General features: G+C 71.7%; 45 protein-coding genes, 1 tRNA gene, 1 rRNA gene and 1 pseudogene (1 of these 48 running past the window's edge). 16 read left to right on the top strand and 32 right to left on the bottom strand.

The window, feature by feature from the left end; translation table 11 throughout:
* The 5 genes from ACFYXA_RS00240 to miaA form a co-directional block, all read right to left on the bottom strand.
* Nucleotides 1-1,141: the 5' portion of a M1 family metallopeptidase gene (locus tag ACFYXA_RS00240; RefSeq protein WP_389026978.1), read on the bottom strand. The gene continues 365 nt to the left of window position 1, outside the view; the window shows 1,141 of its 1,506 coding nt (coding positions 1-1,141); the start codon lies at nucleotides 1,139-1,141; its stop codon lies beyond the left edge, outside the window.
* 247 nt (nucleotides 1,142-1,388) lie between these two features.
* Nucleotides 1,389-3,641, bottom strand: coding sequence for an HD domain-containing protein (locus ACFYXA_RS00235; RefSeq protein ID WP_352245841.1), 2,253 nt, complete (start codon nucleotides 3,639-3,641; stop codon nucleotides 1,389-1,391).
* A gap of 296 nt (nucleotides 3,642-3,937) precedes the next feature.
* The gene (gene dapF / locus ACFYXA_RS00230; RefSeq protein WP_352245840.1) at nucleotides 3,938-4,807 is read right to left on the bottom strand and encodes a diaminopimelate epimerase; all 870 of its coding nucleotides are present in this window, start codon (nucleotides 4,805-4,807) and stop codon (nucleotides 3,938-3,940) included.
* A gap of 46 nt (nucleotides 4,808-4,853) precedes the next feature.
* Nucleotides 4,854-5,378: a hypothetical protein gene (locus tag ACFYXA_RS00225; protein WP_351337981.1), complete on the bottom strand. Its 525-nt coding sequence runs from the start codon at nucleotides 5,376-5,378 to the stop codon at nucleotides 4,854-4,856.
* A 108-nt stretch (nucleotides 5,379-5,486) separates the two neighbouring features.
* Nucleotides 5,487-6,425: a tRNA (adenosine(37)-N6)-dimethylallyltransferase MiaA gene (gene miaA / locus ACFYXA_RS00220; protein WP_352245839.1), complete on the bottom strand. Its 939-nt coding sequence runs from the start codon at nucleotides 6,423-6,425 to the stop codon at nucleotides 5,487-5,489.
* A 176-nt stretch (nucleotides 6,426-6,601) separates the two neighbouring features.
* Here miaA and ACFYXA_RS00215 point away from each other — a divergent pair, with 176 nt between their 5' ends.
* Nucleotides 6,602-6,892, top strand: a complete 291-nt coding sequence (locus tag ACFYXA_RS00215; RefSeq protein ID WP_351091959.1) for an antitoxin — start codon at nucleotides 6,602-6,604, stop codon at nucleotides 6,890-6,892.
* A gap of 27 nt (nucleotides 6,893-6,919) precedes the next feature.
* Here ACFYXA_RS00215 and ACFYXA_RS00210 read toward each other — a convergent pair whose 3' ends face one another.
* The 3 genes from ACFYXA_RS00210 to ACFYXA_RS00200 form a co-directional block, all read right to left on the bottom strand.
* Nucleotides 6,920-7,636 (bottom strand): class III extradiol dioxygenase subunit B-like domain-containing protein, encoded by a 717-nt coding sequence (locus ACFYXA_RS00210; RefSeq protein WP_389028969.1) that lies wholly within the window; start codon nucleotides 7,634-7,636, stop codon nucleotides 6,920-6,922.
* A gap of 2 nt (nucleotides 7,637-7,638) precedes the next feature.
* Entirely contained in the window at nucleotides 7,639-9,159 is a 1,521-nt protein-coding gene (miaB, locus tag ACFYXA_RS00205) for a tRNA (N6-isopentenyl adenosine(37)-C2)-methylthiotransferase MiaB (RefSeq protein ID WP_352245838.1), read from the bottom strand.
* Nucleotides 9,160-9,422: 263 nt separating this feature from the next.
* Nucleotides 9,423-9,833, bottom strand: coding sequence for a MazG nucleotide pyrophosphohydrolase domain-containing protein (locus ACFYXA_RS00200; RefSeq protein ID WP_352245837.1), 411 nt, complete (start codon nucleotides 9,831-9,833; stop codon nucleotides 9,423-9,425).
* Nucleotides 9,834-9,954: 121 nt separating this feature from the next.
* Between ACFYXA_RS00200 and ACFYXA_RS00195 the strand changes: the two genes are divergently transcribed.
* The gene (locus tag ACFYXA_RS00195) at nucleotides 9,955-10,950 is read left to right on the top strand and encodes a TAXI family TRAP transporter solute-binding subunit (protein ID WP_389026974.1); all 996 of its coding nucleotides are present in this window, start codon (nucleotides 9,955-9,957) and stop codon (nucleotides 10,948-10,950) included.
* Nucleotides 10,951-10,994: 44 nt separating this feature from the next.
* On the opposite strand, the gene ACFYXA_RS00190 is transcribed toward ACFYXA_RS00195, so the two are convergent.
* A complete protein-coding gene (locus ACFYXA_RS00190; protein WP_352245835.1) occupies nucleotides 10,995-12,398 on the bottom strand; it encodes a HAMP domain-containing sensor histidine kinase in 1,404 nt (467 codons plus the stop codon).
* Nucleotides 12,399-12,408: 10 nt separating this feature from the next.
* A complete protein-coding gene (locus tag ACFYXA_RS00185) occupies nucleotides 12,409-13,095 on the bottom strand; it encodes a response regulator transcription factor (RefSeq protein ID WP_130438247.1) in 687 nt (228 codons plus the stop codon).
* Nucleotides 13,096-13,420: 325 nt separating this feature from the next.
* On the opposite strand from ACFYXA_RS00185, the gene ACFYXA_RS00180 reads away from it, so the two are divergent.
* The 7 genes from ACFYXA_RS00180 to ACFYXA_RS00150 all read left to right on the top strand — a co-directional run bounded on the left by ACFYXA_RS00180 (nucleotide 13,421) and on the right by ACFYXA_RS00150 (nucleotide 19,594).
* Complete coding sequence (locus ACFYXA_RS00180) at nucleotides 13,421-14,197, top strand: amino acid ABC transporter ATP-binding protein (protein WP_351091949.1); 777 nt, start codon at nucleotides 13,421-13,423, stop codon at nucleotides 14,195-14,197.
* Between the two features lie 179 nt (nucleotides 14,198-14,376).
* The gene (locus ACFYXA_RS00175) at nucleotides 14,377-15,207 is read left to right on the top strand and encodes a glutamate ABC transporter substrate-binding protein (protein WP_389026971.1); all 831 of its coding nucleotides are present in this window, start codon (nucleotides 14,377-14,379) and stop codon (nucleotides 15,205-15,207) included.
* 132 nt (nucleotides 15,208-15,339) lie between these two features.
* Nucleotides 15,340-16,008, top strand: coding sequence for an amino acid ABC transporter permease (locus ACFYXA_RS00170; protein ID WP_389028966.1), 669 nt, complete (start codon nucleotides 15,340-15,342; stop codon nucleotides 16,006-16,008).
* Nucleotides 16,005-16,910, top strand: coding sequence for an amino acid ABC transporter permease (locus ACFYXA_RS00165; RefSeq protein ID WP_389026968.1), 906 nt, complete (start codon nucleotides 16,005-16,007; stop codon nucleotides 16,908-16,910). Before ACFYXA_RS00170 ends, ACFYXA_RS00165 begins: the two co-directional genes overlap by 4 nt.
* 192 nt (nucleotides 16,911-17,102) lie before the next feature.
* Nucleotides 17,103-18,734 (top strand): FAD-dependent monooxygenase, encoded by a 1,632-nt coding sequence (locus ACFYXA_RS00160; RefSeq protein ID WP_389026966.1) that lies wholly within the window; start codon nucleotides 17,103-17,105, stop codon nucleotides 18,732-18,734.
* Between the two features lie 68 nt (nucleotides 18,735-18,802).
* A complete protein-coding gene (locus tag ACFYXA_RS00155) occupies nucleotides 18,803-18,916 on the top strand; it encodes a putative leader peptide (protein ID WP_351092407.1) in 114 nt (37 codons plus the stop codon).
* A 126-nt stretch (nucleotides 18,917-19,042) separates the two neighbouring features.
* Nucleotides 19,043-19,594: a cysteine dioxygenase gene (locus ACFYXA_RS00150; protein ID WP_389028963.1), complete on the top strand. Its 552-nt coding sequence runs from the start codon at nucleotides 19,043-19,045 to the stop codon at nucleotides 19,592-19,594.
* Nucleotides 19,595-19,671: 77 nt separating this feature from the next.
* Here ACFYXA_RS00150 and recX read toward each other — a convergent pair whose 3' ends face one another.
* The 6 genes from recX to ACFYXA_RS00120 all read right to left on the bottom strand — a co-directional run bounded on the left by recX (nucleotide 19,672) and on the right by ACFYXA_RS00120 (nucleotide 25,461).
* Nucleotides 19,672-20,454, bottom strand: coding sequence for a recombination regulator RecX (gene recX / locus ACFYXA_RS00145; protein ID WP_389026964.1), 783 nt, complete (start codon nucleotides 20,452-20,454; stop codon nucleotides 19,672-19,674).
* A 3-nt stretch (nucleotides 20,455-20,457) separates the two neighbouring features.
* The gene (gene recA / locus ACFYXA_RS00140; protein ID WP_351091939.1) at nucleotides 20,458-21,588 is read right to left on the bottom strand and encodes a recombinase RecA; all 1,131 of its coding nucleotides are present in this window, start codon (nucleotides 21,586-21,588) and stop codon (nucleotides 20,458-20,460) included.
* Between the two features lie 291 nt (nucleotides 21,589-21,879).
* Nucleotides 21,880-23,142, bottom strand: a complete 1,263-nt coding sequence (locus tag ACFYXA_RS00135; RefSeq protein WP_389026961.1) for an AI-2E family transporter — start codon at nucleotides 23,140-23,142, stop codon at nucleotides 21,880-21,882.
* Between the two features lie 88 nt (nucleotides 23,143-23,230).
* The gene (locus ACFYXA_RS00130) at nucleotides 23,231-23,425 is read right to left on the bottom strand and encodes a DUF3046 domain-containing protein (RefSeq protein WP_352245828.1); all 195 of its coding nucleotides are present in this window, start codon (nucleotides 23,423-23,425) and stop codon (nucleotides 23,231-23,233) included.
* A gap of 45 nt (nucleotides 23,426-23,470) precedes the next feature.
* Nucleotides 23,471-24,172, bottom strand: coding sequence for a response regulator (locus ACFYXA_RS00125; RefSeq protein WP_389026959.1), 702 nt, complete (start codon nucleotides 24,170-24,172; stop codon nucleotides 23,471-23,473).
* The gene (locus tag ACFYXA_RS00120) at nucleotides 24,169-25,461 is read right to left on the bottom strand and encodes a sensor histidine kinase (RefSeq protein ID WP_389026957.1); all 1,293 of its coding nucleotides are present in this window, start codon (nucleotides 25,459-25,461) and stop codon (nucleotides 24,169-24,171) included. The genes ACFYXA_RS00125 and ACFYXA_RS00120 overlap by 4 nt, the downstream gene beginning before the upstream one ends.
* 221 nt (nucleotides 25,462-25,682) lie before the next feature.
* Between ACFYXA_RS00120 and ACFYXA_RS00115 the strand changes: the two genes are divergently transcribed.
* Complete coding sequence (locus ACFYXA_RS00115) at nucleotides 25,683-26,375, top strand: ABC transporter ATP-binding protein (RefSeq protein WP_389026955.1); 693 nt, start codon at nucleotides 25,683-25,685, stop codon at nucleotides 26,373-26,375.
* Nucleotides 26,372-28,786, top strand: coding sequence for an ABC transporter permease (locus ACFYXA_RS00110; protein WP_389026953.1), 2,415 nt, complete (start codon nucleotides 26,372-26,374; stop codon nucleotides 28,784-28,786). Before ACFYXA_RS00115 ends, ACFYXA_RS00110 begins: the two co-directional genes overlap by 4 nt.
* A gap of 103 nt (nucleotides 28,787-28,889) precedes the next feature.
* Here the strand turns inward: ACFYXA_RS00110 and ACFYXA_RS00105 are convergent, their stop codons facing one another.
* A complete protein-coding gene (locus ACFYXA_RS00105) occupies nucleotides 28,890-29,129 on the bottom strand; it encodes a Fe-S protein (protein ID WP_389026951.1) in 240 nt (79 codons plus the stop codon).
* 213 nt (nucleotides 29,130-29,342) lie between these two features.
* On the opposite strand from ACFYXA_RS00105, the gene ACFYXA_RS00100 reads away from it, so the two are divergent.
* On the top strand, nucleotides 29,343-30,287 hold the full coding sequence (locus ACFYXA_RS00100; RefSeq protein WP_389026949.1) for a hypothetical protein: 945 nt from the start codon (nucleotides 29,343-29,345) through the stop codon (nucleotides 30,285-30,287).
* A gap of 112 nt (nucleotides 30,288-30,399) precedes the next feature.
* On the opposite strand, the gene ACFYXA_RS00095 is transcribed toward ACFYXA_RS00100, so the two are convergent.
* The 3 genes and pseudogenes from ACFYXA_RS00095 to ACFYXA_RS00085 all read right to left on the bottom strand — a co-directional run.
* A complete protein-coding gene (locus ACFYXA_RS00095) occupies nucleotides 30,400-30,708 on the bottom strand; it encodes an AzlD domain-containing protein (protein ID WP_351100054.1) in 309 nt (102 codons plus the stop codon).
* Nucleotides 30,705-31,475, bottom strand: coding sequence for an AzlC family ABC transporter permease (locus ACFYXA_RS00090; protein WP_389026947.1), 771 nt, complete (start codon nucleotides 31,473-31,475; stop codon nucleotides 30,705-30,707). The genes ACFYXA_RS00095 and ACFYXA_RS00090 overlap by 4 nt, the downstream gene beginning before the upstream one ends.
* Nucleotides 31,358-32,422 (bottom strand): annotated as a pseudogene (locus tag ACFYXA_RS00085) (AraC family transcriptional regulator); the annotation flags it as partial. The gene ACFYXA_RS00090 and the pseudogene ACFYXA_RS00085, both read right to left, overlap by 118 nt.
* Before the next feature lie 101 nt (nucleotides 32,423-32,523).
* On the opposite strand from ACFYXA_RS00085, the gene ACFYXA_RS00080 reads away from it, so the two are divergent.
* The 3 genes from ACFYXA_RS00080 (at nucleotide 32,524) to ACFYXA_RS00070 (ending at nucleotide 39,185) form a co-directional block, all read left to right on the top strand.
* A complete protein-coding gene (locus ACFYXA_RS00080; RefSeq protein ID WP_389026945.1) occupies nucleotides 32,524-37,467 on the top strand; it encodes an ATP-dependent helicase in 4,944 nt (1,647 codons plus the stop codon).
* A 78-nt stretch (nucleotides 37,468-37,545) separates the two neighbouring features.
* Nucleotides 37,546-38,388 (top strand): Fpg/Nei family DNA glycosylase, encoded by an 843-nt coding sequence (locus ACFYXA_RS00075; RefSeq protein ID WP_389026943.1) that lies wholly within the window; start codon nucleotides 37,546-37,548, stop codon nucleotides 38,386-38,388.
* A gap of 32 nt (nucleotides 38,389-38,420) precedes the next feature.
* Nucleotides 38,421-39,185 carry an SDR family NAD(P)-dependent oxidoreductase gene (locus ACFYXA_RS00070; RefSeq protein ID WP_389026941.1) on the top strand — a complete coding sequence of 255 codons (765 nt, stop codon included), beginning with the start codon at nucleotides 38,421-38,423 and terminating at the stop codon, nucleotides 39,183-39,185.
* A 77-nt stretch (nucleotides 39,186-39,262) separates the two neighbouring features.
* Here the strand turns inward: ACFYXA_RS00070 and ACFYXA_RS00065 are convergent, their stop codons facing one another.
* The 9 genes from ACFYXA_RS00065 to ACFYXA_RS00025 all read right to left on the bottom strand — a co-directional run bounded on the left by ACFYXA_RS00065 (nucleotide 39,263) and on the right by ACFYXA_RS00025 (nucleotide 53,517).
* Entirely contained in the window at nucleotides 39,263-39,481 is a 219-nt protein-coding gene (locus ACFYXA_RS00065) for a hypothetical protein (RefSeq protein WP_351100039.1), read from the bottom strand.
* 289 nt (nucleotides 39,482-39,770) lie between these two features.
* Entirely contained in the window at nucleotides 39,771-40,151 is a 381-nt protein-coding gene (locus ACFYXA_RS00060; RefSeq protein WP_352245816.1) for a helix-turn-helix transcriptional regulator, read from the bottom strand.
* 109 nt (nucleotides 40,152-40,260) lie between these two features.
* Nucleotides 40,261-40,806, bottom strand: coding sequence for a CinA family protein (locus ACFYXA_RS00055; protein ID WP_389026938.1), 546 nt, complete (start codon nucleotides 40,804-40,806; stop codon nucleotides 40,261-40,263).
* Nucleotides 40,803-41,591, bottom strand: a complete 789-nt coding sequence (gene pgsA / locus ACFYXA_RS00050) for a CDP-diacylglycerol--glycerol-3-phosphate 3-phosphatidyltransferase (protein ID WP_389026936.1) — start codon at nucleotides 41,589-41,591, stop codon at nucleotides 40,803-40,805. The genes ACFYXA_RS00055 and pgsA overlap by 4 nt, the downstream gene beginning before the upstream one ends.
* Entirely contained in the window at nucleotides 41,588-43,057 is a 1,470-nt protein-coding gene (gene rimO, locus ACFYXA_RS00045; RefSeq protein WP_356681012.1) for a 30S ribosomal protein S12 methylthiotransferase RimO, read from the bottom strand. The genes pgsA and rimO overlap by 4 nt, the downstream gene beginning before the upstream one ends.
* An 86-nt stretch (nucleotides 43,058-43,143) precedes the next feature.
* Nucleotides 43,144-43,977, bottom strand: a complete 834-nt coding sequence (locus tag ACFYXA_RS00040) for a RodZ domain-containing protein (protein WP_352245812.1) — start codon at nucleotides 43,975-43,977, stop codon at nucleotides 43,144-43,146.
* A gap of 256 nt (nucleotides 43,978-44,233) precedes the next feature.
* Nucleotides 44,234-46,993, bottom strand: a complete 2,760-nt coding sequence (locus tag ACFYXA_RS00035) for a DNA translocase FtsK (RefSeq protein WP_352245811.1) — start codon at nucleotides 46,991-46,993, stop codon at nucleotides 44,234-44,236.
* A 133-nt stretch (nucleotides 46,994-47,126) separates the two neighbouring features.
* Entirely contained in the window at nucleotides 47,127-47,807 is a 681-nt protein-coding gene (locus ACFYXA_RS00030) for a response regulator (protein WP_351341695.1), read from the bottom strand.
* A gap of 244 nt (nucleotides 47,808-48,051) precedes the next feature.
* On the bottom strand, nucleotides 48,052-53,517 hold the full coding sequence (locus ACFYXA_RS00025) for a HAMP domain-containing protein (RefSeq protein WP_352245810.1): 5,466 nt from the start codon (nucleotides 53,515-53,517) through the stop codon (nucleotides 48,052-48,054).
* A 330-nt stretch (nucleotides 53,518-53,847) separates the two neighbouring features.
* Between ACFYXA_RS00025 and ACFYXA_RS00020 the strand changes: the two genes are divergently transcribed.
* Nucleotides 53,848-56,589 (top strand): SpoIIE family protein phosphatase, encoded by a 2,742-nt coding sequence (locus ACFYXA_RS00020; RefSeq protein ID WP_352245809.1) that lies wholly within the window; start codon nucleotides 53,848-53,850, stop codon nucleotides 56,587-56,589.
* A 59-nt stretch (nucleotides 56,590-56,648) separates the two neighbouring features.
* On the opposite strand, the gene ACFYXA_RS00015 is transcribed toward ACFYXA_RS00020, so the two are convergent.
* The 3 genes from ACFYXA_RS00015 to rrf form a co-directional block, all read right to left on the bottom strand.
* A tRNA-Thr gene (locus ACFYXA_RS00015) sits at nucleotides 56,649-56,724 on the bottom strand.
* A 75-nt stretch (nucleotides 56,725-56,799) separates the two neighbouring features.
* On the bottom strand, nucleotides 56,800-57,477 hold the full coding sequence (locus ACFYXA_RS00010) for a DegT/DnrJ/EryC1/StrS family aminotransferase (protein ID WP_389026930.1): 678 nt from the start codon (nucleotides 57,475-57,477) through the stop codon (nucleotides 56,800-56,802).
* Between the two features lie 99 nt (nucleotides 57,478-57,576).
* A 5S ribosomal RNA gene (rrf, locus tag ACFYXA_RS00005) occupies nucleotides 57,577-57,671 on the bottom strand; the annotation flags it as partial.

Here is a 57,671-nt window from a genome sequence, read left to right as displayed (position 1 = left end):
CCTCAAGCGTGCGGCCGGCCTTCTCCTGCGCGTACAGCGCCTCGTACCAGGTGGCGTGGCCTTCGTTGAGCCACAGGTCGGACCAGGTGCGGGGGCTGACGCTGTTGCCGAACCACTGGTGGGCCAGCTCGTGCACCATGATCGACTCGATGTACCACTGGGGGTAGGCCGGTTCGGTGAACAGGTCCTTCTCGAAGAGGGAGAGGGTCTGCGTCTCCAGTTCGAAGCCGGTGCTGGCCTCCGCCATGAGCAGGCCGTACGTCTCGAAGGGGTAGGGGCCGACCCTGTTCTCCATCCACGTGATCTGCTCGGGGGTCTTGGCGAGCCAGGGTTCGAGGAGGTCGCGGTCCCCGGCGGGGACGACGTCGCGGAGCGGCAGCGCGTGCGGTCCCTCGCGGTGCACGACGGCGGAACGGCCGATGGAGACCTGGGCCAGTTCGGTGGCCATGGGGTGCAGTGTGCGGTACGTCCATGTGGTCGCGCCCGCGGCCCTGCGCACGCCGGTCGGCACGCCGTTGGCGACGGCCGTGTAACCGTCGGGCGCGGTGACCCGGATGGTGAACAGCGCCTTGTCGGAGGGGTGGTCGTTGGACGGGAACACCAGGTGGGCGGCGTCGGCCTGGTTGGCCATCGCGAGGCCGTCGGAGGTGCGCAGCCAGCCGCCGTCCCGGCCGGTGCTCACCGGGTCGCTGGTGTGCCGCACGGTGACGCGCATCCAGTCGCCCCGGGGCAGCGGGTTCTGCGGGGTGATCACCAGGTCCTCGCCGGCGCTCGCGAAGGCGGCGGGTTTGCCGTCGACCTCGACGGAGGAGACCTCGCCGTGGGCGAAGTCGAGGTTGATCCTCTCCAGTGCGTCGGTGGTCCAGCCGTCGATGACGGTGACCGCCTGGAGCGGCTCGCTGTTGCTGCCGGAGTAGGTGAACGACAGGTCGTACGAGGCCACGTCATAGCCGGGGTTGCCCAGGTGGGGGAAGAGGCGGTCGCCGACGCCGAGCGGGGTCGCCGGGGCGCTCGCGGCGACGAGGCACACGGCGACCGCCGAGGCGAGGAGGGCGGGCTTGAGCCTGCGACGCCGGGAGGCGGCAGGGCGCGGGCCCGGTGACGCGGGGAGGCCGGTGTGGGCGCGAGGGGTGAGCAGCATGCCCCACCGCTATCAGCGCGCGCGTGCGCCTCGGCGACGGCGCGCGACCGGCCCACCCGAACGGGTTGTCCGGGTGCGATGGGGGCCACCGAGGCGGACGCCCGCCACCTCGCGCCCCCAGGGAGGCCTCACGGCGGACGCCCGCCACCTCGCGCCCCCAGGAACCGCGGACGCCCGCCACCACACACCCCCGGCGAAGCGTCACAGCGGACGCCCGCCACCACACACCCCTCGGCGCGTGTCCGCCTCAGGGCGCCGGCGCGTGGTGCGGGGTGCGGCTCACGTCGTACACGCCGGCGACGTCGCGCATGGCGCGCATCAGGGTCGGCAGGTTCGCCGCGTCGGGCAGTTGCAGAGTGTAGGTGTGGCGTACGCGCTGCTGGCTGGGGGGTTCGACGGTCGCGGAGACGATCTCCGCGCCTTCCACGGCGATCGCCTCGGTGAGGTCGGCGAGCAGATGCGGGCGGCCGAACGATTCGGCGACCAGGGTGACACGGCACTCGGTGGTGTCGCCCCAGCGCACGTCGACCTCGGTGCGCCCCGCCTTCGCCAGCCGGGCCACGGCGGCGCACTCGGCGCGGTGCACGGTGACCACTCCCCCGCGCACGGCGAAGCCGGTCACCTCGTCGGACGGTACGGGCGTGCAGCAGCCGGCGAGCCGGACGCCGGCGTCCGGGCGGTCCACGACGGTGATCGCGGTGTCGGGCCGCGCCCCGGGCTCCCCGGAAGCCGCACGCACGCCCGCCGGCCGTTCGGTCGCGGGACGCCCGGTGCCGCCGCCCTCGCCGTCCGTCCCGTCGGCCCCGCCGGGCGCGGGCCCGTCGGCGGGCTCCCCGGACGCGGTGCCCGTCCCGGGGTGCGCCGCCAGCCACCGCTGGATGGCGATGCGGGCGGCCGGGGTCTGGGCGTGCTCCAGCCACTGACTGGAGGGCTCCGAGGCCGGGTCCTGGCCCATCAGGAGCTGGACGGTGTCACCGTCGCGCAGGACGGTGCTCAGGGTCGCCAGCCGGCCGTTGACGCGCGCTCCCATGCAGGCGTGGGCGTCGTCGCCGTACTGCGCGTAGGCAGCGTCCACGCAGGTGGCTCCCTCCGGCAGGCCGAGGGTGCCGCCGTCGGGACGGAAGACGGTGATCTCCCGGTCCTGGGCGAGGTCCTCGCGCAGGGTGGACCAGAAGGTGTCGGGGTCGGGCGCGCCCTCCTGCCAGTCGAGGAGCCGGGAGAGCCAGCCCGGGCGCGTGGGGTCGACGCGCTCGCCGTCGCCGACCGGGCCCCCCTCTGCCCGGGATCCCTCGGCCGCGCCCCGCTCCGTCCGTCCTGCCTCGCCGCCCTGGTCCTCGGTGGGCTGGGCGTAGGGGTTGCCGAGCGCGACCACTCCGGCCTCGGCGACCTTGTGCATCTGGTGGGTGCGGATGAGGACTTCGGCCACCTGGCCGTCCGCGCGGGCGACCGCCGTGTGCAGCGACTGGTACAGGTTGAACTTGGGGACGGCGATGAAGTCCTTGAACTCCGAGACGACCGGCGTCATGCAGGTGTGGAGTTCGCCGAGGACCGCGTAGCAGTCGGCGTCCTCGTTGACGAGGACGAGCAGCCGGCCGAAGTCGCAGCCGCGCATGCGCCCGCGCTTGCGGGACACGCGGTGGACGGAGAGGAAGTGCCGTGGCCGGATGAGGACTTCGGCCTGGATGCCGGCGTCGCGCAGGACCGTGCGCATGGCCTCGGCGAACTCGGTGAGGGGGTCGTCCTCGCGGGCGGCGTTGTCGGCGATCAACTCCCTGGTGTGCGCGTACTCCTCGGGGTGCAGGATCGCGAAGACCAGGTCCTCCAGCTCGGTCTTGAGGGCCTGCACGCCGAGGCGTTCGGCGAGCGGGATGAGGACCTCGTGGGTGACCTTGGCGATGCGGGCCTGTTTCTCGGGGCGCATCACGCCGAGGGTGCGCATGTTGTGCAGGCGGTCGGCGAGTTTGATCGACATCACGCGGACGTCGTTGCCGGTGGCGACGAGCATCTTGCGGAAGGTCTCGGGCTCGGCGGCGGCGCCGTAGTCGACCTTCTCCAGCTTGGTGACGCCGTCGACCAGGAAGCGGACCTCCTCGCCGAACTGCTCGCCGACCTGATCGAGCGTCACATCGGTGTCCTCGACGGTGTCGTGGAGCAGCGAGGCCGTCAAGGTGGTGGTCTCCGCGCCGAGTTCGGCGAGGATCAGCGTCACGGCGAGCGGGTGCGTGATGTACGGCTCGCCGCTCTTGCGCATCTGGCCGCGGTGGGAGGACTCGGCCAGGACGTAGGCGCGGCGCAGCGGTTCGAGGTCGGCGTCGGGGTGGTGGGCGCGGTGCGCCTCCACGACATGGCTGATGGCGTCGGGGAGGCGGCCGCGGGAGGTGGGACCGAGCAGCGCGGCCCGGCCCAGGCGGCGCAGGTCGATCCGGGGGCGGCTGCGCCTGCGGGTAGAGGCAGGCGCTACCGGGCCTGGGGTCGCGGGGTTCGTGGCCTCCGCACTCATGGGCACCTCCGGCTGCGTGGACCGGCGGACGGAGTGCCCCAGGGCGGACACGGCTCAGGGGGCTGGCGTCTCCCCCGTCCGGGCCGGTGCTTGATGCTACCGAGCCCATCACGCCCAACTGGCCGCCTCTCGCCGAGCGTGAAACGGATCACCCATTCGAGCGACGATTTCGAGGTTTACCTTTTACGCCAGCCGACTTTGAGCCTGTCGTGCTTTCCAACTCGCGACAGCGTCCCGGGCGGCGGTCCCGCACCCGGGCGGGCTCCGCCGCCTGCGATGCCAAGCCGGCGGCCGGCTCAACGGGCGGCGCTTTCCAGCCATTCGGGTTCGATCTCGCCTTCGGCGACGATGACCGCGGGTCCGGTCATCTCGATCTCGCCGTCCGGCTGCTCGGTGATCACGAGGCGTCCGCCGGGGACGTCCACGGTGTAGGTGACGGGGGATCCGGTCGCGGTCGGGTCGGCGCCGTCCCTGCGCGCGGCCGCCACGGCGACGGCGCACGCGCCCGTGCCGCACGACCGGGTCTCGCCGGAGCCCCGCTCGTGCACGCGCAGCGCGACGTGCCGCGGGCCGCGGTCGACGACGAACTCGACGTTCACGCCGTCCGGGTACGCGGAGGCGGGGCTGAAGGGCGGCGGGGAGAACAGGTCGCCCGCGTGCGCGAGGTCGTCGACGAAGGCCACGGCGTGCGGGTTGCCCATGTTCACGTTGCGTGCGGGCCAGCTGCGCTCGCCGACGCTCACGGTGACGTCTCCCTCGGGCAGGCGCGCCCTGCCCATGCCGACGGTGACGTCGCCGTCCTCGGCGATGTGCACGCTCTTCACTCCCCCGCGCGTGGCGATCGCGAGGTCGCCCTCGGGGACGAGGCCCGCGTGCTGGAGGTAGCGGGCGAAGACGCGGACGCCGTTGCCGCACATCTCGGCGACGGAGCCGTCGCCGTTGCGGTAGTCCATGAACCACTCCGCCTCGGCCGCCATGTCCTTCGCCTCGGGATGGGCGGCGGAGCGCACGACGTGCAGCAGCCCGTCCCCGCCGATGCCCGCACGGCGGTCGCACAGGGCGGCGACGGCGGCCGGGGGGAGGTCCAGGGCGTTCTCGGGGTCCGGGACGATCACGAAGTCGTTCTCGGTGCCGTGCCCCTTGAGGAAGGCGATCCGCGTGCTCATTCCTCGATCGTACGGGGTGGGTACGACACGGCACGCGGGACGGGGCTCAGCGCAGCCTGGCGACGCGCAGGACCGCCAGGACCACCACGGCGGCCACCAGGACGACGTAGGCGAGGACGACGCGCCAGTCGGGTCGGCGGCCCGAGCCGCGCGGAGGGAGTCCGGGCCAGGTGTGGCCCACGCGGCGGGCGGCCGTCATGCCCCACCCGGCCGCGCAGAAGCAGATCAGCAGCCCCAGCATGGCGATCACGGCCCCGCTGTCGCCGAAGTCGAAGGCGAGGGGGAACGCGAACATCAGGGAGCCGGTGGCGGCCAGGGCCACGATGGGGGCGAGCTGCCAGATCCGCAGGCGGCGCTGCGGGCGCAGTTCGACCTCGACCTCGGGGCCGCTGGCGAACATCTCGTCGGGCTCGGGACCGTCCTCGGTCACGCCGTCCAGAGTGTCGTCCACACCGCTCCCGGCGTCGTCCGGCCCGTCGGGGCTCAGACGCACGTCCTCCGGCTCCGGTTCCACCCGTTCGGTGGTCAGGTGCTCGGTGCCTTGTGCGGTGTCACGAGGGCCGGCCTCCATCGCCACGCGCCCTCCCAGTTCGGACTCCACTTGGTCGATCGAAGCTCGATGATGGCACGCTGCCGGGGGCCCGGAGGACGGCCTGCGCGTCCCGATGCCATGACGTGATCAGGCTGTGACCGGTCGTTCGAGCAACGTCAGTGCGAGCCGCGGAAGTTCCGTGCGGTCCGCGGCGGCCCCACTCAACCAGTGCACCCGCGGGTCGCGCCTGAACCATGAATCCTGACGGCGCGCGAAGCGCTTGGTGGCTCGCACGGTCTCGGCGCGCGCCTCGTCCATCGTGCACTCGCCGGCCAGCGCCGCCAGGACCTGCTGGTAGCCGAGTGCGCGCGACGCCGTACGGCCCTGGCGCAGGCCCCGCGCCTCCAGCGCGCGCACCTCGTCCACGAGCCCCGCGTCCCACATGCGGTCGACGCGGCGGGCGATGCGCTCGTCGAGTTCGGGGCGGGCCACGTCGACGCCGATCTGGACGGTGTCGTAGACGGAGTCATGGCCCGGCAGGTTGGCCGTGAAGGGCCTGCCGGTGATCTCGATCACCTCGAGGGCGCGGACGATACGGCGTCCGTTGCTGGGCAGGATCGCCTGCGCGGCCTCGGGGTCGGCGGCGGCGAGGCGGGCGTGCAGCGCGCCGGAGCCGCGCAGGGTGAGCTCCTCCTCCAGCCTGGCGCGGACCTCGGGGTCGGTGCCGGGGAACTCCAGGTTGTCCACGGCGCCGCGGATGTAGAGCCCGGAGCCGCCGACCAGGATCGGCCAGCGCCCCTCGGCGAGCAGCGCGTCGATCCGGGCGCGGGCCAGCCGCTGGTACTCGGCGACGGAGGCGGTGACGGTGACGTCCCAGACGTCCAGGAGGTGGTGCGGGACCCCGGCGCGTTCCTCGGGCGTCAGCTTGGCGGTGCCGATGTCCATGCCGCGGTAGAGCTGCATGGAGTCGGCGTTGACGACCTCGCCGCCGAGCTGCTGGGCCAGGAAGACGCCCAGATCGGACTTTCCGGCCGCCGTGGGGCCGACGACCGCGATGACGCGAGGGGTGGAGGATGCGCTGCTCACCGTGACAGTCTCCCAAACCCCGCAGCCTGCCCCCGAACGAGTGAGGTGACGGGGCTGGTCCGGCGTCGTTTCCGGCCCGCAGCGGGCGACGCGGGAAGCCGCCCGCGCGAGTACCGTATGGAGTGATTGCGGGCGTTATCGCACATCTCGTTCTGCTTCTGCGGAGAAGGTGACCCATGGGTCTTCTGCACAACTTGAAGTCCAAGCTCGCCCCGGCCAAGGACAAGGTCTCGGACCTGGCGCACCGGCACGAGGAGAAGATCCATCACGGGATCGACAAGGCCGCCAGGACCGTCGACGAGAAGACGAAGGGCAAGTACAGCGACAGGATCCATTCGGGCACCGGCAAGGCGAAGGGCGCCATGGACCGGCTCGCCCACAAAGACGGACCCCACGCGCACAAGGACGGGCCCGGAGCCGGCGACACGTTCACGCCGCCGACCACACCGCCGCCGCCGAACTCCTGAACCCCACCCGCACACCCCAGCAAGGCGTCAGGACCAGGCGGCGACCATGTAGCCCACGCCGTACGGGGCGTCCTCGTACAGCAGCGTGCCCGTGAGACCCGCGGCCTCGGCCGCGCCCGCGAGCACCTGCCACGGGGCCCGGCCGGAGGCTTTCAGCTCACGTGCCACACGGACGTCGAGCGCCTTGAGCGCCTCGACGTCCGCCGCGCCGAGCGCCCGTGCGACGGCGGCGTCGAACGGGGCGGCGCGCTCGTCGAGGTAGCCCGGCGCCTTCACGGTCCGGCAGGCGCTGGCGTCGCCCATGACCAGAAGGGCGACCCGGCCCGACCGCGCGCCGATGTCCCTGCCGACCTCGACGCAGCGCTCGGCGGCCAAGGGCTCGCCCACGCCGAGACCCTCGACGGGAACGTCGGGCCGTCCGGCGTGCTCCAGCAGCCAGGCGCCGACGACGAGGGACGGCGGCAGCTCCACCGCGGGGCCCGTGCCGTCGACGGCACGGCCCAGGCGTACGGAGAGGTCCACGCCGAAGCCGCGGAAGGAGCCGTGCGCGCCCTCGGGGTGCGCTCCTCGTCCGGGCTCGTCGGCGGGGCCGACGATCACGAGGCGGTCCGGCCGGGCGGCGGCGAGCACGCCCACCGCTTCGGCGCACGCGGCGCGCGCGCCGTCCAGCTCGGACGCGGCGCCCGCGGCCACCTCGGGCACGAGCAGGGGCGGGCAGGGGCAGACTGCGGCGGCGACCAGCATGATCAGTCGCAGCCGCACCCGCTGCCGACGGCCACCGGGAGCGGCGCGGGGGCGCCGATCCCGGGCAGGCCGAGCATGACGCCGGCGGAGCGGGCGGCCTTCTCGGCGTGCCGCTTCTCCCAGGCGTCACCCGCGCGCGTGCGGCGCACGTCGAGGACCGCGCCCTCGGCGAGAAGGTGGTGCGGAGCTGCGTAGGTGACCTCGACGGTCACGACGTCGCCGGGACGCACCTCCTGCTCCGGCTTGGTGAAGTGGACCAGACGGTTGTCGGGGGCGCGGCCGGAGAGGCGGTGGGTGGCGCCGTCCTTGCGGCCCTCGCCCTCCGCCACCATGAGGTCGAGCTTGCGGCCGACCTGCTTCTTGTTCTCCGCCCAGGAGATCTCCTCCTGGAGGGCGACGAGACGCTCGTAGCGCGCCTGGACGACTTCCTTGGGGATCTGGTTCTCCATGGTCGCGGCGGGGGTGCCGGGGCGCTTGGAGTACTGGAAGGTGAACGCCTGCGCGAAGCGGGCCTCGCGCACGACGTGCAGGGTCTGCTCGAAGTCCTCCTCGGTCTCGCCGGGGAAGCCCACGATGATGTCGGTGGTGATCGCCGCGTGCGGGATGGCGGCGCGCACCTTCTCGATGATCCCGAGGTAGCGCTCCTGCCGGTAGGAGCGGCGCATCGCCTTCAGGACGGTGTCCGAGCCGGACTGCAGCGGCATGTGCAGCTGCGGCATCACGTTCGGGGTCTCCGCCATGGCCGCGATCACGTCGTCGGTGAAGTCGCGCGGGTGCGGGGAGGTGAAGCGGACGCGCTCCAGACCCTCGATCTTTCCGCAGGCCCGCAGCAGCTTGCTGAACGCCTCGCGGTCGCCGATGTCGGAGCCGTAGGCGTTGACGTTCTGGCCGAGCAGGGTGATCTCGCTGACGCCCTCGCCGACCAGGGCCTCGATCTCGGCGAGGATGTCGCCGGTGCGGCGGTCCTTCTCCTTGCCGCGCAGCGCCGGGACGATGCAGAAGGTGCACGTGTTGTTGCAGCCGACGGAGATGGACACCCAGGCCGCGTACGCGCTCTCCCGGCGGGTCGGCAGCGTCGAGGGGAACGCCTCCAGCGACTCGGCGATCTCGACCTGCGCCTCCTCCTGCACGCGCGCGCGTTCCAGCAGGACCGGCAGCTTGCCGATGTTGTGCGTGCCGAAGACGACGTCCACCCAGGGCGCCTTCTTGACGATGGTGTCGCGGTCCTTCTGGGCCAGGCAGCCGCCGACGGCGATCTGCATGCCGGGCCGGGAGGCCTTCTTCGGCGCGAGCCGGCCGAGGTTGCCGTACAGCCGGTTGTCGGCGTTCTCGCGGACCGCGCAGGTGTTGAAGACGACGACGTCCGCGTCCCCGTCCGATCCCTCGGGGGCGCGCACGTATCCGGCGTCCTCGAGCAGCCCGGACAACCGCTCGGAGTCGTGGACGTTCATCTGGCACCCGTAGGTGCGGACTTCGTAGGTCTTCACGCCCTCTGCCCGGGTCCGGTCGCTGCTGCTGGTCATGGGACAAGGGTAGGCGCTCGGGAACGGTGCCCCGGATCGCCGTTCGACGCGGGAGCCGGCGGGGCCTCACGGGTGCTCGCAAGGCCCCCTCAGGGGTAGATCAGGCTGGCGCGGATCGCGTGGCGGGGGGCGAACCGCCGGCCCTGTGGTGGTCGCGGCGGCGCGGCGACTTCGACCGCAGAGCGCGCCCGAGGTGTGGGAGGAGACGCCGGTCGGCGACCGGGACGGGCCCGCGCGCGACGATCCCGCGACCGGGCCGCGCCTCAGGCCGCGCCGCCCGGCTGCCATCCCTGGCGGCGCAGCACCGCCGACACGTCCGGCGCCTCGTAGTGCTCCCCTTTGAGGACCTTGCCGTCGGCTCTGCGGGCGACCTGCCCGTCGGGGCCGATCTTGGTCATGTTGGAGCGGTGGATCTCGGCGATCACCTCGTCGAGGTCGATGCCGTGGACCAGGGCGGTGCCGTAGGCGACGTAGACGACGTCGGCCAGTTCGTGCGCGAGCCGGTCCAGCGGGCCGTCCACCGCCACTTCGGCCACCTCGGCCGCCTCCTCGGCGAGCAGCTCCCCGCGATGCCGGGCGAGGCGGGGCGACACCGTCGAGGGCGTGCTGCGGGCGTCGAGTCCGAAGGCGAGGTGGAACGCGCGGACCAGGTCGGCGGGCGAGGACGAGCTCATGCACCGACTGTAACGACGGCCACTGACAACGCCTCCCGCCCCGCCTCCGGCGCCCGCTCCCGTCGCCCTGTGTGACCCTCGCCCTGGTCACCGTCGCCTCCTGCCTGGCAGGATCGCGCGCATGTCCAAGGTGTTCCCCCGTGCCGGCAGGGGCCGCGTCCTGTCGGGTGCGGCCGGCGTCGTCGTGCTCGGGCTGCTGCTGTGGTGGCTGCTGCCGCTGGGCGAGGAGCCGCCGAGCGGCGCGGTCACCCTCAGCACGGGCACCACGAGCGGCGTCTACTACGAGTACGGCAGCCGCCTGCGCAACGAGCTCGCCGAGGACATGCCCGACCTGGACGTGGACCTGACCGCGAGCAACGGCTCGCAGGAGAACGTCGCGCGCGTGGCGGCGGGCCAGGCCGACTTCGCGATCGCCGCCGCCGACGCCGTGGAGACGTACGAGGCGCAGCACACCGACGCCACCGCCCGGCTGCGCGGCGTGGCCCGGCTGTACGACGACTATGTGCAGCTGGTCGTGCCGCGCGACTCCGCCGTCCGCTCCGTCGCGGACCTCAAGGGCAGGACGGTCGCCACGGGGCTGGCCCGGTCCGGGGTGCGGCTCATCGCGGAGCGGGTGCTGCGGGCCGCGGGGCTCGATCCCGCGAAGGACATCACGGCGATGGCCGAGGGCATCGACACCGGGCCCGAGCAGCTGCGGCAGGGCAGGATCGACGCGTTCTTCTGGTCCGGCGGGGTGCCGACGGCCGGTCTGCAGGACCTCGCCAACCGGTTCACCTTCCGGTTCGTGCCGATCGGCCCCGAGCTCGTGGCCAAGATGCACGAGCAGGACGACGCCACCGGCTACTACCGGGCGACGAACATGCCCGAATCGGCTTATCCGACCATCCAGAACGGCGCGACGGTGCCGACGATCGCGGTCTCCAACCTGCTGATCACGCGGGCGGACATGGATCCGAGGCTCACCGAGTGGCTGACCCGGACCGTGATCAAGAGCCGGGACGGCATCGGCCGGCACGTCCACTCCGCGCAGCTGGTCGATCTGCGCACCGCGATCTACACCGACCCGCTGCCTCTGCACGAGGGCGCCAAGCGCTACTACAAGTCGGTCAAGCCGTAGAACGCACTCGCTGGGAACAACTCGCTCTCACCACGTGGGAGGCCTCAGCCCGTCGGCCGTGACCTGGGCACCGACACCGTCACCCTGAGCCCGCTGGGCTCGTGGTGCTCGTAGGTCAGGGAGCCGCCGCCGGCCGCGAGGAGGGCGCGGGAGATGGACAGGCCGAGTCCGGAGCCCTTGATGTTCTGGTGACGGCCGCTGCGCCAGAAACGGTCGCCCACGCGCGCGAGTTCCTCGTCGGTCAGCCCGGGCCCGTTGTCGGTGACGACGACGGTCGTGGCGTCCCCGTCGCAGGCGACCGCCACCTCGACGCTCTCGCCCTCGGGCGTGAACTTCACCGCGTTGTCGATCACCGCGTCCAGGGCGCTGGAGAGCGTGACCGGGTCGGCCCAGGCGGTGGTGGCCGGGCAGTCCCCGACCAGGCTCACGCCCTTGGCCTCGGCGGTCGGCGCCCAGGCCGCGACGCGCTCGGCGGTGAGCGCTCCGATGTCGGTGACCCTGAGATCGGCCTCGGTGTGCTCGGCCAGTGCCAGGTCGAGCAGGTCGTCTAGGACCTGGGCGAGGCGCTTGCCCTCGCTCTGCACGGAGGCGATCTCCTCGTTGCCCTCGGGGAGTTCGTACGCCAGCAGTTCGATGCGCAGCAGCAGCGCCGCGAGGGGGTTGCGCAGTTGGTGCGAGGCGTCGGCGACGAAGGCGCGCTGCTGTTCCAGGACGTCCTCGACGTTGTCCGCCATCTCGTTGAACGACCGGGCCAGCCGCCGCAGTTCCGGCGGTCCGCTGGCGACGGCGACCCGGGACTTCAGACGGCCGGTGGCGATGTCGTGGGTGGTGGCGTCCAGGACCCGGACGGGCCTGAGCACCCAGCCGGTCAGCCGGAGGGCCGCGCCGATGGCGAGGAGCATCGCGGCGATCTCGCCGGCGCCGACGACGAGCCAGCCGTGCAGGATCCGTGAGCGCATCGCCCCGGTGGGCGAGTCGGTGACGACGACGGCGACGACGTCGCCGTCGCGGATGACCGGTGACGCCACGACGAGCCGGTTGCGCTGCCATGGCCACACCTGTCGGGGGTCATGGCTGCGGCGGCTGAGGAGCGCCTCCTCGAAGGCGTCCCGCACCTCGCCCGACTTGGGGAGGTACCAGTCCCTCGGCGCGTGGGCCATGGGGGCGTCGGTGCCGTAGAAGACGCCGGCACGGATGCCGTAGACGTCGTAGTAGCTGGCCAGTTCGCGGACGAGCGCCTCGCGCCGTTCGTCGGGGGACGTGGGCTCGGCGGCGCTCGGCGCGGTGACGAACTGGGCGAGGGCGGCGAAGCGGGCCGTGTCGTCGATGCGGTCGACGACCACGTCCTGCTGCTCGGCCCGGGCCACGCTGACGGCCAGCGGCACGCCCAGCGCGAGCAGGACGGCCGCCATCAGGACGATGAGCAGGGGGAGCAGCCGGGTCCGCACACCGTCCCCGCTAAGCGGCCGGGGCGACGAGCCGGTACCCGACGCCGCGCACGGTCTCGATCAGGGCGGGCATGCGCAGTTTGGCGCGCAGCGAGGCGACGTGCACCTCCAGGGTGCGCCCGGTCCCCTCCCAACTGGTGCGCCACACCTCGCTGATGATCTGTTCCCGGCGGAAGACGACGCCGGGGCGCTGGGCGAGCAGCGCGAGCAGGTCGAACTCCTTGCGGGTGAGCTGGATCACCGAGCCGTCGACGGTGACGCGTCGGGTGGGCAGTTCGATGTGGACGGGGCCGAGGCGCAGTTCGTCCTCGCCGGCCTCGGCCGGGTCCTCGGGCGCGGTGCGCCGGCTGACGGCGTGGATACGGGCGAGCAGTTCGCCGGTGTCGTACGGCTTCACCACGTAGTCGTCGGCGCCGAGGTTGAGCCCGTGGATGCGGGAGCGCACGTCGGAGCGGGCGGTCACCATGATGACCGGGGTCGAGGTGCGCTTGCGGATCTTGCCGCAGACCTCGTAGCCGTCCTGGTCGGGCAGCCCCAGGTCGAGCAGGACGACGCCGAAGCCGGGGCCTTCCGGGACGAGCGCCTGGAGCGCCTCCTCGCCGCTGCGCGCGTGGGTGACGTCGAACCCGTGCCGCTTGAGGACCGCTGACAGCGCGGCGGCGACGTGGTTGTCGTCCTCGACGAGCAGCAGTCTCACCCCGGCCTCCTTCGGTTCATCGGGCGTACGATCTGATTCTGTAGAAAGTCGTACGAACTGGACGTGTGGTTTCAGCACACCACCGGCGCGGCGCACACGCGCGTGCACGGTGGAAGTCACGCTGATGGACGAGGACGCCGTCAAGTGGGTTCCGGTTGCGCGGAGCTTCCGTTATCCGCCCGATACGCGCCCAGGTCACAAGTGCTACGACACGTGTCCGATTGCTATCGGATCGTGATGCTCAGATTCCCCTCAGATGTAATGACGCTGGTCGCGAGTGGTTACTACTGTCCTCCGAAACCGAGGAGGACGGAGCCTTAGAGCGATGACCGAAGTATCGGTGGCCAAGGAAGACGCGGCCGCGCCCGGCGAACTGGTCGTCCTGAAGAGCGTCAACAAGCACTTCGGCGCGTTGCACGTTCTCCAGGACATCGATCTGACGATCGAGCGCGGTGAAGTCGTCGTCGTCATCGGACCCTCCGGGTCCGGCAAGTCCACCCTGTGCCGCACCATCAACCGTCTGGAGACGGTCGACGCGGGGACGATCACGATCGACGGGAAGCCGCTGCCCCAGGAGGGCAAGGAGCTGGCCCGGCTGCGCGCCGACGTCGGCATGGTCTTCCAGTCGTTCAACCTGTTCGCGCACAAGACCGTGCTGCAGAACGTGATGCTGGGCCAGATCAAGGTCCGCAAGGCGGACAAGAAGAAGGCGGAGGAGAGGGCCCGCGAGCTCCTCGACCGGGTCGGTGTGGGCACCCAGGCCGACAAGTACCCGGCCCAGCTCTCCGGCGGTCAGCAGCAGCGCGTCGCCATCGCGCGGGCCCTGGCCATGAACCCGAAGGTCATGCTCTTCGACGAGCCGACCTCGGCCCTCGACCCGGAGATGATCAACGAGGTGCTGGAGGTCATGCAGCAGCTCGCCCGGGACGGAATGACCATGATCGTCGTCACCCACGAGATGGGCTTCGCGCGATCGGCCGCGAACCGCGTCGTCTTCATGGCGGACGGCCGGATCGTCGAACAGGCCACGCCCGACCAGTTCTTCAGCAACCCGCGCAGCGACCGCGCCAAGGACTTCCTGTCGAAGATCCTTCACCACTGACGGCGCGCCGCCCGGCGCACCGCCCCGGCGCATCCCGCGCCGCCCCGACGACGATCCGCGCCACAGCACCCGGAACACCGGTCCGCGTCACCCGGCCCGGATCACCGACCCTCGTCACCCGCCTTTCGACGGCCCGCATTCCTTCGTCTCCCGAAGGCATCATCCAAAGGAAGTTCACCATGAAGCTTCGCAAGGTCACCGCCGCCTCGGCCGCCGTCCTCGCCCTCACCCTGAGCGCCACCGCGTGCGGCGGCGGCGACAAGGACTCCGGCTCCGGGGGCGACAAGGTCAAGGTCGGCATCAAGTACGACCAGCCCGGCATCGGCCTGAAGAAGCCTGACGGCTCCTTCTCCGGCTTCGACGTGGACGTGGCGACGTACGTGGCCAAGGAGCTCGGCTACGAGCCGAAGCAGATCGAGTTCGTCGAGACCAAGAGCGCCGACCGCGAGAACGCGCTCGCCCGCGGCGACGTGAAGTTCATCGTGGCCTCGTACTCGATCAACGACAAGCGCAAGGCCAAGGTCGACTTCGCCGGCCCCTACCTGCTGGCGCACCAGGACCTGCTGGTCAAGTCCGACTCCAAGATCGCCAAGGGCGCTGACCTCAACGGCAAGAACCTGTGCTCGGTCGCCGGGTCGACCTCGGCGCAGAACATCAAGGACAAGATCGCCCCCAGCGCCAACCTGCGCCAGCTCCCGGGCTACTCGGAGTGCATCGCCGCCCTCCAGAGCGGTGCCGTCGACGCGGTGACCACCGACGACTCGATCCTCGCGGGCTACGCCTCGCAGGACAAGTACAAGGGCAAGTTCAAGCTGGTGGGCGAGCAGCTCAGCAACGAGAACTACGGCATCGGCGTCAAGAAGGGCGACAAGGCCACGGTCGACAAGATCAACGCCGCGCTGAAGAAGATGGTCGACGACAAGTCGTGGCAGAAGGCCGTCGACGAGAACTTCGGCCCGGCCGGCTACAAGAACGAGCCCGCCCCGAAGATCGGCGTCGTCGTCAAGTAACCCGGCGCCCGCCGCCTCAGGAATCCCGCGGCCGACGTGGGGTTCCGCGGGCGGGCCGCCCGCCGTCGCGATCACGACGGGCGGCCCGCCACGCCCTCCACGTACGCCACCCACCCGGAAGCGCGGGAGATCGTGTTCGACTTTCTTGAAGGCTACGACGTCCTCGGGGCGTTCTGGATGACGGTCAAACTGACCGTCTTCTCCGCCGTCGGCTCCCTGGTCTGGGGCACCCTGCTGGCCGCCATGCGGGTCAGCCCCGTACCGATGATGCGCGGGTTCGGCACCGCCTACGTCCACATCGTCCGGAACATCCCTCTGACCGTCATCATCGTCTTCACCTCGCTCGGCCTCGCCGACATCTTCGGTATGACGATGGGCGCGTCGAACGACTTCGAGCTCCAGGGCTTCCGGCTCGCGGTGCTCGGACTGGTCGCCTACACCGCGGCCTTCGTCTGCGAGGCGATCCGCTCCGGCATCAACACCGTGCCCCTCGGGCAGGCCGAGGCGGCGCGCGCGATCGGGCTGGGCTTCAGCCAGACGCTCACGCTCGTCGTGCTGCCGCAGGCGTTCCGTGCGGTCATCGGCCCGCTGACCAACGTTCTGATCGCCCTCACCAAGAACACGACCGTGGCGGCCGCGATCAGCGTGCCCGAGGCGGCGTTCCTGATGAAGGAGATGATCGAGAACGAGGCCCAGACCCTGGCCATCGGCGCGGTCTTCGCGTTCGGCTTCGTGGTCCTGACCCTTCCCACCGGCCTGCTGCTCGGCTGGCTCGGCAAGCGACTGGCGGTGAAGCGATGAGTTCCGTCCTGTACGACTCCCCCGGCCCCCGCGCCAAACAGCGCAACGTCATCCTCTCCGTCCTCTTCGTCGTCCTGCTCGCTCTGGCCCTGTGGTGGGTCTGGCAGAAGATGGACGACAAGAAGCAGCTCGAGTGGGCCCTGTGGGAACCGTTCACCACCTCCGAGGCCTGGACGACCTATCTGCTGCCGGGCCTCGGTGACACCCTGAAGGCCGCGGCGCTGGCCATGGTCATCGCCCTCCCGCTGGGCGCCTTCCTCGGCATCTCCCGGATGTCCGACCACCGCTGGGTGAGCATCCCGGCCGGCGCGGTGGTCGAGTTCTTCCGCGCCATCCCGGTGCTGCTGCTGATGCTGTTCGCCAACGAGTTCTTCGTCCGCTCGACGAACGTCACCAGCGAGGACCGGCCCCTGTACGCGGTCGTCACCGGCCTGGTGCTCTACAACGCCTCGGTCCTCGCCGAGATCGTGCGGGCCGGAATCCTCGCCCTGCCCCGCGGGCAGACGGAGGCCGCGTACGCCATCGGTCTGCGCAAGGGGCAGACGATGAGCAGCATCCTGCTGCCGCAGGCCGTCACCGCGATGCTGCCGGCCATCGTCAGCCAGCTGGTCGTCATCGTGAAGGACACCGCGCTGGGCGGCGTGATGCTCGGTTTCACCGAGCTGCTGAACGCCCGCAGCACGCTGGCGGCCAACTACGCCAACGTGGTGCCCAGCTTCATCGTGGTCGCGATCATCTACATCGTGCTGAACTGGCTGCTGACCTCCTTCGCCTCCTGGCTGGAGGGGCGGCTGCGGCAGAGCAAGCGCGGCACGGGCGCGGTGCTGGCCGCGGACGACGTCGAGGACAACCCGGCCGCGGTCCCGGGCACCGCGGGCACGGGCGCGGGCGGCGGCGGCTGACGCCGGCTCACTCCGTGTGACCCGTGCGGCCCTCTGGGCCCTAAGGAGGCAGTGGCGTGCGCGCCGCTGCCTCCTTCGCTTGACGCGGGAACCGGCAATAGGTTGCATACGTTCTGTGATCGTGCACCCTGCTCCTACCTCTTGTTCGCTTACGTCCCCGAGGACACCGTCGCAGGCAGGGGGCATCGCACCGTGGACCCGGTGATCATCGTCGGAGCGGGGCCGGTCGGGCTCACGCTGGCCCTGGCGCTGGCGCGTCAGGAGGTGCCGTCGATCGTCCTGGACGAGGGCCCCGGCAAGGACGAGCCGCGGCTGGCGCGCACGGTCGTGCTGCGCGAGGACACCACCGCCCTGGTGGAGCGGCTCACCGGCGCGTCCCTGGCCGGGGCCGGTGTCCGCTGGTCCGGATGGCGGGCGATGCGGCGCAAGCAGGTGACGCGCGAGATCGTCTTCGGCGACGGGGAGCCGGCTCCCCTGCACATTGCCCAGCACGTGCTGACGGGCGTCCTGCGCACGGCCCTCGCGGACGAACCGCTGGTGCGGATCGCCGTGGACAGCCGCCTCGACACCGTCGAGCAGGAGTCCTCCGGAGTCAGCGCCCACACCCGCGGTCCGGGCGGCACCTGGTGGCGCGGCAGCTACCTGGTCGGCTGCGACGGCCCCCGCTCCACGGTCCGCAAGCTCCAGGACATCCGCTTCCCCGGGCGCACGGCGGTCGAGCGGCACGCCGTCGCCGCGCTGCGCACCGAACTGCCTTGGGAAGATGAGGCGCTGCTGCACCGGGCGCCGCCGTGGCGCACGTCGGGCCCCTCCGCCGGAGAGGTCCTCGGACGTCCGCTGCCGGACGGTGTCTGGCGGCTGGACTGGCTGCTGCCGCCCGGCAACGACCTCGTCACACCCGAACTGCTGGTGGCGCGGGTCCGCGAGACCCTGGCGGGCTGGAGCGGCGGCTCGACCCCGGCGTACGAACTGCTCGACACCGGCGTCCACACGGTCCACCACCGGCTGGCGCGCCGCTGGCGGGCGGGGCGGGTCTTCCTCGCCGGGGACGCGGCGCGTCTGCTCGGCGCGCTGGGCGCCCAGGGCCTGGACGAGGGGCTGCGCGACGCCGACAACCTCGCCTGGAAGCTGGCGCTGGCCTGGCACCACGGGCCGCGCGAGGCGCTTCTCGACAGCTACCAGACGGAACGGCGGGCGGTGGTCGCCGCCCGGCTGCGCGCCGCCGACCAGGCGCTGCCGCTGCTGCGCGGCGGCAAGGGCATAAGGGCGTACGTGCCGGGCGCGGCGCGGGGTCATGACGCGCTGCTCACGGAAGGCCACGTGGGGCGCGGCGCGCTGGGCGCTCCGGGCACGTACGCCGACTCCCCGCTCTCGCCCCGCCGGCTGGAGGGCGAGACGCCGGTGGACACTCCGGCGGGGTCGCCGGTCGAGGACGTGCGGGTGACCGCGGAGGACGGTTCCTTCGTACGACTGCGGGACCGGCTCGGGCGGGGCGCCCTGCTCGTGGTGCTGGTCGCGCCGGGGACGGGCGTCTGGGAACGCAAGCACTGGGTGGGCGCGGGCGTCATGCCCCGTCTCGCCGCCGCGGTGACGGCTCTGCCGAGCCCGGCCGAACTGCTGGTGGCCGAGAGCTACCCGGGGGCGGCCGCGCACACCGTGCTGCTGGTCCGCCCCGACGGGCACCTGGTCACCGCGCTGAGCGGGGTCCGCCCCGCCGACCTGCACGCGGCCGCGGAGGCGGCCGTGGGCGGGGCGGTCGACGCGGAGACGAAGGGGCAGGGGGAAGCGGAGGCTCGGAGCGAGGCGGGGGCGGGAGCGAAGTGAGGGCGGGAGCGAAGTGAGGGCACTCACCGTCACCCTGGGGTCCACATCGTGACAGTGAGTTGACCGGTGTGCACCGGCGTGGTCTACTCCGAATCGTGACCGACACCGATGTGCGCCTGTGGCGGAGGGTCCATATGGACCTCGTCCGCTATGCGGGCTGCGTGTGTCGTCCGTCCTGCTGACTTCGCATCCCCTTCTTCACCGGCGCGCGCCGTCGAGCGCTCTCGCGCTGCCGCGCGCCGTCCGCGAACGCTTTCAGGACGGTACTCGTGTCTGCCTCTCTGTCTCCCGCTGTCTCCTCCACCCCGCTGTCTTCCACCGTGCCCGCCTCCGTCTCGTCTTCCGCGTCCAACGCCGGCGCGGGAAGCGGGCCGACGCAGGCGGAACTCCTCGACTTCGTCCGCAGGACTGCCGCCGACGCCGAGCTGATCGCCTCACTCCCCCTCGATCCCGAGGGCCGCACCTGGGTGCGCCTGGAGGGGCCCGGCGGCAGTGAGGCCTGGCTGATCGGCTGGCCGCCCGGCACCGGCACCGGCTGGCACGACCACGCCGACTCGGTGGGCGCGTTCCTCACCGCTCGCGGCGAGCTGCGGGAACACGCGCTGGCCGTGCGGCTGCCCACGGACGGCTGGCAGAGCCTGGAGTTGTCCGAGGGCGTGGACCGCGAGCGCCGGCTCGGAGCGGGCCAGGGCCGCGCCTTCGGACGCCACCACGTCCATGAGGTGCTCAACGCCTCGGCCGACGAGCACGCGGTCTCCGTCCACGCCTACTACCCGCCGCTCCCCCGCATCCGCCGCTACAGCCGCACCGGCCAGGTGCTGCACCTGGAGCAGGTCGAGCGCCCGGAGGACTGGCAGTAGGCGCGCCGGGCGAACGGCCACCCGGCGTCGGCGAGTTCGACGGCAGGGCTACGAGGCCGCCCCGCGTGGGACCCGCGTCAGAACTCCCCGTCCTCGCCCAGGAACTCCGTGTCCTCCCCCTCCTCCTCGAGCGCCTGCCGGACCACGCGCAGGGCCATCCCCTGCGAGTAGCCCTTGCGCGCGAGCATCCCGGCCAGGCGGCGGATCCGTTTGTCGCGGTCGAGGCCGCGGGTGGCCCTCAGTTTGCGGTCGACGAGTTCGCGCGCGGTCGTCTCCTCCTGCTCGGAGTCGAGCTGGGCGACGGCCTCGTCGATCAGTGCGGGGTCGACGCCCTTGGTGCGCAGTTCCTGTGCGAGCGCCCGCCGGGCCAGCCCCCGGCCGTGATGGCGGGACTCCACCCAGGCGTCCGCGAAGGCGCTGTCGTCGATCAGTCTGACCTCCTCGAACCGCGACAGCACCTCCTCGGCCACGTCGTCCGGGATCTCCCGCTTGCGCAGGGCGTCGGCGAGTTGCTTGCGCGTGCGTGGGGTCCCGGTGAGCAGGCGCAGGCAGATCGCCCGCGCCCGCTCAGCCGGGTCCCCTGAAGACGCCTCCCGCTCGGCCCTCGACGAGGAGGGAGCGCCTTCGTCCTCGGCGGACGGTTCCCCGAAGCCGCGCCGACGGCGTCCGCGCCCGCCGCGCGGACGGGAACCGCCCTCGCCGTCCCCTGCTCGGCGGCCGCCGAAGGAACGGTCCTCGCCGTCCTCACGCCCGCCCCCGTGCGGGCCGCCCCATGAACCGCCGTCCGGCCAGGTCTCACCGACCCCGGCGGGTCCGCCGGGGTGCGCGTCGCTCTCGGCCCAGTCCGTTCGTCGTGTCACGGATCAGCTCTTGGCAGCCGCGGCCTTGTTCCTGGCGGTTTTGGCGGCGGGAGCGGTGACGGCCTTGGCGGCGTCGTCCGCAGGCGCACCCGTGGCGGCCGCGGTGTCCGCGCCCGGCTCGGCGGCGGGATCCTGCGGGCGCACGCCGACGCCCAGCTTCTCCTTGATCTTCTTCTCGATCTCGTTGGCGAGGTCGGGGTTGTCCTTCAGGAAGTTGCGGGCGTTCTCCTTGCCCTGGCCCAGCTGGTCGCCCTCGTACGTGTACCAGGCGCCGGCCTTGCGGACGAAGCCGTGCTCCACGCCCATGTCGATCAGACCGCCCTCGCGGCTGATGCCCTGGCCGTAGAGGATGTCGAACTCGGCCTGCTTGAAGGGCGGCGCGACCTTGTTCTTGACGACCTTGCAGCGGGTGCGGTTGCCGACCGCCTCGGTGCCGTCCTTCAGGGTCTCGATGCGGCGGATGTCGATGCGCACCGAGGCGTAGAACTTCAGCGCCCGGCCACCGGTCGTGGTCTCCGGGGAGCCGAACATGACGCCGATCTTCTCGCGGAGCTGGTTGATGAAGATGGCGGTGGTCTTGGACTGGTTGAGCGCGCTGGTGATCTTCCGCAGGGCCTGGCTCATCAGGCGGGCCTGCAGACCGACATGGCTGTCGCCCATCTCGCCCTCGATCTCCGCGCGCGGGACGAGCGCGGCGACGGAGTCGATGACGATGAGGTCGAGGGCGCCGGAGCGGACCAGCATGTCCACGATCTCCAGGGCCTGCTCGCCGTTGTCGGGCTGCGAGAGGATCAGGTTGTCGATGTCGACGCCGAGCTTCTTCGCGTACTCGGGGTCGAGGGCGTGCTCCGCGTCCACGAAGGCGACCTGGCCGCCGGCCTTCTGGGCGTTGGCGACGGCGTGCAGGGTCAGCGTGGTCTTACCGGAGGATTCCGGTCCGTAGATCTCCACGACGCGGCCGCGCGGCAGGCCGCCGACGCCGAGAGCCACGTCGAGGGCGGTCGAACCGGTCGAGATGACCTCGATGGGCTCCATCGACCGCTCGCCCATGCGCATGACCGCGCCCTTGCCGAATTGCCGTTCAATCTGTGCGAGAGCGGCGTCCAGGGCCTTCTCGCGGTCGGTTCCTGCCATGGGTTCCACCCGGTTTGCTTGAGTCGATCGCTTCACGTCAAAGACGCTAACGCCTGCCACTGACAATGCGCCCCGACGCTGGTCCGGCCTGTGGATAACTCGGGCACTTATCCCCTCGAACCGGGACGAAGTCCCCGTCGAGAGGCTCGCCGGAGCCTCCATGAGAATAGATGTTCGATTTTCGTGTCAAGCGGGCCCCGCACCCCCGAGCGGCGCCCCCACGACCCCGACAACCCCCGCCGTCCGCCCGCGCCGGGAGACCCCTCACCCCCGTCGACCTCCCCGCCGCGGTCAGCCGGACCGTTCCCCCCGGCCGCCCGCGCGTTCCCTCGTCGCCGCCCACGCCTTCCGCGCCCGGTCGAGCAGCCCCGGCCCCTCGCCCCGGCGGCGGTGCCCGTGGACACGCGGGTCGTCCGTCACGTCGTAGCGCTTCACATAGGCGCCCAGGAAGGCCTGGAGCGTGGCGACGGCCGGGATGGAGATCAGCGCGCCGACCGCGCCGAGGAGCGCGGTGCCGGCGATGACCGAGCCGAAGGCGACGGCGGGATGGATGTCGACGGTCTTCGACGTCAGCTTCGGCTGCAGCATGTAGTTCTCGAACTGCTGGTAGACCACGACGAACACCAGCACCCACAGCGCGTACCAGGGGTCGACCGTGAAGGCGATCAGCATGGGCAGCGCGCCCGCGAGATACGTGCCGATGGTGGGGATGAACTGCGAGACCACGCCCACCCACACCGCGAGCACGGGCGCGTACGGGATGCCCAGGGCCTCCAGGAGGATGTAGTGCGCGATGCCGGAGATCAGCGCCATCAGCCCGCGTGAGTACAGGTAGCCGCCGGTCTTGTCGACGGCGATCTCCCACGCGCGCAGCACCTCCGTCTGCCGGGCGGGCGGCAGCACCGAGCACAGGGCGCGCCGCAGCCGGGGCCCGTCGGCGGCGAAGTAGAACGAGAACAACGCGATCGTCAGCAGCTGGAAGAGACCGCCGAGGACCTGCGTGGAGACGTCCAGGACGCCGGCGGCGCTGTTCTGGGCGTACTTCCGCAGCCAGTCGGAGTGGAGCAGGCCCTCCTGGATGTCCACGCGCCGCAGCTCGGTGTGGAGCGTGGTGTTGATCCAGCTGATCACGGAGTCCAGGTAGTCCGGGAAGTCCTCGATCATCTTGATGATCTGCCCGGCGAGCATCGAGCCGAGCAGCGTGAAGAAGCCCGCGAACGCGATCAGCAGACCGAGGAATACCAGGAAGGCCGCGAGGCCCCGGCGGACGCCGCGGGCGGCCATCCGGCTCACCGCCGGTTCCATGGCGAGGGCCAGGAAGAACGCGATGAGGATGTTGATCAGCAGGCCGATGAGCTGGTGGAACGCCCAGGTTCCCAACTGGAACAGGGCGACCAGGGCGAGCGCGAGCACCATCGCGCGCGGGAGCCAGCGCGGCATGCGCGCGCCCGGCGCGGTGTCGGTGCCGGCGCCGGACCGAGGCCCGGCGGGCGGCGCGGTGTCCGACGGGGTCGCGGGTGGGGCGACCTGCCCGTTCTCGTCAGTGGGTGCCACGGCTCAAGTCTCGCCCACGGCACCGACAACCGGGGACCCCGGTGCGATCTTCACCCCGGATTCGGTGCGACCGGCACGCCGGCAGGGATCAGCGCTTCTCCTGCGGCACGTTCATCACCGTGCACACCACGCGCCACACGTCCTTGGCGTCCCAGCCGGCCGCCAGCGCCTCGTGCACGGTGCGCCCGCCGAGCTCCGTCATCACGTGATCGCGCGCGAAGGTGTCGGCGTACCCCGCGCCGAAGTGCTCGTCCATCCGCTGCCAGAAGACCGTCAACCGCATGATGTGCGCTCCATGAAGTGCGTGTATGTACGCAGAGTAAAGCCCTCACCCGTTCACGTTCGAGGCGCCGCCTCCCGGGGCGATCAGTCCCGTTTGGTAGGCGAAGACAACGGCCTGGACCCGGTCGCGCAGATCCAGCTTGGACAGGACGCGGCCGACGTGGCTCTTGATCGTGGTCTGGCTGAGATGGAGACGGGAGGCGAGTTCGGCGTTGCTGAGGCCCGTGGCGAGCAGACGGAGCACCTCCAGTTCACGCGGGGTCAGGGTGGACAGATCACGGTGGGGGGCGATGGCCTGTGGTCCGTCGTGCTCGGCGAAGCGTTCGATCAGGCGGCGGGTGATCGTGGGTGCGAGGAGAGCGTCGCCGGACTGCACCAGACGCAGCGCGGCCACCAGGTGCTCCGGGGAGACGTCCTTGAGCAGGAATCCGCTGGCACCGGACGTGAGGGCTGCGTAGACATAGTGGTCGAGGTCGTACGTGGTGAGGATGATGACCCGGGTCTCCTGCAGCCCTTCACTGCCCAGGATGCGCCGGGTGGCCTCGATGCCGTCCATCTGCGGCATCCGGATGTCCATGAGAACGACGTCGGGCTGCGTGCGACGGACTGCCGCGACGGCCTCGGCACCGTCAGCCGCCTCAGCGGCCACCTGGATGCCGTCCGCGGCCAGAATCATCTTGAAGCCGGTGCGCACGAGGGCCTGGTCGTCCGCGATGACCACGCGCAGCGGCGGCTTGTCCGCCGTCATGCCGCGCTCCGCGGGATACGGGCCGTGACCCTGTAGCCGCCGGCGTCTGTCGGTCCGACCGTCAGCCGGCCTTTGTAGACGGCCAGTCGCTCACGCAGGCCCAGGTGGCCACGGCCGTTGCTCTCCGCTGGTGAGCAGCCCTTCTCGCCGCCCGTGTCCGTGACCTCGATCTGCAGACTGGTGTCGGTGTGACCGATGGAAAGCGTCGCCTCCGCGCCGCGTGCGTGTTTGACGGTGTTGGTCAGCGCCTCCTGCACGACGCGGTACGCCGCGAGGTCCACGCCCGGCGGCAGCGGTTCCGGCGGCAGCGACAGCTCGACGCTCACGGGCGTCCCGGCAGCGCGTACCCGCGCGACCAGCGCGTCGAGCTGCGCGAGCCCGGGTTGGGGCTCCAGACCGTCGGGCCCGTCCTGATCGGCGGCTGCCAACAGGCCCATCACGTGCCGGAGTTCTGCCATGGCGGCCCGGCCTCCGGCCTCGACGGCCAGCAAAGCCTCCTTGGACTGCTCCGGCATCACGTCCATCACCTTGCGTGCCGCGCCCGCCTGGATCACCATCACGCTCACGTTGTGAGTGACGACGTCATGCAGCTCGGCAGCGATACGGGAACGCTCCTCCTCGACGGCCCGGCGCGTGGCCTGCTCCTGAGCCTCCTGAAGTTCGGCCACCCGGAGTCTGCTGGACGCCAGACGTAGGTGCAGGAAACGAACGAGGCTGGCCAGCATCCCGGCCACCAGCAGCACGAAGCCCGGGCTGGACCATGCCGGGACCACTGGATCCGCATTCCGGAAGGCGACACCGGACAGTACGGCCGCGATCACCAGTATGGCGATCGACAAGATCCGGTATCGGCTGTGGACGACGGCGCTGTAGGCGGCGATGACACAGGCCCGGATGGTGACCCAAGAGGCCGAGCTGCCGATGGCCAGGCTTGCGCCCAGCACCGTTGTGAAGACGGCCAGTGGGTAGCGGCGCCGCAGGGCGAGCGGCAGCGTCGACACGAGGACCAGGGCCCAGGGCACAGGAGAAAGGCCTTCCTCCACAGGCGCCTGATCGGGGCCGGGCGGCGGCGGGGCCGGGATGCCGGTGCCGACGTCGATCATGGGCGGGTCGACGGACACCGGTCCGTTGCCGGGACAGCGCACCGCGACGAACACAGCGACGGCACTCAGGACGGTCGCCAGCACCACATCGGCGCGGGCTGCCCGTCCGGACAGCGTGGCCTTCGCCTCGGGGCGTAACGCTTCCACGAGCTGTCGCCGCCGGCCGCGCCAGTCATCCGTCTCCATCCGCACATTGTGCTGGCTTCCGCACTCGTCCCACGTCCGTCCGACTGACCACGGCCCCCTCCTCGGGTCCTCATCCTTAAGGAGGAGTCCGCGGCCGGATCGTCCGAAGGGACGGGCGGCTATCGGTTCCGCGGCCGACGCGCACCGCCGTTGCCGCCCCCTAGGTTCACAGGGCCGGCGACAGCACGCGCCTCTCGCGACCGTAAGGACGGGCCTCCCGCATGAACCAAGTGATCGAACTGGAGGGCGTGGCCAAGCGCTACGACAGCGCCGGCGCGCCCGCGCTCGGACCGCTCACACTGAGCGTCGCCAGAGGCGAGGCCCTTGCCGTGACAGGTCCTTCCGGCAGCGGCAAGTCCACGCTGCTGAACCTCGTCGCCGGCCTGGACAAGCCGACGGACGGCGCTGTGATCGTGGCGGGCCGGCGGATCGGCCAGCTGAGCGAGCACGCCCTCGCCAGGTTCCGGCGCGCGCACATCGGCATGGCCTTTCAGTTCTTCAACCTCCTCGACGACCTCACCGTCGCCGACAACATCCAGCTCCCGGCACAGCTGACCGGCACCGGCCGTCGCGAAGCCGCGTCCCGCGCAGGCGAGCTCATGGAGATGCTCGGCATTCAGAAGCACGCCCGCGCCTACCCGGGCCGGCTGTCCGGAGGCGAACGCCAGCGAGTCGGTGTGGCCAGGGCGTTGATCAACCGCCCCGAACTGCTGCTCGCCGACGAGCCGACCGGTGCGCTCGACACCGCGTCGGGCCACGACGTCCGCGACCTGCTGATGGACCTGCACCGCGGGGGCCAGACCATCGTGCTGGTGACACACGACCTGTCACTGGCGGAGGCGGTCGCGAGCCGCACCATCCACCTCGTGGACGGTCACCTCGCCCTCGACACGTATGCCAAGGCCGTCCGGTGAGCGTGTTCGGCAACGGCGCGCTGAGCCGGGTCGTTCGCTCCGGGGTGAGCCGGCGGCGCGTGCAGTCCGTGGTGATCGCGATCGCCACGATGATGGCCGTGGCCTCGGCCGTGGTCGCCGGGTCGCTGATGGTCGCCGCGGCCGCGCCCTTCGATCATGCCTTCGACAAGCAGCGAGGCGCGCACATCACCGCGCAGTTCGATCCGGCCAGGGTGAGCACGGCGAAGCTGGCGGAGACCGGGAAGCTGGACGGCGTCACCGCGAGCGCGGGGCCGTACTCCTCCACGGCGTTCCGCCCGGTGGATCAGACGGGCTTCCGGCTTCCGACTCTCACCCTTGTCGGGCGGTCCGGTACGGACGATGCCGTGGACCGGGTGGAGCTGAAGTCCGGTCAGTGGGTGCAGAGGCCGGGCGAGATCGTGCTCAGCACGTCCTTCGAGGGGCCAGGCGTCGAGATCGGCTCCACCCTCAGGACGTCGGACGCCACGAACTCCCCGGCCCTCAAGGTGGTCGGCTTCGCCCTGTCGGCCGGCAGGACCGCCGACTCCTGGGCGACGCCGGCGCAGGTCGACGCGGTGGCGTCGCAGGGGCACCCCGTCATGCGGCAGATGCTCTACCGCTTCGACTCCGCGGACACCAAGGCCCAGCTCCTCGCCCACCGGGCGATGCTCGTCTCCGCCACGGGCTCCGGAGCGCTGCTCGGTACGCAGTCCTGGCTGGACACCAAGTGCGCCGCCGACCAGGCCGCGGCGGCGACCGTTCCGTTCGTGATGGCTTTCGGTGTGCTCGGCATCGTGATGTCGGTGATCACCGTGAGCAGCGTGATCAGCGGTGCGGTCGGCACCGGTCTGCGCAGGATCGGCATCCTCAAGGCCATCGGCTTCACTCCGCGCGAGGTCGTCCGCGCCTACGTGGCCCAGGCGATGATCCCGGCCGTCGCCGGCATCGTTCTGGGTGTCCTGCTGGGCAACCTCCTGGCCGTGCCGATGCTGGCGGACACGCAGTCGGTGTACGGCACCGTCTCGCTCGCGGTGGCCTGGTGGGTGGACGTCGCAGTGCCGGCCGCCGCCCTGCTCGTCGTGGGGCTCGCGGCTCTGATTCCCGCACGGCGAGCCGGAAAGCTGCACACGGTGGAAGCCATCGCGGTCGGCCGGGCGCCGCGCACGGGGCGCGGGCAGCGGGCGCACCGGGCGCTGGGCCGGCTGCCGCTGCCGCGACCGGTGACCTACGGTCTCGCCACCCCCTTCACGCATCCGGTCCGCGCCCTCGCGATGCTGCTCGCGGTGGCGTTCGGCACGATCGCGGTGACCTTCGCGGTGGGGCTGACCTCGTCGCTGGGCGCGATCAGCGCGTCGCAGGATCCCGAAAGCCGTGCCTCGGTCACGGTGACGACGGTCAGGATGAACACCCTCGCTCCCCCGCCGCCTCCCCCCGCAGGCGGCGCGGCGAGCCCGCCTCCCGTGGCCGGCGGCAAGCCGGACCCGTCCAAGGCCGAGCCCGCTGACCCGGCGAAGGTGAGATCCGCCATCACGTCCCAGGCGGGCCTGGACTCGTACTACGGCAAGCTCCAGACCGAGGTCGTCGTGGCCGGCGTCTCCGGGCCGGTTCAGGCCAGCCTCTACGAAGGCGATTCCCGCGACGGCAGCTACGAGATGCTCTCGGGGCACTGGCTCACCGGTAAGGGGCAGGTCGTGGTGCCCTCCCGCTTCCTGGAGCGGACCAGCACCAAGATCGGCGACACCGTACGGGTGACCTACGAGCAGCAGAGCGCAGACCTGAAGATCGTGGGCGAGTCCTTCGACACGTCGGGCAATCAGCTGGAGATCCACGCGAACATGTCGGATTTCCCGGCGGCCACGCCCAGCACATTCCTCGTCAAGGTGCTGGCCGACGTCTCGGCGGACGACTTCGCCCACAAGCTCGCGTCGGTGGTGCGGCCACTGGGCGGCGACGCCACGACCATCCCCCCGGACGAGCAGAAAGGGGTCATCCTCATCATGCAGGCGATGGCAGTGGTGCTCACCCTCATGCTGGTCGCCGTGGCGGGTCTCGGCGTGCTCAACTCCGTCGTCCTCGACACCCGGGAACGCGTTCGCGACCTGGGCGTCTGCAAGGCGATCGGTATGACGCCGCGGCAGACCGTCAGCCTCGTGCTCGCCTCGGTGACGGCGATCGGTGCACTCGGCGGGCTGCTGGGCGTGCCTGCGGGATACGTCCTGCACGGATTCGTCATGCCGGTGATGGCACGCGCCGTGGGCACCACCATGCCGTCGTCCGTGCTCGACGTGTACGGGCCGGCTCGGCTGCTCATGCTGGGACTCGGCGGCGTCGTGCTCGCCGTGCTGGGTGCGCTGGTCCCCGCGGGCTGGGCGGCCAGGACCCTGACGGCCACCGCGCTGCGCACCGAGTAGCACCCGCGGTCGGTCGGGCGAAGACACAGGTCTCCGTGCAGCCGGGACGGTTCTTACGGGCCGGTTTCATTCCTGTCGTCTCACCGGTGCGGCCGGCGCCCCATCAGGGCCGGATCACGGCGACGACGTCCCCGACTCCGACGGTGCCCGGCGCGGTCACGGTGCCCAGGGCATCCAGGCGCATGGCGTGCGCTCGGGCGACGGTCTTCAGCACGTCGAGGAGTTCGGGCTCGGTCAGGGTTCCCGCTTCCGGGTAGCGGGAGCCCAGCCGCAGCAGGCCGGGCATCCTTCGGAACCGGCGCGTGTTCTTGCCCGAGCCGAACCTGCCCTCGGCGTCCCGCACCGCGTACAGCCGGTCACCCAGCAGGCCCCCGCTCGTACACGCCGACCGACTCCGGACGCTCTCCGCCCGTGGACTTGATCGGGTATCGCCAGATCCGCTCGACGCCATCCGCTGCCGGAAGACCGTCAACCGCATGACGTCCGTGTCCCGCGCGCGGGGGTGGCCCCGGCCGGGACCGCCTGCCGGGACCGCTTCGCGGCCTACGGTCTGACCATGGCCGACTCCGGAGCATCCCCACTCCCCCCGACGACCCAGGCGCGTTCCCCGCTCTCCCGCGCCGAGCACTTCGTCTGGCTCACCGCGCGCGTGCTCGAACAGCGCCTCTTCGCCTACCACTTCCTGCACGGCGGCGCCGACCCCGTGGAGACCGCGCTCGACGCCTACCGCAACGAGGACGGCGGTTACGGGCACGCGCTCGAACCCGATCTGCGCGGCCCCGTCAGCCAGCCCCTGCACACCGCGCGGGCGCTGCGCGTCCTGGACCGTCTCGGGCGCTGCGACGGCCGGCGCGTGGAACACGTGTGCCGCTACCTCACCGCCGTGTCGACCCCCGACGGGGCCCTGCCCGCGGTCCACCCCAGCCAGCGCGGGTACCCCGCCGCCCCGTTCGTCCCGATCGTGGACGACCCGCCCAGCGCACTCCTGGCCACCGGCCCGGTGGTGGGCCTGCTGCACCGCAACGAGGTGTGGCACGCATGGCTTTTCAGAGCCACGGACTTCTGCTGGCATGCGGTGGACTCCCTGGAGACGTCCCACCCCTACGAGATCGAGGCGGCCGTGGCCTTCCTGGACTCCGCCCCCGACCGCCCGCGCGCGGAGGCGGCCGCCGACCGGCTGGGCCGCCTGGTCCGCGAACGCCGGCTCGCCGTGCTGGACCCGGACCGCGCGGACGACCACCCGGTGGCGCCCGGCTACGCCCCCGGCGAGCACCACTTCCCCCACGACTACGCCCGTACGCCGGGCTCCCTCGCGCGCGCGTGGTTCACGGACGACGAGATGGCCCGCTCCCTGGACTTCCTCGCCGGCGACCAGCGGGAGGACGGCGGCTGGCCGATCCGCTGGCGCGCGTGGGCGCCGGGCACCGCCCTGGAGGCCCGCCCCATGGTGACGATCGACGCCCTGCACACGCTGCGGGCGCACGGCCGCACGATCGACTGACAACCGGACGATCGCCTGAGAACCGGACGAGACGATCGTCTGGCATCCGGACGCACGGATCACCACACGCGCACGATCGCCTCGCGCGGCCGCCGGCGACCCCGGCGACCGCTCAGCCGCCCAGCGCCCGCACCCCCGCCGTCACCGCCACGGCCGCCGCGACGACCAGCAGGAACGGTGCGCGCAGGACGAGCGCCACGGCGGCCGCGGCGAGCCCCGCCGCCCTCGCGTCGAGCACTAGCGCGTGCCCGTCGGCGAAGGTCTGCTGGGCTGTGAGGGCGGCGAGGAGGGCGACCGGCAGCAGTGCGGCGAGCCTCCGGACCAGGGGCCGTTCCAGGGCGCCCGCCGGAACGAGCAGCCCGGCGAGCTTGACGGCGTAACAAGCGACCGCGGTCACCCCGATGGCGATCCAGACGTTCACCGCTCCCCCTCCGCGTGGCGCTCGGCGGCGGCGCGCTCCGACGTGTCACGGCCCTGCCGCGCGCCGCGGCGGCCCTCGGCCCACAGGGCGACCGGCGCGGCGAGCGCGGCCACCAGGACGGGCACTCCGGCGGGCAGCAGGGGCAGCAGGCCGAGCCCCAGGACGACCGCGAGAGCGGCGGTGAAGCGCTCGGTGGCGGTCTTCAGCATCGGCGCGAGCAGCGCCAGGAAGACGGCGGGACCGGCCGCGTCGAGCCCCCACGCGTCCGTGTCGCCGATGGCCTCGGCGCCCAGGGCGCCCAGCAGCGTGGTGAGGTTCCACAGCACGTAGAGGCTGATGCCGGTGACGGCGAACCCGAGGCGCGCCCCGCGCCGGTCGCGCTGCGCCAGCGAGACGGCGGTCGTCTCGTCGATCACCCACTGTGCGGCGAACGGGCGCACCGCGCGCGGGAGGGCCAGCACCTGCGACAGCCGCAGGCCGTAGAAGGCGTTGCGCACGCCGAGGAAGAAGGCGCCCGCGGCCGCCGTGAAGGGGTTGCCGCCGGCCGCCAGCGCACCGACGAGCGCGAACTGGGACGCTCCGGTGAACACCAGCAGGCTGAGGGCACAGGTCTGCCATGCCGTGAGCCCGCTGCCCGCCGAGGTCACCCCGAAGGCGAATCCGGAGAGTCCGACGGCGATGCCGACGCCGAGGGCGTCCCGTACGACAGCGGCGTCCGGTCTGCCTCTCCCGCCGGGTCCTGTGTTCGCGCGCGCTGTCCGTGCCACTTGTCCTGTCCGAGCTGTCTGTTCTGCCACCCGTCGGACGGTAGGAGCAGCCGGCGCCGCACGTCTTGTACGTTCTTGCGCTCGCGTACGTCCTCGGGCTCGCGTACGTCCCTATGCTGCCGGGCATCCTCGCGGCCGCGCTGGTACGCGCCCGGGGGCACGCCCACGATCCGCGTGAAGTGCCGGTTGAGGTGGGGCTGGTCGGTGAACCCGACGGCCACGGCCGCCTCCGCGGGCGGGATGCCGGTGTCGAGCAGCCGCCTCGCCCGACGGACCCGGGCGTCCGTCAGCCAGGTGTGCGGCGGCATCCCGTAGGCGTCCCGGAACGCCCTCAGCAGGGCGAAGGGGCTGGTGCCGAGGTCCTGCGCGAGGTGCTCCAGGGTGGGCGGGCCGGTCATCCGCTCCTCCAGCACGGCACGCGCGCGTGCGGCGATCCGCCCTCCGGCCGTGCGCACCGCCCGCTGGGGCGCCGGTCCGCCGTTGAGCCGCAGCAGCCGGGTCACGGCCACCCGCAGCAGCGTGTCGGCGGCCAGCGCGTCGCCCTCGTCGGCGGCCCGCAGCACCCGGTGCACCAGCGCCGCGGCGTACGGGTCGTCGAGCACCGGGCTCACGAACCCCGGCGCGCCCTTCAGCGTCGTCGTCTCGGCCGCGATCGCCGCCACCACCTCCGGTGACGGATACACCGCCCCGTACCGCCAGCCCTCGGGCACACCGGCCCGCCCGGTGTGCGGGGTGTCCGGGTTGACCAGCGCGAGCGCGCCGGCTCCGGCGTACTGGTCGCTCCCCCGGTGGTGGAACACCTCGACCCCGTCGGCGATGGCGGCGATGACGAAGTGCTCGTGGGTGTGCCGGACGAACGTCTTGCGGACATAGCGGGCACGGAGCAGGTCCACCTCGGACAACTCCGCGTACCGCCAGTGCCGCGCCACCTCTCCGGAACCCGCCATACCCCCCATTCTGCGCGACCGCCCTCCGCCCGACGGGGTCCGGGCGGCCGGACGGGCCGCAGGTCAGCGCCGTTGTCAGTGCTCGGGTGCAGGATGGACGCATGGTCAGCGACGCACACCGAGCCATGGACGGCTTCTCCCCCGCAACCCGCGGCTGGTTCACGGGCGCCTTCTCCGCGCCCACCGCGGCCCAGGCGGGCGCGTGGCAGGCCATCGGCGAGGGCTCGGACGTGCTGGTGGTGGCTCCGACCGGGTCCGGCAAGACCCTGGCCGCGTTCCTCGCCGCCCTGGACCAGCTGGCCTCGACGCCCCCGCCGGCCGATCCGAAAAAGCGCTGCCGGGTCCTGTACGTGTCACCGCTCAAGGCCCTCGCGGTGGACGTCGAGCGCAATCTGCGCAGCCCGCTGACCGGCATCCGCCAGGAGTCGGTGCGGCTGGGCCTGCCGGAGCCGGAGATCAAGGTCGGCATCCGCTCCGGCGACACGCCCGCCGCCGAGCGCCGCGCGCTGTCCACCCGCCCGCCGGACATCCTGATCACCACTCCGGAGTCGTTGTTCCTGATGCTGACGTCGGCCACGCGCGACGCGCTGACCGGCGTGGAGACGGTCATCCTGGACGAGGTCCACGCCGTGGCCGGCACCAAGCGCGGCGCCCACCTCGCCCTCTCCCTGGAGCGCCTCGACGAGCTCCTGCCGGCGCCGGCCCGCCGGATCGGTCTCTCGGCGACGGTCCGCCCGGTCGACGAGGTGGCCCGCTATCTGTCCCCGCGCCGCAAGGTGGAGATCGTCCAGCCCGAGTCGGGCAAGGAGTTCGACCTGTCCGTGGTGGTCCCGGTGGAAGACCTGGGCGAGCTGGGCGGCTCCCCGGTCGCCGACGGCTCCGAGGGCGCGGAACGCCCGTCGATCTGGCCGCACGTCGAGGAGCGTATCGCCGACCTCGTCCAGGCCCACCGCTCCACGATCGTGTTCGCGAACTCCCGCCGGCTCGCCGAGCGCCTGTGCAACCGCCTCAACGAGATCGCCTACGAACGGGCCACCGGCGAACCGCTCGACGAGCACCACGCGCCGGCCGAGCTGATGGGCGGCTCGGGTGCGGCGCAGGGCGCGCCGCCCGTCCTCGCGCGCGCCCACCACGGCTCGGTGTCCAAGGAGCAGCGCGCGCTCGTCGAGGAGGACCTGAAAGCCGGCCGTCTGCCCGCCGTGGTCGCCACCTCCAGCCTGGAACTCGGCATCGACATGGGCGCCGTCGATCTGGTCGTCCAGGTGGAGTCCCCACCCTCGGTGGCCTCGGGGCTACAGCGTGTGGGCCGCGCGGGCCACCAGGTCGGGGCCGTGTCGACCGGTGTGGTCTTCCCCAAGTACCGCGGCGACCTGGTCCAGGCGGCGGTCGTCACCGAGCGGATGCGCATCGGCGGCATCGAGTCCCTCAAGGTCCCGGCGAACCCCCTGGACGTGCTCGCCCAGCAGCTCGTCGCGATGACCTCCATGGACACCTGGCAGTTCGACGACCTGCTCACCCTGGTCCGCAGGGCCGCGCCCTTCGCCTCCCTCCCGGAGTCCGCCTTCACGGCGGTCCTCGACATGCTCGCCGGCCGCTACCCGTCCGACGCGTTCGCCGAGCTGCGCCCACGCGTGGTGTGGGACCGGGTCGCCGGCACGATCACCGGCCGCCCCGGCGCCCAGCGCCTGGCCGTGACCTCCGGGGGCACGATCCCCGACCGGGGGCTGTTCGGCGTCTTCCTGGCCGGGGCCGACCCCAAGAAGGGCGGCGGCCGCGTCGGGGAGCTCGACGAGGAGATGGTCTACGAGTCCCGGGTGGGCGACGTCTTCACCCTCGGCACGAGCTCCTGGCGCATCGAGGACATCACCCGCGACCGCGTCCTGGTCTCGCCCGCGCCCGGTGTCCCGGGCCGGCTCCCGTTCTGGAAGGGCGACCAGCTGGGCCGGCCGCTCGAACTCGGCCGCGCTGTGGGCGCGTTCCTGCGCGAGGTCGGCTCCCTGCCCGAGGAGGACGCCCGGCTCCGTCTGCTCACCGCGGGCCTGGACGCCTGGGCCGCCGACAACGTGCTGTCCTACCTCGACGAACAACGCCAGGCCTGCGGCCATGTGCCGGACGACCGGACCATCGTCGTCGAACGCTTCCGCGACGAACTCGGCGACTGGCGCGTCGTCGTGCACTCGCCCTTCGGCGCCCAGGTGCACGCCCCCTGGGCGCTCGCTCTCGGCGCCAAGCTGTCCGAGCGGTACGGCATGGACGCCCAGGTGATGCACGCCGACGACGGCATCGTGCTGCGTCTGCCGGACGCCGACCTGATGAGCCTGGACCTCCTCGACCGGGAGCCCACCAGGGCCGGCTCCGAATACGACGCCGAGCAGGCGCCCGTGGGCGCGGCGGACGTCGTCTTCGACAAGGGCGAGGTCGACCAGATCGTCACCGACCAGGTCGGCGGCTCGGCGCTGTTCGCGGCCCGGTTCCGTGAGTGCGCCGCCCGCGCGCTGCTGCTGCCGCGCCGCAACCCGGGCAAGCGCACACCGCTGTGGCAGCAGCGTCAGCGCGCCGCCCAACTGCTCCAGGTGGCGAGCGAGTTCGGCTCGTTCCCGATCGTCCTGGAGGCGGTCCGCGAGTGCCTCCAGGACGTCTTCGACGTCCCCGGGCTCGTGGAGCTGATGGGCGATCTGGAGTCGCGCAGGGTGCGCCTGGTCGAGGTCACCACCCCCGAGCCGTCCCCCTTCGCCCGCTCCCTCCTCTTCGGTTACGTCGCCCAGTTCCTCTACGAGGGCGACTCCCCGCTCGCCGAGCGCCGCGCCGCCGCGCTGTCCCTGGACTCGCGTCTGCTGGCCGAACTGCTCGGCCAGGCGGAGTTGCGCGAACTGCTCGACGCGGAGGTCCTCACCGAGCTGGAGCGGGAGTTGCAGTGGCTCACCGAGGACCGCCGCGTGAAGGACGCCGAAGGCGTCGCGGACATCCTGCGCCTGCTCGGCCCGCTCACCGGAGCCGAACTTGCCGAGCGCGGCGCCGAACCGGCGTGGGCCGAGGAACTGGCGTCCGCCCGCCGGGCGATCAGGGTCCGCATCGCCGGCGCGGACCACTGGGCGACCATCGAGGACGCGGGCCGGCTGCGCGACGCGCTGGGCACGGCACTGCCGGTCGGCGTCCCGGAGGCCTTCACCGAACCGGTGAAGGACCCCCTCGGCGACCTCCTCGCCCGCTACGCCCGCACCCACGGCCCGTTCACCTCGGCCACGGCCGCCGCCCGCTTCGGTCTGGGCGTGGCGGTCACCGATGGCGCGCTCCAGCGGCTCGCGGCGGGCGGACGCGTCGTCCAGGGCGAGTTCCACCCCGCGGGCATCGGCCAGGAGTGGTGCGACGCGACCGTGCTGCGCAGGCTGCGCCGGCGCTCCCTGGCCGCCCTGCGGCACGAGCTGGAACCGGTCCCGCCCCCGGCCTTCGCCCAGTTCCTGCCCCAGTGGCAGCACATCGGCAAGGGCCACGCGCTGCGCGGCGTCGACGGTCTGGTCCGCGCGGTCGAACAGCTCCAGGGCGCGTCGGTGCCCGCGTCCGCGCTGGAGAAGCTGGTGCTGCCGTCCCGGGTGACGGACTACACCCCGGCGATGCTCGACGAACTCACCGCCTCCGGCGAGGTGGTGTGGGCCGGGGCCGGGTCCCTGCCCGGCAAGGACGGCTGGGTCTCGCTGTATCTGACGGACGCGGCCCCGCTGCTCCTGCCGCCGCCCCACCCGCTGGAGCTGACGGAGTTGCACCGCCGTGTCCTGGACGCCCTCTCGGGCGGCTACGGCCTGTTCTTCCGTCAGATCGCCGACCAGGTCCGCGCGAGCGGCCATCCCGAGGTCACCGACCCCCAACTCGCCGACGCTCTCTGGGATCTCGCCTGGTCCGGCCGTCTCACCAACGACACGCTGGCGCCGATGCGCGCCCTCCTGGGCTCCGGCCGCACCGCCGGCTCCACGGCGCACCGCGCCAAACGCGCCGTCCCCCGTGGACGGTACGGCTCGCTGACGGCCGCCGCGCGTGCCGCGTCCCGCAGCGGCCCGCCGACCGTCGGAGGCCGCTGGTCGCTCCTCCCGGCGCAGGAGGAGGACCCCACGGTCCGCGCCCACGCCCTCGCCCGCACGCTCCTCGACCGGCATGGAGTGGTCACCCGTGGCGCGGTCGCCGCCGAGGGCGTCGAGGGCGGCTTCTCGGCGACGTACCGGGTCCTGTCCGCCTTCGAGGACAGCGGCCAGGCCCGGCGTGGATACGTCGTGGAAGGCCTCGGCGCCGCGCAGTTCGCCATGGACGGCGCCGTGGACCGCGTCCGCGCGGTGGCCAACGCCCGCGACCGCGGCGAGACCCTGCCCGGCCCCCCACTCGGGTCCGGCGCTTCCGACGGCTTCGCCTTCCCCGACGCCTCCCCGTCCGACGACCCCGGCTGGGAGCTTTTCGGCCCCGACGATTCCTCCGGGCCCCGGGTCACGTCCACCTCGCCGGACGACCTCGTCTCGCCGTACGACTTCGACTCCCCCGGCGCGGGCGGTCCCAGAGGCGGCTCCGGGCCCTCGTACGGCGCGCCCTACCCGTCCGGCTCCCGCCACTCCGCCCCGCGGGCCTCCGGCTTCGCCGACCGCGGTCGGCGTACGCCCTCGCCCGCTTCCCGTGCGGTGGTCCTCGCGGCGGCCGACCCCGCGAACGCCTACGGCGCCGCCCTGTCCTGGCCCGAGCCGCCGACCGGCGCCGGGCACAAACCGGGCCGCAAGGCGGGCTCCCTGGTGGTGCTCGTCGACGGCGAGCTGACCCTCTACATGGAGCGCGGCGGCAAGACCCTGCTGGCCTGGCCGACCACCGCGGAAGGCCAGGACTCCCCGGCCGACGACCCCCGGCTGCAGGCGGCGGCCCAGGCCCTGGCCGAGGCCGCCCGCGCGGGCTCCCTCGGCACGGTCACAGTGGAGCGCGTCAACGGCGCCTCGGCCCTGACCTCCCCCCTGGGCGCCCTCCTGGAGCAAGCGGGCTTCATCGCGACCCCGCGGGGACTGCGGCTACGAGCATGACGAACAGCCTCGCCGCCGCAGACACCGCCACCGGCCACTCCACCCCCGCGGCCCCGCTCCCCGTGCCACCCTTGACCCATGCCCGAAGGTGACACGGTCTGGCAGGCCGCGCGGCGACTGCACGGGGCCCTCGCCGGCAAGACGCTGACCCGCTCCGACCTGCGGGTGCCCAAGCACGCCACCGCCGACCTCACCGGGCGCACCGTCCTGGACGTCACCGCGCGCGGCAAGCACCTCCTCACCCGCATCGAGGGCGGCCTGACGCTCCACTCGCACCTGCGGATGGACGGCTCCTGGCGGGTGTACACGAACGACCAGCGCTGGACCGGCGGCCCGGGGCACCAGATCCGCGCGATCCTCGGCACCGAGGACCGGACAGCCGTCGGCTACCGCCTCCCCGTCCTGGAACTCCTGCGCACCGCCGACGAGGCGCGAGCGGTGGGGCACCTCGGCCCGGACCTGCTGGGCCCCGACTGGGACCCCGAGCGGGCGCTCGCCAACGTTCTCGCCGACCCCGACCGCCCCCTCGGCGAGGCCCTCCTCGACCAGCGCAACCTCGCCGGCATCGGCAATGTCTACAAGTGCGAGCTCTGCTTTCTCCTCGGCGTCAGCCCTTGGCTCCCCGCGGGCGCGCTCCCCGCCGACCGCGCCGCGAAGCTGCCCGCCCTGGCCAAGCGGCTCCTGGAGGTCAACCGCGACCGCCTCGTCCGCGCCACGACCGGCCGGCGCGGCCAGGACCTCTTCGTCTACGGCCGCGCGCACCGCCCCTGCCTGCGCTGCGGAACCCCCGTCCGCCTCGCCGACCAGGGCGACGGCTCCCGCGAGCGTCCGACGTACTGGTGCCCCGCCTGCCAGCCCGGGCCCGCCCCGGCTTCGGGATCCCCGGCCGCTCGCCGCATCCGCCCCCGCACCAGTAATTGACGACCCGTCAGAACCTCTCGTACGGTCCCCTCATGGCCGTGAAGGCGTACGACCTCACCGGACGCACCGCATTCGTCACCGGTGCCGCCAGCGGCATCGGCCGGGCCTGTGCCGTGCTGCTCGCCGAGGCGGGCGCGCTCGTCCACGGCGCGGACCGCGACGCCACGGGCCTGCACGAGACGGCGGCCCTGATCAAGGACCGGGGCGGCATCGCCCGCACCCACCTCTTCGACGTCACCGAGCACGCCCAGGTCCGGCAGGCGGTCGAGTCCTGCGAGCGCCTGGACGTCATGGCCGCCGTCGCCGGGATCATGCACAGCAGTCCCGTCCTGGACACCCGCGAGGAGGACCTCGACCGGGTGCTCGACGTCAATTTCAAAGGCGTGCTGTACGCCTCCCAGGAAGCCGCCCGATTGATGATCTCGACCGGTACGAGGGGCAGCATCGTCACCATGGCCTCGGGCGCCGTGGACACCGGCGGCCCCGGGCTCCTGTGCTACGGCGTCGCCAAGGCCGCCGTGGTCCAGCTCACCAAGACCCTGGCGACCGAGGTCGGCCGGCACGGCATCCGCGTCAACGCCGTCGCCCCGGGGTGGATCCGCACGCCCATGACCGACCGCCATGACCCCGGCGCACAGGAGCGCACGGAGGCGCTCATGTCGCGTATGTCACCGCTGGGCCGGGTCGGCGAACCCGACGAGATCGCTCACGCCGTACTGCACCTGGCCTCGGACGCGTCGTCCTTCACGACGGGCCAGATCCTCCGCCCGAACGGCGGGGTCGCGATGCCCTGGTAACCGCCCGCCCGACGGATGCCCGAAGCCGGGGTCGCGAGCGAAACTCCGCTACACCGCCTCCCCCGCCCGCACCCACCTCAGCGCACCCCCCGCCAGGCAGCCTTCCACCGCCCGACAGCCACCGCGCCCACGACCCGCCCCTTGGCCGCGCAGTGCACCGGCAGCAGGCTCAGCCCCCACCCGCCGGCGACGACGGCCCCTTCGACCACTCCCGCGTCCGGGCTGACCGCGAGCCGCAGCACGGCCCACCACCACAGCGCGCCCAGCCCCAGAGCGACCCCGCGCCGGGCTATCACGCAGGCTCCGCCCGGCAGGGACGGGAACACTTCACGACGTCGCTCATCGGCACCTCCGGTGGTCAGGCCCGCACAGCCGCTCCCCCGTCCAGCCCCTCCACGATGACCGCCGGGCCCGGCCCCGGCAAACGGACCCGTCCCCCCTCACACCGAACGGTGGACCGCCCCCGGGCATGCAAAAACCCCGACCGCACTCCCCGGGTCGCCCCGGAGCACCCCGGCCGGGGCCTCCACAATGTCGTCGTCCTGTGCCTTGCTCGTCGTGCGCCCCGCCGCCCGGACGGGCAGGTCAGGCGGCGACCACGTCCACCGCTTCGGCGGGCGCCTTGATGGTCACCCGCTCCGGTGGCACACCGGTCACCGACACGGAACCCAGCATCGGGCGAACCGGCGAGGGCACGGACTCGCTGGGGGTGGCGGCGGCAGACTGAGCCAGCTCGGCGAGGGCGAGCTCGTCGCTCACTTCCCGCATGAGCTCGGACATCCGTACGTCCAACGCGTCGCAGATGGCGGAGAGCAGCTCGGAGGAAGCCTCCTTCTGCCCCCGCTCCACCTCGGAGAGATAGCCGAGTGAGACTCGGGCGGACGAGGAGACTTCGCGCAGAGTACGGCCCTGGCGCTGGCGCTGCCGACGCAGCACGTCACCCAGCAGGCGACGGAGCAGAATCATCGGTGGCTCCCTCCTCGGACCGCGTAGCCGCATCCTTCACGCCCCACCGTACCGCCTCGCGCTGCGGCCGTGCGGGGAGCGATGTCGTGTTCACTCAGGGCTGCAAACATCAAAACCCCCCGTTCTGTTCCGTATCCTGTGCCCGCTCGTTCCCGGTCTGTTCGTCCGCAAGCGCCCTCAGAAGCACTGTGAGTACGCTCCGTACACTCTCTCTACGAATTTCCGCACGGCTGCCGTTCAACCGCAGCGCCTCCACTTTTCCGCCAGAGGCAGAAACAGCTCCCGCCCCGAACGGCCCGTCCACCGCCACGAAGACCGTGCCGACGGGTTGGCCGTCCTGGGGGTCGGGGCCGGCCACACCGGTGGTGGCGATGCCCCAGTCGGCGCCCAGCGCCTTGCGCACCCCGGCCGCCATCTGGGCCGCGACCTGCGGGTCCACGGCTCCGCGGGCGGCCAGCAGGCCGGCGTCGACGCCGAGCAGTTCCTGCTTGAGACCGGTCGCGTAGGCGGTGACCGATCCGCGGAAGGCCCGGGAGGCGCCGGGGACCTCGGTGATCTCCGCCGCGACCAGTCCACCCGTGAGCGATTCGGCCACGGCCAGCGTCTCACCCCTCACGGTGAGTAGTCGCACGACTTCGGCAGCCGGGGAACTCAACGCTGTGTCTCCTCCAGTGCCGCCTTGCGCTCGGCGAGGCCCTGCCGGCGCAGCACGACGGCCTGCCGGACGTAGTCGAGCCCGGTCACCACGGTGAGCACGACCGCGGCGCCCATCACCCAGAACCTGAGGGTGGCCAGCCACCCCGTCAGGGCCAGCACGTACATCCCGACGGCCACGCCCTGGGTCAGCGTCTTGAGCTTGCCGCCCCGGCTGGCCGGGATCACGCCGTACCGGATGACGAGGAAACGCATCAGGGTGATGCCGAGTTCCCGGCCCAGGATCACGCCCGTCACCCACCAGGGCAGGTCGCCGAGGGCGGACAGGCAGATCAGGGCCGCCCCCATGATGGCCTTGTCGGCGATGGGGTCGGCGATCTTCCCGAAGTCGGTGACGAGGTTGTACGTCCGCGCCAGGTGCCCGTCGAACAGGTCGGTGATCATGGCGATGGCGAAGGCGGCCCAGGCGAGCGACCGCCAGGCCGGGTCGTAGCCGCCGTCGGCGAGCATCAGGGCGACGAAGCCGGGCACCAGGAGCAGCCGGAGCATCGTCAGCATGTTGGCGATGTTCCAGACGCTCGCCTGGTTGACGGCCGCGGCGGCCAGTTTGCCCCCGCGCGCGGGCCGCAGGGTGCCCTGCTCGTCGGGGGCGGCGCCGGTCACGTCGGCGCCGATCTCCGCGGCCGGGCCGTCCGCGCCCATGGCGACGGGCGCGGAGGCGGGCCTCGCGGCCGGCCCCTTCGCCTGCGAGGAGCCTCCTGCCGCCGACGCCGGGACACCCGTCATCTGGCTGCCTCCTCACTACACCCGATCGAGCCCGCGAGGGGCTCGGCCACCAGGTCGACGCCTTCCGTGCCGACCACCTTCGCCTCGACCATACGGCCGACGGCCAGTCCCTCGCCCGACGTGAGCAGCACCTGGCCGTCGGTCTCGGGCGCCTGGTGCTCGCCCCGGCCGTGGACGCCCTCGTCGTCCAGCGACTCCACGAGCACGCGCACGGTCTCCCCGACCCGCTCCTCGGCCCGCTGCGAGACGAGTTCCTCGGCGAGCCGGGAGACGCGGGCGAGCCGCTCGGCGACGACGTCCTCGTCCAGCTTGTTCTCGTACGTGGCGGCCTCGGTGCCCTCCTCGTCGGAGTAGCCGAAGACGCCGATGGCGTCCAGCCGCGCGTGGTTCAGGAACCGCTCCAGCTCCGCGAGGTCGGCCTCGGACTCGCCGGGGAAGCCGACGATGAAGTTGGAGCGCACACCGGCCTGGGGCGCCTTGGCGCGGATGGTGTCGAGCAGTTCCAGGAAGCGGTCGGTGTCGCCGAAGCGGCGCATCGCGCGCAGCACGCCGGGAGCGGAGTGCTGGAAGGACAGGTCGAAGTACGGGGCGACCTTCGGGGTGGAGGTCAGCACGTCGATCAGGCCGGGCCGCATCTCGGCGGGCTGGAGGTAGCTGACCCGCACCCGCTCGATGCCGTCGACGTCGGCGAGCTCGGGCAGCAGGGACTCCAGCAGGCGGATGTCGCCGAGGTCCTTGCCGTAGGAGGTGTTGTTCTCGGAGACCAGCATGATCTCCTTGACGCCCTGCTCGGCCAGCCAGCGGGTCTCGTTCAGTACGTCGCTCGGGCGGCGCGAGATGAAGGAGCCGCGGAAGGACGGGATGGCGCAGAAGGTGCAGCGCCGGTCGCAGCCGGAGGCGAGCTTGACCGAGGCGACCGGGGTGCCGTCGAGACGGCGGCGCAGGGGCGCGCGCGGCCCGGAGACCGGGGCGACGCCCTCGGGCAGGTCGGCTGGTGCGCCGTGCCCGGGCAGGGCGACGTCCGGGGCGGACTGCCGCTCGGCCGGACTGATCGGCAGCAGCTTGCGCCGGTCGCGCGGGGTGTGGGCGGCGTGGACGCCGCCGCTCAGGATGGTCTGGAGGCGGTCGGAGATGTCGGCGTAGTCGTCGAATCCGAGCACGCCGTCGGCCTCGGGCAGGGCCTCGGCGAGGTCCTTGCCGTACCGCTCGGCCATGCAGCCCACGGCCACGACGGCCTGGGTTCTGCCGTGCCCCTTGAGGTCGTTGGCCTCCAGCAGGGCGTCGACGGAGTCCTTCTTGGCGGCGTCGACGAAGCCGCAGGTGTTGACGACGGCGACGTCCGCGTCCTCGGCGTCCTCCACGAGTTGCCAGCCGTCCGCCTCCAAACGGCCTGCGAGCTCCTCCGAGTCCACCTCGTTACGGGCGCAGCCAAGGGTGACGAGTGCGACGGTACGGCGTTCAGGCATGGGCTCAAGACTACTTCGTCCGGCTGACAGCCCCGGCCGACGGGGTTGGCGATGTGCGCCGACCCCGTACGCGCGCGTGTCACCGCTCAGCCGGCCTGCGGATCGCCCTTGGTGTACGTGAGCCGCTCCACCGCGCCGGGCTGGAAGTCGTCCTCGATCTTCTTGCCGTTGACGTACAGCTGGATCGCGCCGGCGTCGCCGAGGACCAGGTTGATCTTCTCGCTGTCCTGGAAGGTCTTGGACTGGCCCTTCTTGAGCAGCCCGTCGAACAGCATCCGGCCGTTGTGGTCCTTGGCGTAGATCCAGCTCTTGCCGTCGGTGGCGCTGACCTGGACGGTCACCTTGTCCTGGGGCGCTGCGGCGATGGCGCTGTCGGAGGGGGCGGGCTTGACGGGGGCGGGCTTGTCCGACTTGGTGGTGGGGGTGGCGGGGGCGCTGCTGGACGGGGCGGTGCCGTCGGCGACGTCCTTGGTCCCGTCGTCGCCGCCCTTGAACGCGGTGAAGCCGACGAAGCCGATCACCGCGACGATCGCGGCGACCATGGCGGCGGTCCAGTTCGGGCCGCGCCGCTCGGGGCGGATGCGTTCCGCCTCGAACAGGGGGGCGGCCGGGGTGGGCGCCGGACGGCCGCCGTGCAGGGCGTCGAACTGCTCCATCAGCGGGGCGGGATCCAGGCGCACGGCGCGCGCGAGGCTGCGGATGTGCCCGCGCGCGTAGACGTCACCGCCGCAGGGGGCGAAGTCGTCCGCCTCGATGGCGCGCACGATGGCGACCCGGACCCGGGTGGCGGTGCTGACGTCGTCGACGGTCAGGCCGGCGGCGACGCGCGCCTGTCGCAGGGTTCGGCCGATGGAGGGGCGGGCTTCCTCGGAGGCGTCTTCGAACGGACGCTCGTCTTCAGGGGAGTTGCCGATGGACACGGGGGCGCCTTTCGAGCGTGTAGCCGCCTGTGCTGGAGGTTCAGTGTAGGGGGGGTGCGAAAGGGAGGGGCAACCGGGCGGTAGCACTTTGTACGCCATCGGAATGGCCGGACACGCCGATGACGGGCCAGACGTGAACCCCGAGATCGGAACCCTCGCCTGTCTCGCTCAACTTGACGTACCCCGAAGGGAAACGGTTGCGCGCCGCTCGCTAACGGCTCAGTCACGAACGACCTGCTTCCCCGCGGGGAAACGCCTACCCTTCAGACTCCCCACGGATCACCGCGAGCACGCCGTCCAACTCGTCGGGTTTCACAAGAACGTCACGTGCTTTCGATCCTTCGCTCGGCCCGACGATGTTGCGCGACTCCATCAGGTCCATCAGCCGGCCGGCCTTGGCGAAGCCGACGCGCAGCTTGCGCTGGAGCATGGACGTCGATCCGAACTGCGTGGACACCACCAGCTCGGCGGCCTGGCACAGCAGGTCCAGGTCGTCGCCGATGTCCTCGTCGATCTCCTTCTTCTGCTTGGAGCCGACGGTGACGTCGTCCCGGAAGACCGGCGCCATCTGGTCCTTGCAGTGCTGCACGACGGCCGCGACCTCGGCCTCGGTGACGAACGCGCCCTGCATACGGGTCGGCTTGCTGGCCCCCATCGGCAGGAACAGCCCGTCGCCCTTGCCGATGAGCTTCTCCGCGCCGGGCTGGTCGAGGATGACCCGCGAGTCGGCGAGCGAGGAGGTGGCGAAGGCGAGCCGGGAGGGCACGTTCGCCTTGATCAGACCGGTGACGACGTCGACGGAGGGCCGCTGGGTGGCGAGCACCAGGTGGATGCCGGCCGCGCGCGCGAGCTGGGTGATCCGCACGATCGCGTCCTCCACGTCGCGCGGGGCGACCATCATCAGGTCCGCGAGCTCGTCGACGATCACCAGCAGGTAGGGGTACGGCTGGAGCTCGCGCTCGCTGCCCTCGGGCGGCTTGACCTTGCCCTCGCGCACGGCGCGGTTGAAGTCGTCGATGTGCCGGAAGCCGTACGCCGCCAGGTCGTCGTACCGGAGGTCCATCTCGCGCACGACCCACTGGAGCGCCTCGGCGGCCCGCTTGGGGTTGGTGATGATCGGCGTGATCAGGTGCGGGATGCCCTCGTAGGCGGTCAGTTCGACCCGCTTGGGGTCGACGAGGATCATCCGGACGTCCTCCGGGGTGGCCCGCATCATGATCGACGTGATCAGGCAGTTGATGCACGACGACTTGCCGGACCCGGTGGCGCCGGCGACCAGCATGTGCGGCATCTTCGCCAGCGAGTGCATGACGTAGCCGCCCTCGACGTCCTTGCCGAAGGCGACCAGCATCGGGTCGTCGTCCTCCGCGGACTCCGCGAGCCGCAGCACGTCGCCCAGGTTGACCATCTCGCGGTCGGTGTTGGGGATCTCGATGCCGACGGCGGACTTGCCGGGGATCGGCGAGATGATCCGCACGTCGGGGCTGGCGACGGCATACGCGATGTTCTTCGTCAGCGCGGTGATCCGCTCGACCTTGACGGCGGGGCCGAGCTCGACCTCGTAGCGCGTGACCGTCGGGCCGCGGGTGAAGCCGGTGACGGCCGCGTCGACCTTGAACTCGGTGAACACGGTCGTCAACGCGGCCACTATGGCGTCGTTGGCCGCGCTGCGCGCCTTGCCGGGCCCCCCGCGCGTGAGGAGGTCGAGCGCGGGCAGCGCGTAGGTGATGTCCCCGGACAGCTGGAGCTGCTCGGCGCGCGAGGGCAGGTCGCGCGGCGGCTCGGGAGCCGCCTTGGTCAGGTCGGGGACCGGCCCCGACGTTTCCTTGCCGGCCCGCTCGGCGCGCGGGACCGGCGCGGCGGGCGTGGCGGGCGCGGGGACGGGCGTCGGCGTGGTGGGTTCGCGCTCGCCCGTCCGCACGCCCTGCGTGAGGTCGGCGACGGTCCGGGAGGGCGGCATGCCGTGCAGGACGGCCCCGTCGAGGTCGGCCGCCGCGGCCGCGGCGATGTCCACGGCGTCGAGCTGCCGGTCCATCGCCGGTTGCGGCACCGCCGAACGCCGGGGACGGCCCCGCCGCCGGCCGAGCGCCTCCTCCTCGGCCGCGTCGGCGTCGTACGCCTGCGGGGCGCCCGCGCGGCCGCGGGAGCGCGCGGGAAGCGCCTCGCGCCACTGGTCGTCGTAGCGCTCGTCGTCGTCCGTGAGGTCGCCGTACTCGTCGTAGCCTGCGGGGTCGTGCAGCACGCCCAGGCGCACGCCGAGCTGCCGCAGCCGCTGCGGGATGGCGTTGACGGGCGTGGCGGTGACGACCAGCAGCCCGAAGACGGTGAGCAGCACGAGCAGCGGTACGGCGAGGACGTCGCCCATGGCGTACGTCAGCGGGGTGGCCGCGCCCCAGCCGATGAGGCCGCCTGAGTCCCTTATGGCCTGCATGCCGTCGCTGCGGGCGGGCGCGCCGCACGCGATGTGGACCTGGCCGAGCACGCCGATGACCAGCGCGGACAGGCCGATCACGATGCGACCGTTGGCCTCGGGCTGCTCCGGGTGCCGGATGAGGCGGACCGCGATGACCGCGAACAGGATCGGCGCGAGCAGGTCCAGACGCCCGAAGGAGCCCGTCACCAGGATCTCGACGAGGTCGCCGACCGGACCGCGCAGATCCGCCCAGGTGCCCGCGGCGACGATCAGCGCGACGCCGAGCAGCAGCAGCGCGACGCCGTCCTTGCGGTGGGCGGGGTCGAGGTTCCTTGCGCCGGTCCCTATCCCGCGGAACACCGCGCCCACGGCGTGCGCCAGGCCCAGCCACAGGGCGCGCACCAGCCGGTACACGCCCCCCGTGGGGCTGGGCGCCGGCTTGGGCGCCGGCTTCTTCGCCACGGCCTTCCTGGCGGGCGCCTTCTTCGCGGGCGCCCGCTTGGCCGGAGGCTTCTTCGCGGCGGCCTTCTTCGCCGGAGCCTTCGCGGGAGCGGCCGCCTTCCTGGCGGGCTGCTTCTTGGCTGCGGAGGGACGTGAGGCCATGGTGTGAGATTACCGGTGGCGACGGAAGGCGACACGTGTGCCCACCGCTTCACCCGTTCGTGTCGCCCCGGCGAAGGCGGGAAACTGACGCCCGCTCACGCGCAACTCCAGGCGCGGCACGCGTCAGTTCCGGTCAGCTCTGCGACGGCACCGACGCCGTGCCGCTGCCCGCGCCCGGCTCCAGCGCGTCCAGCGCCCGCCTCAGACCGGTGAGTTTGCGCTCCAGGTGCGCCGCCGTGGCCACCGCCGCCGCGTCCGCCGACTCGTCGTCGAGCTGCTTGGACAGCGCCTCGGCCTGCTCCTCGACCGCCGCGAGCCGCGCGGACAGCTCGGCGAGCAGCCCCGCCGACTCCTTGCCGCCCACGGCCGGCTTGCCACCGCCCTCCAACTGGAGCCGCAACAGCGCCGCCTGCTCCCGCAGCTGGCAGTTCTTCATGTACAGCTCGACGAACACGGACACCTTCGCCCGCAGCACCCACGGGTCGAACGGCTTGGAGATGTAGTCCACCGCGCCCGCCGCGTACCCGCGGAAGGTGTGATGGGGACCGTGGTTGATCGCCGTGAGGAAGATGATCGGGATGTCCCGCGTCCGCTCCCGGCGCTTGATGTGCGCGGCCGTCTCGAAACCGTCCATTCCCGGCATCTGCACGTCCAGCAGAATGACCGCGAAGTCGTCCGTCAGCAGTGCTTTGAGCGCCTCTTCCCCGGACGATGCCCGCACCAGCGTCTGATCGAGCGCCGAGAGGATCGCCTCCAGCGCCAGCAGATTCTCCGGCCGGTCATCGACCAGGAGGATCTTGGCCTTCTGCACCATGGCCCGCCCTCCTCGCCCCGGCAGTGCACCGGGCGCCGCCCCTGGGGACGACTCCTTTGCGCCGCCCTTCCCTGTGCCGGTCATGGTAGCTGCACCCCGACCGTCGCCACACCCTGTCACCGTGATGTCACTCAGCACGTAGCAGGAACGCGGCACGAGACCAGAAGGTTCCCCGAATCCCGCCTCGCTACACGACTTCGGACACCCTGAGTCAGCAACTTCTCGCGCCGCCGCATGGTTCCCGTCACTCCTCCCGCATCCACTGCTCCATCACCGACAGCAGGTGATCCGGATCGACCGGCTTGGTGACGTAGTCCGAGGCGCCCGACTCGATCGCCTTCTCCCGGTCGCCCTTCATCGCCTTCGCGGTCAGCGCGACGATCGGCAGCCCCGAGAACTGCGGCATCCGCCGGATCGCCGTGGTCGTCGCGTACCCGTCCATCTCCGGCATCATGATGTCCATCAGCACGACCGCCACATCGTCGTGCTGCTCCAGCACCTCGATGCCCTCACGGCCGTTCTCCGCGTACAGCACCGACAGACCGTGCTGCTCCAGCACACTGGTCAGCGCGAACACGTTGCGGATGTCGTCGTCGACGATCAGCACCTTCTCACCGCCGAACCGGATGCCCCGGTGCGTGTGCCGCGTCGCCTCCTGCCCCACGGGCGCCCACTGCTCGGGCCGCCCGACCTGCGGCTCGCCCCCCGCCACCGTCCGGCGCCGGCGCCGGAACAGCGCCGCCGCGCCGTTCTGCGTCTCCTGGTACGACTTCACCTCCGCCGGCGTCTCGACCTCCACGTCGGACAGCTCCGCGGGCTCCGCCGACCGGTTCTCCGACGCCACCAGGTCGCCCGCCTCCAGCGCGGGCACCACCTGCTGGTAGCCCTGCGGCGGCAACTCGCTCGGGTGCAGCGGCAGGTACAGCGTGAACGTCGACCCACGCCCGGGCTCACTCTGGGCGTAGATCTCACCGCCGAGCAGCTGCGCGATCTCCCGCGAGATGGACAGCCCCAGACCCGTACCGCCGTACTTGCGGCTGGTCGTGCCGTCCGCCTGCTTGAACGCCTCGAAGATCACCCGCATCTTGCCGCCCGCGATCCCGATGCCGGTGTCCGTCACCGAGAACGCGATCAGCGGCGCGTCCGCGTCGGTCAGCGACCCCGCCTCCAGCAACTGCTCCCGGATCGCCATCGGCACATCCCCGCCGGCCGGCCGGATGACCAGCTCCACCGACCCGGAGTCGGTGAACTTCACCGCGTTCGACAACAGGTTGCGCAGCACCTGCAACAACCGCTGCTCGTCCGTGTGCAGCGTCGCCGGCAGCTCCGGCGACACCCGCACCGACAGGTCCAGGCCCTTCTCCGCCGTCAGCGGACGGAAGGTCGCCTCCACGTAGTCGACGAGCTGGACCAGCGCGATCCGCGTCGGGGAGACGTCCATCTTGCCCGCCTCCACCTTCGACAGGTCGAGGATGTCGTTGATCAGCTGCAGCAGGTCCGAGCCCGCCCCGTGGATCGTCTCGGCGAACTCGACCTGCTTCGGCGTCAGGTTGGTGTCCGCGTTGTCCGCGAGCAGCTTGGCCAGGATCAGCAGCGAGTTGAGCGGCGTGCGCAGCTCGTGCGACATGTTGGCGAGGAACTCGCTCTTGTAGCGCATCGACACCGCGAGCTGCTCGGCGCGCTCCTCCAGGACCTGACGCGCCTCCTCGATCTCGGTGTTCTTCACCTCGATGTCCCGGTTCTGCCGGGCCAGCAGCTCGGCCTTCTCCTCCAGTTCGGCGTTGGACGCCTGGAGGGCCTTCTGCCGCTGCTCCAACTCCGCCGACCGCTCCCGAAGTTGCTCGGTCAGCTCCTGCGACTGCTTCAGCAGCTGCTCCGTCTTGGTGTTGACCGAGATGGTGTTGACGCTGGTCGCGATCATCTCGGCGAGCTGGTTGAGGAAGTCCTTCTGGATCTGCGTGAACGGCGTGAACGACGCCAGCTCGATCACACCGAGGACCTGGCCCTCGAACAGCACCGGAAGCACGATCACCTGCGCGGGCGGCGCCTCGCCGAGCCCGGAGGAGATCTTCAGATAGCCGCTCGGGGCGTTCTCGACGAGGATCGTCCGCTTCTCCTCTGCGGCCGTCCCCACCAGCGCCTCACCCGGCCGGAACGAACTCGGCATGGAGCCCATCGAGTACCCGTACGAACCCAGCATCCGCAGCTCGTACTGGTCGCCGCCGCCGTCGCCCGACGGCATCGCCAGGAAGAACGCGCCGTGCTGCGCGGCCACCAGCGGCGGCAGCTCACTCATGATCAGCGAAGCCACGTCCTCCAGATCGCGCCGCCCCTGCATCAGGGCCGACACGCGCGCGAGGTTGCCCTTGAGCCAGTCCTGCTCCTTGTTGGCGATCGTGGTGTCACGCAGGTTGGCGATCATCTTGTTGATGTAGTCCTGAAGCTCCTGGATCTCCCCGGACGCGTCCACGTCGATCTTCAGGTTCAGGTCACCACGGGTCACCGCGGTCGCCACGCGCGCGATGGCACGCACCTGCCGGGTCAGGTTCCCGGCCATCTCGTTCACCGACTCGGTGAGGTCGCGCCAGGTCCCGTCGACGTCACGCACGCGTGCCTGACCGCCGAGCTGCCCCTCGGTGCCCACCTCGCGGGCCACCCGCGTGACCTCCTCCGCGAAGGACGACAGCTGGTCGACCATCGTGTTGATGGTCGTCTTCAGCTCGAGGATCTCCCCGCGCGCGTCGATGTCGATCTTCTTCGTCAGGTCACCCTTGGCGATGGCCGTCGTCACCATCGCGATGTTGCGCACCTGACCCGTCAGGTTGGACGCCATCCCGTTCACCGAGTCGGTGAGGTCCTTCCACGTGCCCGCCACACCCGGCACGTGCGCCTGACCGCCCAGGATGCCGTCCGTGCCCACCTCACGGGCCACCTTGGTGACCTGCTCGGCGAACGAGCTCAGCGTCTTCACCATCGTGTTGAAGGTGTCGGCGAGCTGCTGCACCTCACCGCGCGCCTCGATCGTCACCGTCCGTGTCAGATCGCCGTTGGCGACGGCCGCCGCGACCTGGGAGATGTTGCGCACCTGCATGGTCAGATTCTTCGCCATCAGGTTGACGTTGTCGCTCAGGTCCTTCCAGATGCCCACCACGCCGGGCACATGCGCCTGACCGCCCAGGATGCCCTCGGTGCCCACCTCACGGGCCACCCGCGTCACCTGCTCGGCGAACGACGACAGCTGGTCCACCATCGTGTTGACGGTCGTCACCAGCTCGAGGATCTCGCCCTTGGCGTCGACAGTGATCTTCTTCGACAGGTCGCCCTTGGCGACCGCCGTGGTGACCTCGGCGATGTTGCGCACCTGGATCGTCAGGTTGTTCGCCATGAAGTTCACCGACTGCGTGAGGTCCTTCCAGGTGCCGGAGACACCCTGCACCTCGGCCTGACCACCGAGGATGCCCTCCGTGCCCACCTCACGGGCCACGCGCGTGACCTCCTCGGCGAACGACGACAGCTGGTCCACCATCGTGTTCAGCGTGTTCTTCAGCTCGAGGATCTCCCCGCGCGCGTCCACGGTGATCTTCTGGGACAGGTCGCCCCGGGCCACCGCCGTGGCCACCTGGGCGATGTTGCGCACCTGACCCGTCAGGTTGGACGCCATGCCGTTCACGGAGTCCGTCAGGTCACGCCACACGCCGGCCACACCGGGCACCTGCGCCTGACCGCCGAGGCGGCCCTCCGTGCCCACCTCACGCGCCACCCGGGTCACCTGGTCGGCGAAGGCCGACAGCTGGTCCACCATCGTGTTGATGGTGTTCTTCAGCTCCAGGATCTCCCCGCGCGCGTCCACGTCGATCTTCTGCGACAGGTCACCGCGGGCCACCGCCGTCGTCACCTGAGCGATCTGCCGCACCTGGGAGGTGAGGTTGCCGGCCATGAAGTTGACGGAGTCCGTGAGCTCCTTCCACGTCCCCGACACCCCGTCCACCCGGGCCTGACCGCCGAGCCGTCCCTCCGTGCCCACGTCCCGGGCCATCCGCGTCACCTGGTCGGCGAACGACGACAACTGGTCCACCATCGTGTTCACGGTGTTCTTCAGCTGAGCCATCTCACCGGACACGTCCACGGTGACCTTCTGCGACAGGTCGCCGTTGGCCACCGCCGTCGTCACCTGGGCGATGTTCCTCACCTGCCCGGTGAGGTTGCGGAACGCCGTGTTGACGGAGTCCGTCAGGTCCTTCCACGTCCCCGCCGCACCCGACACCTGCGCCTGGCCGCCCAGCTCGCCCTCGACACCGATCTCCCGCGCCACGCGCGTCACCTCGGCGCCGAACGCGGACAGCTGGTCCACCATCCCGTTGACGGTGTTCTTCAGCTCCAGCATCTCGCCGGCCACATCCACCGTGACCTTCTGCGACAGGTCACCGTTGGCCACCGCCGTCGTCACCGCGGCGATGTCCCTCACCTGTGTGGTCAGATTCCGGAACACCGTGTTGACGGAGTCCGTCAGGTCCTTCCACGTCCCCGCCGCGCCCGGCACGTTCGCCTGACCGCCCAGCTGCCCCGCAGCACCGACCTCGTTGGCCACCCGTGTGACCTCGTCCGCGAAGATCCGCAGCGTCTCGGTCATCTGGTTGATCGTGTCGGCGAGCTGCGCGACCTCACCGCGCGCCGGCACCGTCACCTTCCGCGACAGGTCACCGTTCGCGACCGCCGTCGTCACCTCGGCGATCCCCCGCACCTGGGCCGTGAGGTTGCCGGCCATGGTGTTCACGGAATCCGTCAGTTCTTTCCACACACCGTCGACGCCCGACACCTGCGCCTGACCGCCCAGGATGCCCTCGGTGCCCACCTCACGCGCCACCCGCGTCACCTCGGACGAGAAAGCGGACAGCTGGTCGACCATCGTGTTGACGGTCTTCTTCAGCTCCAGCATCTCGCCTTCGACATGCACGGTGACCTTGCGTGACAGATCGCCCTTGGCCACCGCCGTCGTCACCAGCGCGATGTCGCGCACCTGCGCCGTCAGCCGCTCCGCCATCGTGTTGACGGACTCCGTGAGGTCCTTCCACGAACCGGACATACCGCGCACCTGGGCCTGCCCGCCCAGCTTGCCCTCGGTGCCCACCTCGCTGGCCACACGGGTGACCTCGTCGGTGAACGTCGACAACTGGTCCACCAGGTTGTTGACGGTCCGCCCGACCTTCAGGAACTCACCCCGCAACGGATGCCCGGCGCCCTCCGAGGTGTGCGCCCGCAGCTCCATACGCGGCGACAGATCTCCCTCGGCCACCGCCGACAGCACCCGCCCGACCTCCGAGACAGGCCGCACCAGGTCGTCCACCAGCGCGTTCGAGTTGTCGATGGCCGTCGCCCAGGACCCCTCGGAGGCGCCCGTCTCCAGCCGCTCCGTGAGCTTTCCCTCACGTCCCACCACGCGCCGCACCCGCGCCAGCTCACCCGTGAGGTGGAGATTGCGGTCGGCCACCTCGTTGAAGACCGCCGCGATCTCCGACATCACGCCGTCCCCGGACACCGTGAGCCGCTTGCGGAAGTTCCCGTCCCGCATGGACACCAACGCCCCCAGCAACTTGTGCAGGGCCGCCGTGTCCACCTCGGTGGTACCCGTCCGCGGTGTGCGCTGCCTGTTCAGGGACTGTCCGCCTTTCGCGCGCGCCTTCGTGCCCCGCGTCGCTGCGCCAGACTCCACTTGTCCCTCCCGCAGGGATCGACCGTCTTACTGCCCGATGTAACCAGGCAGGCCCGAGGGGGCTGCTGCCCGCCGTACACACAAGACACCCAGTCTGCCCGGACCTTCACAAGAAGCTTGCCCAGTGTTTCACCCTCACCGAACCAGGCCATAACAGTTCGGCAGCTTCGCACACGGTCCGCACACGCCGGAGGCGGAAACACCGGCGACCGGCATCCGTACGGACGGGGAAGGTAAGTAACCTTGCATGCGGCTGTCCAGCCGCACCGGTCCGTCCGGTCTGGGCGGTGGCACGGAGATCGAGCGGGCATCGGAGGGGCGGCCGCACACATGACCACCGGACTGATCCCGGGGGCTCAGCCCCCGGACCCCCGGCCGACGGGCACGCTGCCGCAGCAGCGGCACGAGCCGGACACCCGGGCAGCCCTGCACGTCGACAACCGGCCGAGGAGTTCTGTGATCACCGCGCGCGCGGCCGCCAGTTTCGAGCCCGTCGGGCGATCCGTCGCCACCGCCCGCTCGTTCGTCCGCGACACCCTCCAGGGCTGGGGATTCGCCGACATCGTCGACGACGCGGTGGTCCTCACCAGCGAACTGGTGACCAACGCCGTCGTCCACGCCGGCACCCACGCCGACGTCCTGTGCCTGCGCACCGAGGACGGCATCCGCGTGGAGGTCTCCGACCGCTACCCCGAGCGCGAGATCCCCCTCCAGGGCTCCCCCGCCACCATGGGCAGCCCCGACCGCGAAGGCGGCCGGGGCCTCCAGCTGTGCGCGGCGATCGCCGGCCGCTGGGGCGTCGAGTACACACCGACCCACAAGCAGGTCTGGTTCCAGCTCGATCTTCCCGACCGCCCCGTGGGCACCCGCGCCGCAGGCCCCTGCCTCCCCTCCGAACTCCTCCCCCTCACCGACAGCCGGGTCCGAGTCGCCGTCGTCCAGATCGACCGCACAGGCGCCATCTCCGCCTGGAACGAGGACGCGGAGGAACTCTTCGGCTACCCGGCCGACCAGGTCACCGGCAAACCCCTCACCGACCTCGCCGCCTGGCCCCACACCCCCGGCACCAGCACCGGCATCGTCGAGGCGCTGCAACTCTCCCGCTGGGAGGGCAGCTACGGCATCCGCGCCGCCGACGGCCGCGTCACCCCCGTCTACGCATCGCACCTGCGCGTCCGCGACACCGACGGCGACCCCTCCACCGTCTGCCTCCTCGTCCGCGACCACGAACGCGCGGTGCTGCAGACCCCCTTGCGCCTCCCCGCCTCCGACGCGACGTCCAACGCCGACGGGTCGAGCTCCGACCCCTTCGAGGTGTTCATCGGCTCCCCGGCCCCGGACGACCTCGACGGCCTCCTCCAGCGCACGGTCGAACGCGCCCGCGACATGCTCGACGGCGACTCCGCCTTCCTCCTGCTCGCCACCGACGACGAGACGGAGTTGGAGGTCCGCGCCTCCACCGGCCTGCCCTCCGCCCGCCAGCGCTTCGCGCGCGTGCCCGTCGAAGCGGGCCCCGGCCGCTACGGCTCCGCCCGCATGCCGGCCGTCCACGAGGACCTCCTCTCCGTCCCCGGAGCCGTGCCCCTGCTCAGCGGCACGGGCATGCGCTCGGTGGTCACGGTCCCGCTGAAGGTCGAGGGCCGCCTCACCGGCTCCCTCGGCGTCGCCGCCGAAGGCCCCGGCAGATACTCCAACGAGGAGGCCCTGCGGCTGCAGTTCGCCGCGGACCGCATCGCGCTGGCCGTCGAGTCGGCCCGCCTCGGCGAACTGGAACGCCTGCGCCGAGGCTCCCTCAGCTTCCTCGTCGAAGCCTCCGACCTGCTGGCCGGCACCCTCGACCGCGACCAGACCCTCGCCCTGATGGCCCAGATGACGGTCCCGACCCTGGCCACCTGGTGCGCCGTCTACACGATCGCCGACCAGGCCTCCGACCCCTACCTGTCCTACGTCCTGCACGAGGACGAGGAACTCATCGACGGCATCAAGTCGTTGCTCTCGAAGATCTCCCCGCCGGATCCCGTCCCCACCCCGGGCGCCCGGGTCTGGTCCGCCCCCGGCGAGGCCGCGCACGAGGCGGCGCTGCGCAGCTCCATGCGCAGCCTCGGCCTGTCCGGCGGCCCGGCCCACCAGCAGGTCACGTCGGGCATCGGCCCCACGCTGGCCACGGCGTCGGCGGTCGGCGGCGAGACCGTCGTCCTCCCCCTCGTCGCCCGCAACCGCGTCATCGGCATGCTCACCCTCGGCAAGCCCACCGACGAGCACTTCCGCCAGGAGATCCTCGAACTCGCGGAGGACCTGAGCCGCCGCGCCGCCCTCGCCCTCGACAACGCCCGCCTCTACTCCGAGCGCACCGCCATCAGCCAGGCCCTCCAGCGCAGCCTGCTGCCCCCGGAGCTCCCGGAGATCGACGGCGTCGAGGTGGAGGTCATCTACCGCGCGGCCGGCGAGGGCAACGAGGTCGGCGGCGACTTCTACGACCTCTTCCCGATCAGCGACGGCGCGTACGGCTTCGCGATCGGCGACGTCTGCGGCACCGGCCCCAACGCGGCGGCGGTGACCGGCCTGGCCCGCCACGCCCTGCGCCTGCTGGCCCGGGAGGGCCTCAGCGGCCCGGCGGTCCTGGAGCGTCTGAACTCGGCGATCCTCGACGAGGGTGCCCGCAGCCGCTTCCTCACCCTCCTCTACGGCGAGATGCGCCCGCAGGACGACGGCAGCGCCGAGCTGAAGGTGGTCTGCGCCGGCCACCCCCTCCCCTTGCGTCTGCGCCAGGACGGCACCGTCGAGCCGGCCGCCGAACCGCAGCCGCTGCTCGGCGTCATGGAGGACCTGGAGCTCTACGAGCAGACGGTGACCCTCGATCCGGGCGACGTCCTGCTCTGTGTCACGGACGGCGTCACCGAGCGCCGCGAGGGCACGCGCATGCTGGGCGACGACGGCCTCGCCGACGTTCTCACCACCTGCACGGGCCTGACGGCCGGCGCGGTCGCGGCCCGCATCATGCGCGCGGTGGAACGCTTCGCTTCGGACGCCCCGTCCGACGACATGGCGATTCTCGCGATGCGCGTGGCCTGAGAAAAGGCACGCAGAACAAGAAGAAGGCCCCCGCCCGAAAGGGCGGAGGCCTTCTTTTGTGGAGCCCCCTAACGGAATCGAACCGTTGACCTTCTCCTTACCATGGAGACGCTCTGCCGACTGAGCTAAGGGGGCTGGTCACTTTTCGAGGTTTCCCTCGCGGCAACAGAACAGATCGTACCCCGAACTTGCCGGTGTTCCCAAACTCGTTCAGAAGGCGGGTTGAAGCAGTCCGCCGAGCGCGTTGCAGGCGGACACCACGCGCTGCATGTCCCTTCTGGTGAGCGAGGCGTCAACGGGCAGAGCGAGCGTCTCGTCGGCGGCCGACTCGGTCTGAGGCAGTGTGACGCAGCGCCGGAACTCGGGCAGTCGGTGCAGGGGAGTCTTCACCGGCACACGGCAGTCCACTCCCCTTGCCCGCAGGGCCCTGGCGAACGCGTCCCGGTCGGGCCGGCCGTTGCCCGGCACCCGCACCACGTACTGCTGGTAGGTGTGCCCGTCCGCGCGGTCCGGCGTCCGCACCCCCCGCAGCCGTGCGTCGAGGTAGGCGGCCCGATCCCTGCGCTGCGCCACCTCGTCGTACGACGTCTCGGTCTCGCCTCTTTCGAGCACCAACAGCCCGTGCCTTCGACCCAGTTCGTGCAACCGCACGAGATCGGCCGGCCGCCCGAAGCGGTGCACGACGACGACGGCCGTGGTCCGCGCGGTGATGACCGCTTCGACGGCGGCCGGGTCCAGGCAGTACGTCCTGGGGTCGATGTCCGCGAAGACGGGCAGCGCACCCGCCCGGGTCACCGCTTCGGCTATGTCGACGTTCCCGAAGGCCGGCACGATGACCTCGTCACCGACTCCGACGCCCGCGGCCCTGAGGAGTGCAGCAGTTCCCATGGGCTGGAGCCTGGACGCGCTGCGTGAACGTCAAGTGACGGAAAACAAAAAAGGGTTGGGCCCTGAACCGAAGTTCAGGGCCCAACCCTTTGAATGATTGTTCGGCGGCGTCCTACTCTCCCACAGGGTCCCCCCTGCAGTACCATCGGCGCTGTGAGGCTTAGCTTCCGGGTTCGGAATGTAACCGGGCGTTT

Origin of the sequence: Streptomyces sp. NPDC002566, assembly GCF_042889585.1 — a bacterium.
Classification (GTDB): Bacteria; Actinomycetota; Actinomycetes; order Streptomycetales; family Streptomycetaceae; genus Streptomyces.
This window is presented reverse-complemented; position numbering and strand designations above follow the sequence as displayed.

Bases quoted from the DNA above. Each gene is read 5' to 3' on its own strand.
- ACFYXA_RS00235 (WP_352245841.1), bottom strand. From the start codon at position 3,641: ATGAGTGCGGAGGCCACGAACCCCGCGACCCCAGGCCCGGTAGCGCCT.
- dapF (WP_352245840.1), bottom strand. From the start codon at position 4,807: ATGAGCACGCGGATCGCCTTCCTCAAGGGGCACGGCACCGAGAACGAC.
- ACFYXA_RS00225 (WP_351337981.1), bottom strand. From the start codon at position 5,378: ATGGAGGCCGGCCCTCGTGACACCGCACAAGGCACCGAGCACCTGACC.
- ACFYXA_RS00215 (WP_351091959.1), top strand. From the start codon at position 6,602: ATGGGTCTTCTGCACAACTTGAAGTCCAAGCTCGCCCCGGCCAAGGAC.
- ACFYXA_RS00210 (WP_389028969.1), bottom strand. From the start codon at position 7,636: ATGCTGGTCGCCGCCGCAGTCTGCCCCTGCCCGCCCCTGCTCGTGCCC.
- miaB (WP_352245838.1), bottom strand. From the start codon at position 9,159: ATGACCAGCAGCAGCGACCGGACCCGGGCAGAGGGCGTGAAGACCTAC.
- ACFYXA_RS00200 (WP_352245837.1), bottom strand. From the start codon at position 9,833: ATGAGCTCGTCCTCGCCCGCCGACCTGGTCCGCGCGTTCCACCTCGCC.
- ACFYXA_RS00195 (WP_389026974.1), top strand. From the start codon at position 9,955: ATGTCCAAGGTGTTCCCCCGTGCCGGCAGGGGCCGCGTCCTGTCGGGT.
- ACFYXA_RS00180 (WP_351091949.1), top strand. From the start codon at position 13,421: ATGACCGAAGTATCGGTGGCCAAGGAAGACGCGGCCGCGCCCGGCGAA.
- ACFYXA_RS00175 (WP_389026971.1), top strand. From the start codon at position 14,377: ATGAAGCTTCGCAAGGTCACCGCCGCCTCGGCCGCCGTCCTCGCCCTC.
- ACFYXA_RS00165 (WP_389026968.1), top strand. From the start codon at position 16,005: ATGAGTTCCGTCCTGTACGACTCCCCCGGCCCCCGCGCCAAACAGCGC.
- recA (WP_351091939.1), bottom strand. From the start codon at position 21,588: ATGGCAGGAACCGACCGCGAGAAGGCCCTGGACGCCGCTCTCGCACAG.
- ACFYXA_RS00130 (WP_352245828.1), bottom strand. From the start codon at position 23,425: ATGCGGTTGACGGTCTTCTGGCAGCGGATGGACGAGCACTTCGGCGCG.
- ACFYXA_RS00125 (WP_389026959.1), bottom strand. From the start codon at position 24,172: ATGACGGCGGACAAGCCGCCGCTGCGCGTGGTCATCGCGGACGACCAG.
- ACFYXA_RS00120 (WP_389026957.1), bottom strand. From the start codon at position 25,461: ATGGAGACGGATGACTGGCGCGGCCGGCGGCGACAGCTCGTGGAAGCG.
- ACFYXA_RS00115 (WP_389026955.1), top strand. From the start codon at position 25,683: ATGAACCAAGTGATCGAACTGGAGGGCGTGGCCAAGCGCTACGACAGC.
- ACFYXA_RS00100 (WP_389026949.1), top strand. From the start codon at position 29,343: ATGGCCGACTCCGGAGCATCCCCACTCCCCCCGACGACCCAGGCGCGT.
- ACFYXA_RS00080 (WP_389026945.1), top strand. From the start codon at position 32,524: ATGGTCAGCGACGCACACCGAGCCATGGACGGCTTCTCCCCCGCAACC.
- ACFYXA_RS00075 (WP_389026943.1), top strand. From the start codon at position 37,546: ATGCCCGAAGGTGACACGGTCTGGCAGGCCGCGCGGCGACTGCACGGG.
- ACFYXA_RS00070 (WP_389026941.1), top strand. From the start codon at position 38,421: ATGGCCGTGAAGGCGTACGACCTCACCGGACGCACCGCATTCGTCACC.
- ACFYXA_RS00060 (WP_352245816.1), bottom strand. From the start codon at position 40,151: ATGATTCTGCTCCGTCGCCTGCTGGGTGACGTGCTGCGTCGGCAGCGC.
- pgsA (WP_389026936.1), bottom strand. From the start codon at position 41,591: ATGACGGGTGTCCCGGCGTCGGCGGCAGGAGGCTCCTCGCAGGCGAAG.
- rimO (WP_356681012.1), bottom strand. From the start codon at position 43,057: ATGCCTGAACGCCGTACCGTCGCACTCGTCACCCTTGGCTGCGCCCGT.
- ACFYXA_RS00035 (WP_352245811.1), bottom strand. From the start codon at position 46,993: ATGGCCTCACGTCCCTCCGCAGCCAAGAAGCAGCCCGCCAGGAAGGCG.
- ACFYXA_RS00030 (WP_351341695.1), bottom strand. From the start codon at position 47,807: ATGGTGCAGAAGGCCAAGATCCTCCTGGTCGATGACCGGCCGGAGAAT.
- ACFYXA_RS00020 (WP_352245809.1), top strand. From the start codon at position 53,848: ATGACCACCGGACTGATCCCGGGGGCTCAGCCCCCGGACCCCCGGCCG.
- ACFYXA_RS00010 (WP_389026930.1), bottom strand. From the start codon at position 57,477: ATGGGAACTGCTGCACTCCTCAGGGCCGCGGGCGTCGGAGTCGGTGAC.